The sequence below is a fragment of the Virgibacillus sp. FSP13 genome (assembly GCF_054048505.1).
The window spans coordinates 1-57,671 of sequence record NZ_JBSVKG010000009.1; the positions used below are offsets into that span (position 1 = coordinate 1).

57 protein-coding genes (1 of these 57 running past the window's edge) are annotated in these 57,671 nt (G+C 37.2%); 47 read left to right on the plus strand and 10 right to left on the minus strand.

The features are described 5' to 3' along the window. Window positions 1-105 precede the first annotated feature (105 nt). On the minus strand, window positions 106-708 hold the full coding sequence (rpsD, locus tag ACW2QC_RS09725) for a 30S ribosomal protein S4 (RefSeq protein WP_457543774.1): 603 nt from the start codon (window positions 706-708) through the stop codon (window positions 106-108). A 344-nt stretch (window positions 709-1,052) separates the two neighbouring features. Between rpsD and ACW2QC_RS09730 the strand changes: the two genes are divergently transcribed. Beyond that, window positions 1,053-2,924: a sensor domain-containing diguanylate cyclase gene (locus ACW2QC_RS09730; protein ID WP_457543775.1), complete on the plus strand. Its 1,872-nt coding sequence runs from the start codon at window positions 1,053-1,055 to the stop codon at window positions 2,922-2,924. A gap of 72 nt (window positions 2,925-2,996) precedes the next feature. Here ACW2QC_RS09730 and ACW2QC_RS09735 read toward each other — a convergent pair whose 3' ends face one another. Beyond that, window positions 2,997-3,479, minus strand: a complete 483-nt coding sequence (locus tag ACW2QC_RS09735; protein ID WP_457543776.1) for a GAF domain-containing protein — start codon at window positions 3,477-3,479, stop codon at window positions 2,997-2,999. Window positions 3,480-3,587: 108 nt separating this feature from the next. On the opposite strand from ACW2QC_RS09735, the gene refZ reads away from it, so the two are divergent. The 5 genes from refZ (at window position 3,588) to ACW2QC_RS09760 (ending at window position 8,908) form a co-directional block, all read left to right on the plus strand. Beyond that, window positions 3,588-4,199, plus strand: coding sequence for a forespore capture DNA-binding protein RefZ (refZ, locus tag ACW2QC_RS09740; RefSeq protein ID WP_457543777.1), 612 nt, complete (start codon window positions 3,588-3,590; stop codon window positions 4,197-4,199). Between the two features lie 243 nt (window positions 4,200-4,442). Then, the gene (gene ezrA / locus ACW2QC_RS09745; RefSeq protein WP_457543778.1) at window positions 4,443-6,140 is read left to right on the plus strand and encodes a septation ring formation regulator EzrA; all 1,698 of its coding nucleotides are present in this window, start codon (window positions 4,443-4,445) and stop codon (window positions 6,138-6,140) included. A 123-nt stretch (window positions 6,141-6,263) separates the two neighbouring features. Then, complete coding sequence (locus ACW2QC_RS09750; protein ID WP_457543779.1) at window positions 6,264-7,403, plus strand: cysteine desulfurase family protein; 1,140 nt, start codon at window positions 6,264-6,266, stop codon at window positions 7,401-7,403. Window positions 7,404-7,409: 6 nt separating this feature from the next. Next, the gene (thiI, locus tag ACW2QC_RS09755) at window positions 7,410-8,612 is read left to right on the plus strand and encodes a tRNA uracil 4-sulfurtransferase ThiI (RefSeq protein WP_457543780.1); all 1,203 of its coding nucleotides are present in this window, start codon (window positions 7,410-7,412) and stop codon (window positions 8,610-8,612) included. Between the two features lie 95 nt (window positions 8,613-8,707). Beyond that, entirely contained in the window at window positions 8,708-8,908 is a 201-nt protein-coding gene (locus ACW2QC_RS09760; RefSeq protein WP_106496893.1) for an alpha/beta-type small acid-soluble spore protein, read from the plus strand. A 77-nt stretch (window positions 8,909-8,985) separates the two neighbouring features. Here ACW2QC_RS09760 and ACW2QC_RS09765 read toward each other — a convergent pair whose 3' ends face one another. After that, window positions 8,986-9,786 (minus strand): NAD kinase, encoded by an 801-nt coding sequence (locus ACW2QC_RS09765; protein ID WP_457543781.1) that lies wholly within the window; start codon window positions 9,784-9,786, stop codon window positions 8,986-8,988. A gap of 490 nt (window positions 9,787-10,276) precedes the next feature. Between ACW2QC_RS09765 and ACW2QC_RS09770 the strand changes: the two genes are divergently transcribed. From ACW2QC_RS09770 to ACW2QC_RS09795, 6 genes are all read left to right on the plus strand, one after another. After that, entirely contained in the window at window positions 10,277-10,876 is a 600-nt protein-coding gene (locus tag ACW2QC_RS09770) for a DUF2953 domain-containing protein (protein ID WP_457543782.1), read from the plus strand. A 13-nt stretch (window positions 10,877-10,889) separates the two neighbouring features. Then, the gene (gene ytfJ / locus ACW2QC_RS09775) at window positions 10,890-11,363 is read left to right on the plus strand and encodes a GerW family sporulation protein (RefSeq protein WP_457543783.1); all 474 of its coding nucleotides are present in this window, start codon (window positions 10,890-10,892) and stop codon (window positions 11,361-11,363) included. A gap of 152 nt (window positions 11,364-11,515) precedes the next feature. Then, window positions 11,516-12,016, plus strand: a complete 501-nt coding sequence (gene tpx, locus ACW2QC_RS09780; protein WP_457543784.1) for a thiol peroxidase — start codon at window positions 11,516-11,518, stop codon at window positions 12,014-12,016. A 151-nt stretch (window positions 12,017-12,167) separates the two neighbouring features. Beyond that, complete coding sequence (locus ACW2QC_RS09785; RefSeq protein WP_457543785.1) at window positions 12,168-13,151, plus strand: class I SAM-dependent methyltransferase; 984 nt, start codon at window positions 12,168-12,170, stop codon at window positions 13,149-13,151. Between the two features lie 14 nt (window positions 13,152-13,165). Continuing rightward, entirely contained in the window at window positions 13,166-14,350 is a 1,185-nt protein-coding gene (locus tag ACW2QC_RS09790) for an acetate kinase (protein WP_457543786.1), read from the plus strand. Window positions 14,351-14,449: 99 nt separating this feature from the next. Further along, window positions 14,450-14,959 (plus strand): MogA/MoaB family molybdenum cofactor biosynthesis protein, encoded by a 510-nt coding sequence (locus tag ACW2QC_RS09795; RefSeq protein WP_457543787.1) that lies wholly within the window; start codon window positions 14,450-14,452, stop codon window positions 14,957-14,959. A gap of 37 nt (window positions 14,960-14,996) precedes the next feature. On the opposite strand, the gene ACW2QC_RS09800 is transcribed toward ACW2QC_RS09795, so the two are convergent. Then, the gene (locus ACW2QC_RS09800; RefSeq protein ID WP_457543788.1) at window positions 14,997-15,431 is read right to left on the minus strand and encodes a universal stress protein; all 435 of its coding nucleotides are present in this window, start codon (window positions 15,429-15,431) and stop codon (window positions 14,997-14,999) included. A gap of 129 nt (window positions 15,432-15,560) precedes the next feature. Between ACW2QC_RS09800 and ACW2QC_RS09805 the strand changes: the two genes are divergently transcribed. The 3 genes from ACW2QC_RS09805 to ald all read left to right on the plus strand — a co-directional run bounded on the left by ACW2QC_RS09805 (window position 15,561) and on the right by ald (window position 17,881). After that, entirely contained in the window at window positions 15,561-15,713 is a 153-nt protein-coding gene (locus tag ACW2QC_RS09805; RefSeq protein WP_457543789.1) for a hypothetical protein, read from the plus strand. 169 nt (window positions 15,714-15,882) lie between these two features. Next, window positions 15,883-16,641: an SDR family oxidoreductase gene (locus ACW2QC_RS09810; RefSeq protein WP_457543790.1), complete on the plus strand. Its 759-nt coding sequence runs from the start codon at window positions 15,883-15,885 to the stop codon at window positions 16,639-16,641. 121 nt (window positions 16,642-16,762) lie between these two features. Further along, window positions 16,763-17,881, plus strand: a complete 1,119-nt coding sequence (gene ald, locus ACW2QC_RS09815) for an alanine dehydrogenase (protein ID WP_457543791.1) — start codon at window positions 16,763-16,765, stop codon at window positions 17,879-17,881. Between the two features lie 51 nt (window positions 17,882-17,932). On the opposite strand, the gene ACW2QC_RS09820 is transcribed toward ald, so the two are convergent. Continuing rightward, complete coding sequence (locus ACW2QC_RS09820) at window positions 17,933-19,030, minus strand: M24 family metallopeptidase (RefSeq protein ID WP_457543792.1); 1,098 nt, start codon at window positions 19,028-19,030, stop codon at window positions 17,933-17,935. A gap of 161 nt (window positions 19,031-19,191) precedes the next feature. On the opposite strand from ACW2QC_RS09820, the gene ACW2QC_RS09825 reads away from it, so the two are divergent. The 9 genes from ACW2QC_RS09825 (at window position 19,192) to ACW2QC_RS09865 (ending at window position 27,113) form a co-directional block, all read left to right on the plus strand. Then, on the plus strand, window positions 19,192-19,701 hold the full coding sequence (locus ACW2QC_RS09825) for a DUF4178 domain-containing protein (RefSeq protein ID WP_457543793.1): 510 nt from the start codon (window positions 19,192-19,194) through the stop codon (window positions 19,699-19,701). Window positions 19,702-19,716: 15 nt separating this feature from the next. Then, window positions 19,717-20,388 (plus strand): PspA/IM30 family protein, encoded by a 672-nt coding sequence (locus ACW2QC_RS09830; RefSeq protein WP_457543794.1) that lies wholly within the window; start codon window positions 19,717-19,719, stop codon window positions 20,386-20,388. 118 nt (window positions 20,389-20,506) lie between these two features. Continuing rightward, window positions 20,507-21,172, plus strand: coding sequence for a DUF4247 domain-containing protein (locus ACW2QC_RS09835; RefSeq protein WP_457543795.1), 666 nt, complete (start codon window positions 20,507-20,509; stop codon window positions 21,170-21,172). A gap of 15 nt (window positions 21,173-21,187) precedes the next feature. Beyond that, complete coding sequence (locus ACW2QC_RS09840) at window positions 21,188-21,583, plus strand: DUF350 domain-containing protein (protein ID WP_457543796.1); 396 nt, start codon at window positions 21,188-21,190, stop codon at window positions 21,581-21,583. Between the two features lie 87 nt (window positions 21,584-21,670). Next, window positions 21,671-23,221 carry a polyamine aminopropyltransferase gene (locus ACW2QC_RS09845; RefSeq protein WP_457543797.1) on the plus strand — a complete coding sequence of 517 codons (1,551 nt, stop codon included), beginning with the start codon at window positions 21,671-21,673 and terminating at the stop codon, window positions 23,219-23,221. Window positions 23,222-23,294: 73 nt separating this feature from the next. Next, window positions 23,295-23,975 carry a metal-dependent hydrolase gene (locus ACW2QC_RS09850; RefSeq protein ID WP_457543798.1) on the plus strand — a complete coding sequence of 227 codons (681 nt, stop codon included), beginning with the start codon at window positions 23,295-23,297 and terminating at the stop codon, window positions 23,973-23,975. A gap of 664 nt (window positions 23,976-24,639) precedes the next feature. Further along, window positions 24,640-25,392 (plus strand): prepilin peptidase, encoded by a 753-nt coding sequence (locus tag ACW2QC_RS09855; RefSeq protein WP_457543799.1) that lies wholly within the window; start codon window positions 24,640-24,642, stop codon window positions 25,390-25,392. Between the two features lie 112 nt (window positions 25,393-25,504). Further along, window positions 25,505-25,735: a hypothetical protein gene (locus tag ACW2QC_RS09860; RefSeq protein WP_457543800.1), complete on the plus strand. Its 231-nt coding sequence runs from the start codon at window positions 25,505-25,507 to the stop codon at window positions 25,733-25,735. A gap of 70 nt (window positions 25,736-25,805) precedes the next feature. Beyond that, window positions 25,806-27,113 (plus strand): DRTGG domain-containing protein, encoded by a 1,308-nt coding sequence (locus ACW2QC_RS09865; RefSeq protein WP_457543801.1) that lies wholly within the window; start codon window positions 25,806-25,808, stop codon window positions 27,111-27,113. 76 nt (window positions 27,114-27,189) lie between these two features. On the opposite strand, the gene ACW2QC_RS09870 is transcribed toward ACW2QC_RS09865, so the two are convergent. Next, complete coding sequence (locus tag ACW2QC_RS09870; RefSeq protein WP_457543802.1) at window positions 27,190-27,489, minus strand: YtpI family protein; 300 nt, start codon at window positions 27,487-27,489, stop codon at window positions 27,190-27,192. Window positions 27,490-27,710: 221 nt separating this feature from the next. Here ACW2QC_RS09870 and ACW2QC_RS09875 point away from each other — a divergent pair, with 221 nt between their 5' ends. Then, window positions 27,711-28,655, plus strand: coding sequence for a DHH family phosphoesterase (locus ACW2QC_RS09875; protein ID WP_457543803.1), 945 nt, complete (start codon window positions 27,711-27,713; stop codon window positions 28,653-28,655). Window positions 28,656-28,756: 101 nt separating this feature from the next. On the opposite strand, the gene ACW2QC_RS09880 is transcribed toward ACW2QC_RS09875, so the two are convergent. The 3 genes from ACW2QC_RS09880 to ACW2QC_RS09890 all read right to left on the minus strand — a co-directional run bounded on the left by ACW2QC_RS09880 (window position 28,757) and on the right by ACW2QC_RS09890 (window position 29,977). Continuing rightward, window positions 28,757-28,954, minus strand: a complete 198-nt coding sequence (locus ACW2QC_RS09880; RefSeq protein WP_457543804.1) for a hypothetical protein — start codon at window positions 28,952-28,954, stop codon at window positions 28,757-28,759. Between the two features lie 181 nt (window positions 28,955-29,135). Then, window positions 29,136-29,645, minus strand: coding sequence for a sporulation membrane protein YtrI (ytrI, locus tag ACW2QC_RS09885; protein WP_457543805.1), 510 nt, complete (start codon window positions 29,643-29,645; stop codon window positions 29,136-29,138). Beyond that, window positions 29,645-29,977 carry a YtrH family sporulation protein gene (locus ACW2QC_RS09890; RefSeq protein WP_457543806.1) on the minus strand — a complete coding sequence of 111 codons (333 nt, stop codon included), beginning with the start codon at window positions 29,975-29,977 and terminating at the stop codon, window positions 29,645-29,647. The genes ytrI and ACW2QC_RS09890 overlap by 1 nt, the downstream gene beginning before the upstream one ends. A gap of 137 nt (window positions 29,978-30,114) precedes the next feature. Between ACW2QC_RS09890 and dnaE the strand changes: the two genes are divergently transcribed. From dnaE to ACW2QC_RS09930, 8 genes are all read left to right on the plus strand, one after another. Further along, the gene (dnaE, locus tag ACW2QC_RS09895; RefSeq protein WP_457543807.1) at window positions 30,115-33,474 is read left to right on the plus strand and encodes a DNA polymerase III subunit alpha; all 3,360 of its coding nucleotides are present in this window, start codon (window positions 30,115-30,117) and stop codon (window positions 33,472-33,474) included. A gap of 152 nt (window positions 33,475-33,626) precedes the next feature. After that, window positions 33,627-34,832 carry an NAD(P)-dependent malic enzyme gene (locus ACW2QC_RS09900; RefSeq protein ID WP_457543912.1) on the plus strand — a complete coding sequence of 402 codons (1,206 nt, stop codon included), beginning with the start codon at window positions 33,627-33,629 and terminating at the stop codon, window positions 34,830-34,832. Between the two features lie 33 nt (window positions 34,833-34,865). Further along, complete coding sequence (locus ACW2QC_RS09905) at window positions 34,866-35,486, plus strand: FadR/GntR family transcriptional regulator (RefSeq protein ID WP_457543913.1); 621 nt, start codon at window positions 34,866-34,868, stop codon at window positions 35,484-35,486. Window positions 35,487-35,634: 148 nt separating this feature from the next. Further along, on the plus strand, window positions 35,635-36,495 hold the full coding sequence (accD, locus tag ACW2QC_RS09910; protein WP_457543808.1) for an acetyl-CoA carboxylase, carboxyltransferase subunit beta: 861 nt from the start codon (window positions 35,635-35,637) through the stop codon (window positions 36,493-36,495). Beyond that, on the plus strand, window positions 36,492-37,451 hold the full coding sequence (gene accA, locus ACW2QC_RS09915; RefSeq protein ID WP_457543809.1) for an acetyl-CoA carboxylase carboxyl transferase subunit alpha: 960 nt from the start codon (window positions 36,492-36,494) through the stop codon (window positions 37,449-37,451). The genes accD and accA overlap by 4 nt, the downstream gene beginning before the upstream one ends. Before the next feature lie 502 nt (window positions 37,452-37,953). Further along, window positions 37,954-38,913, plus strand: a complete 960-nt coding sequence (gene pfkA / locus ACW2QC_RS09920; protein ID WP_457543810.1) for a 6-phosphofructokinase — start codon at window positions 37,954-37,956, stop codon at window positions 38,911-38,913. A gap of 31 nt (window positions 38,914-38,944) precedes the next feature. Further along, window positions 38,945-40,705: a pyruvate kinase gene (pyk, locus tag ACW2QC_RS09925; RefSeq protein WP_457543811.1), complete on the plus strand. Its 1,761-nt coding sequence runs from the start codon at window positions 38,945-38,947 to the stop codon at window positions 40,703-40,705. Window positions 40,706-41,401: 696 nt separating this feature from the next. Then, window positions 41,402-41,791 carry an FxsA family protein gene (locus ACW2QC_RS09930; RefSeq protein WP_457543812.1) on the plus strand — a complete coding sequence of 130 codons (390 nt, stop codon included), beginning with the start codon at window positions 41,402-41,404 and terminating at the stop codon, window positions 41,789-41,791. Here the strand turns inward: ACW2QC_RS09930 and ytvI are convergent, their stop codons facing one another. Further along, window positions 41,792-42,898, minus strand: coding sequence for a sporulation integral membrane protein YtvI (gene ytvI, locus ACW2QC_RS09935; protein ID WP_457543813.1), 1,107 nt, complete (start codon window positions 42,896-42,898; stop codon window positions 41,792-41,794). A 339-nt stretch (window positions 42,899-43,237) separates the two neighbouring features. On the opposite strand from ytvI, the gene citZ reads away from it, so the two are divergent. The 14 genes from citZ to ACW2QC_RS10005 form a co-directional block, all read left to right on the plus strand. After that, window positions 43,238-44,356, plus strand: coding sequence for a citrate synthase (gene citZ, locus ACW2QC_RS09940; RefSeq protein ID WP_457543814.1), 1,119 nt, complete (start codon window positions 43,238-43,240; stop codon window positions 44,354-44,356). Window positions 44,357-44,747: 391 nt separating this feature from the next. Further along, window positions 44,748-46,019, plus strand: coding sequence for an NADP-dependent isocitrate dehydrogenase (icd, locus tag ACW2QC_RS09945; protein ID WP_457543815.1), 1,272 nt, complete (start codon window positions 44,748-44,750; stop codon window positions 46,017-46,019). Window positions 46,020-46,037: 18 nt separating this feature from the next. Further along, window positions 46,038-46,976, plus strand: coding sequence for a malate dehydrogenase (mdh, locus tag ACW2QC_RS09950; RefSeq protein ID WP_457543816.1), 939 nt, complete (start codon window positions 46,038-46,040; stop codon window positions 46,974-46,976). A 169-nt stretch (window positions 46,977-47,145) separates the two neighbouring features. Next, on the plus strand, window positions 47,146-47,838 hold the full coding sequence (locus ACW2QC_RS09955) for a response regulator transcription factor (protein WP_457543817.1): 693 nt from the start codon (window positions 47,146-47,148) through the stop codon (window positions 47,836-47,838). 1 nt (window position 47,839) lies between these two features. Then, window positions 47,840-49,207: a two-component system histidine kinase PnpS gene (gene pnpS, locus ACW2QC_RS09960; RefSeq protein WP_457543818.1), complete on the plus strand. Its 1,368-nt coding sequence runs from the start codon at window positions 47,840-47,842 to the stop codon at window positions 49,205-49,207. Between the two features lie 117 nt (window positions 49,208-49,324). After that, the gene (locus tag ACW2QC_RS09965; protein ID WP_457543819.1) at window positions 49,325-49,450 is read left to right on the plus strand and encodes a hypothetical protein; all 126 of its coding nucleotides are present in this window, start codon (window positions 49,325-49,327) and stop codon (window positions 49,448-49,450) included. A 39-nt stretch (window positions 49,451-49,489) separates the two neighbouring features. After that, complete coding sequence (gene polA, locus ACW2QC_RS09970; protein ID WP_457543820.1) at window positions 49,490-52,129, plus strand: DNA polymerase I; 2,640 nt, start codon at window positions 49,490-49,492, stop codon at window positions 52,127-52,129. A gap of 17 nt (window positions 52,130-52,146) precedes the next feature. After that, window positions 52,147-52,971 (plus strand): DNA-formamidopyrimidine glycosylase, encoded by an 825-nt coding sequence (gene mutM, locus ACW2QC_RS09975; protein ID WP_457543821.1) that lies wholly within the window; start codon window positions 52,147-52,149, stop codon window positions 52,969-52,971. Window positions 52,972-52,985: 14 nt separating this feature from the next. Continuing rightward, on the plus strand, window positions 52,986-53,585 hold the full coding sequence (coaE, locus tag ACW2QC_RS09980; protein ID WP_457543822.1) for a dephospho-CoA kinase: 600 nt from the start codon (window positions 52,986-52,988) through the stop codon (window positions 53,583-53,585). 141 nt (window positions 53,586-53,726) lie between these two features. Then, window positions 53,727-54,758: a glyceraldehyde-3-phosphate dehydrogenase gene (locus tag ACW2QC_RS09985; protein WP_457543823.1), complete on the plus strand. Its 1,032-nt coding sequence runs from the start codon at window positions 53,727-53,729 to the stop codon at window positions 54,756-54,758. 542 nt (window positions 54,759-55,300) lie between these two features. After that, the gene (gene speD / locus ACW2QC_RS09990; RefSeq protein ID WP_457543824.1) at window positions 55,301-55,678 is read left to right on the plus strand and encodes an adenosylmethionine decarboxylase; all 378 of its coding nucleotides are present in this window, start codon (window positions 55,301-55,303) and stop codon (window positions 55,676-55,678) included. A gap of 153 nt (window positions 55,679-55,831) precedes the next feature. Beyond that, window positions 55,832-56,215, plus strand: coding sequence for a cytosolic protein (locus ACW2QC_RS09995; protein WP_457543825.1), 384 nt, complete (start codon window positions 55,832-55,834; stop codon window positions 56,213-56,215). A gap of 38 nt (window positions 56,216-56,253) precedes the next feature. After that, window positions 56,254-56,712 carry a transcriptional regulator NrdR gene (nrdR, locus tag ACW2QC_RS10000; RefSeq protein ID WP_457543826.1) on the plus strand — a complete coding sequence of 153 codons (459 nt, stop codon included), beginning with the start codon at window positions 56,254-56,256 and terminating at the stop codon, window positions 56,710-56,712. Between the two features lie 35 nt (window positions 56,713-56,747). Beyond that, window positions 56,748-57,671: the 5' portion of a replication initiation and membrane attachment family protein gene (locus ACW2QC_RS10005; RefSeq protein WP_457543827.1), read on the plus strand. The gene runs 441 nt beyond the window's last position; only the first 924 of its 1,365 coding nucleotides appear in the window; the start codon lies at window positions 56,748-56,750; its stop codon lies off the right edge, out of view.

The following is a 57,671-nucleotide window of genomic DNA, read 5'->3' on the forward strand; positions in this document are numbered from 1 at the left end:
TTCGCATTTTATATCTTTTGTGTCAAAAACCACCATCTATTAGAAAACAGCCTAATACAAAAAGCCTCTAGAAAGATTTCTAGAGACTTTTTGTTGGTATTTAGCTTAACGTGAATAGAATTCGACGATAAGTGCTTCGTTAATTTCAGCTGGAAGTTCAGAACGCTCTGGATAACGAGTGTAAGTACCTTCTAACTTATCTGCATCAAATGAAACATATTCAGGTACAAAATTGTTTACTTCAATTGCTTCTTTAACAATGTCAAGGTTACGAGAACGTTCACGTAAACCAATAACTTGACCTGGTTTTAAGCGGTATGAAGGGATATCCACACGTTTACCATCAACAGTCACATGACCATGGTTTACCAACTGGCGTGCTTGTCTGCGTGTACGAGCAAGACCAAGACGATAAACAAGGTTGTCTAAACGTGATTCAAGTAAAATCATGAAGTTTTCACCATGAATACCTTTCATTTTACCAGCTTCATTAAATGTATTCTTGTATTGACGTTCATTCAAGCCATACATGAAGCGAAGTTTTTGCTTTTCTTGCTGTTGCAAGCCATATTCAGAAATTTTCTTGCGTTGGTTTGGGCCATGTTGCCCGGGAGCGTAAGGACGTTTATCTAATTCCTTACCAGTTCCAGTTAATGAAATGCCAAGACGACGGGATTTTTTCCATACGGATCCAGTATATCGTGCCATAAGACATTTCCTCCTTTATATTTTATTTGCATAAAAATAAAAACCGTGTTCCAGTCGCTTGTTCATTTTGTTTTCATGTACCATCGCTCCAGCAGCAGAGAGTTACACGATACACCTCATAAAAATAATGAAGAGGAACAAAATGATTCCAAACGCAGTCCACCTAGGCCGCTTTTATTTTACACAACGATTAGTATATAAGTTTTAACAATGAAAGTCAATGATTTCATCGTAAACTATAAAATTTGAATAAATAAAGATTATTATATGGGAAAAAGTATCTAGATTCGATATAATAAAAATAAAATGGAACGTTTTAAATTATCCTTATGATAGGTGATAATATGATAACAAATGATAGGCAACAAGAAAAGTTACGTGGTATATTTTACGAACTCATTTTAAGTAGTCCGAATTATTCCTATGATAATCTACTTTCCATACTTACGTTGAAGTTGCAGGAACTATTTTGTTTTTCACATGTCGCAATCTATGCTTACAATAGTTGGAACAATTCGTATGAGTTAACGGATGGACACACAGAGGGGATGTTCAAGCCACGTCTTTTTAATAGTGAATTTAAGACACATGACCATTCCATTATTCAGGTGAACGGGAAGCAAGTACTTCAGGATACATCGGATTTATCAGATTCATTCGTCATTCCATTAGCACCAAAGAATGAATCCACTAGTTTTATATTTGTATCCATCCCGAGACACGGAGAATTAGTCTCAATTAAATCACTCAACTCTTTGAAAAAACAACTCGAACAATTTCTTCGCGTTATTCATTACCATAATAGGAATGAAGAAAACAATAAAAAGGATAAATTTCTGTTTGATTTAACATCGCGTTTTTATGCTTTAACAAATAAACAAGATATCTTGACAGAAATTACGAATGCAATAAACAAACTTTATCCAGACTTTACCTTTTACTTGCTGCTCTCACAGGACTATGATGTGGAAGGTTCCTTACCGATTAGAACTATCGAATACAGTGACGATGCCACGAAACGTGTTAGTACACAAGCGTTTATGACTGGAGAAGTACAATTGGAAGATCGAATGCATACGAAAAATACGTGCCTATATGCCCCGTTGAAAGGGAATCAGGGTGTTTATGGTGTGTTGCAAATTATCACCCCACAAATCGTCAATTTTCCAGAAGAGGAAATTACGTTTATTATCCAATTTGCTAGCGTTGCAGGGAAGGCAATTGAGAATGTTACGCTGTATTTGCATTCCAAACACTTGGTTGCTGATTTGAAAATGATTAATGATGTGACACATAAATTAAATTCCAATTTGAAGCGTTCCGAGATTACTGCAATTGTGAAACAGAAAATTGTAGATGTATGCAGCGCAACACAAGTGGGTTTTGCCTATTATCAAGAAGAAAAGGGAAATAGCTTTGATATGTTATCCGGTAGTACAGACTTTTTTTATTCAAAAGAAGGCTTCGATATTACAGAACACATACTTGATAATATGAAGTCGAATAAAGAGCCCATTTTTAGTGGTGATTATACAAATGTGATACAAGAACTCCCATATCGTTCTGTAATGGCGATTCCTATGCTCCATTCTGGCATGATACATGGTGTGATTATCATTATGCACGAAAAAGGCTATTTTTTCTCATTTGATAGTTTTAAATTAATGCAATCACTGATTCAGCATTCTACTTTAGCGTTGGCAAATTCAATTTTGAAAGATAAGCTAGAGAGTGCAGTGATTACCGATTATCTCACAAAACTTTATTCTAGGAACTATTTGGATGAAAAGATTCAGGAACACATAACAACAGGTGAAAAAGGTGCGTTAATTTTATTTGATATTGATGATTTTAAAAAGGTTAATGACAGGTATGGGCATTATATAGGGGATGAAGTGATTAAACAAGTTGCCAAAATTATTAAAATGCATTTGGGAAAAAATGATATCCCTGCCCGTTGGGGTGGAGAAGAGCTGGCGATTTATTTACCGAACGCAAGCATTGATGACGGTGTTAAAATGGCTAGTCAAATTAGAAAACAGGCGGAACACGATACGGACCCGATGATTACGTTATCTTGTGGTGTATCAACGTGGTCTGATAAAATAAATGATTCTGTTCAAGCTGTCTTTATCCAGGCTGATAAGGCTTTATACGAAGCGAAAAACACTGGGAAAAATTGTGTTGTAAATGGGAACGTGTTGACAAAGGATTAGAAGACACGAAATGTTGCGTCTTAACAAGGAACGCAACATTTCGTGTTTAGGAATATAAAATTTTTAAAAGAATTAACTTAAAAAGTCTTCTACAATTCGAGCGTATTTCTCAATGTAAAATTCGTCTGTTTCATCGAAGCGATTTGTACTTGGACTGTCAATATCAAGGACGCCATATATTTCATCATTTACAACTAATGGTATAACAATTTCGGATCTGCTTGCACTATCACAAGCAATATGTCCAGAAAACTGATTGACGTCGGCTACTCGTTGTGTTTTTCGTTCGCTTACTGCAGTTCCGCAAACCCCTTTACCATACGGAATCCGGATACATGCAGGTAGGCCTTGAAATGGTCCGAGAACTAATTCGTTTTCTCTCCAGATGTAAAATCCGACCCAATTGACATCTTCCAAGAATTGATTTAATAGTGCAGATGCGTTAGACAGGATGGCAATGGAATCTGTTTCGCCATCTGACAATGCTTTTAATTGTTTTAAAACCAACTCGTAATCATCCGCTTTGTTTCCTGAATAACTTTTTACATGAAACATTACACATTTTCCCCTTTCAGTAGATGAATTTCGACAACTGTATGCAGTTAATGTCGAGAAGAACTTGCAGGATATTTGCTCACTTTGTCGTAAATATGAAGTAAGGAGATGAAAATAGTGAAAAATAATCCCTCAAAACAAAAAGTAATCGACGCAGCATCCGCGCTATTTTACCAAAAAGGGTTTGACGGTACATCAGTGCGCGACATAGCTGATAAAGCTTGTGTTAACGTTTCATTGATCAGCTATTATTTTAAAAGTAAGCAAGGCCTTTTAGAACACGGTGTAACACAATATTATGAAACCTACCTTAAAACGGTTGAAGAAACATTGCAACTATCTGAGACAGATTCAAAGCTTGAAAGATTAAAAAAGTTAGTGGAGACAATTATACAATATAGACAAAATAATCACCAATTTTCTAGCTTTATTTTACGTGAGCTCTCCCTTGATTCTGTTTTTGTCCGGGAAATGGCAGTTACATACATAGCAAAAGAAAATTATTATTTAAGCAATGCTTTTTTCTCGATATTGGAAAAACAGCAAACGCAACATATCGATCGAGAATTTTTATTTATGCAATTAAAAGGAATGTTAATAACACCATATGTTTTGCAAAATGAGTGGAAAAATCAAGTGATCGGTGAGCAGTCGCATCATATGTTTGTGAAGAAATATGTAAGCACCATACATAAATGGCTAGATTTTATTGTTTCATAGGGGGGGGAATGAGAGAAATTGGCTTGTATGTTAAAAGCCATTCTCTTTTTTTCAAAATCACATAAAAAATTTGTCATATCGTTAATTTATTTGAATTTTTTTAGCCAAAATTGTTGTATACATGGTATCATAAATATAATAATGATAGAGTCGACATTTTTAAAATAGATACCTGTTTTTAAAAATAGAGTCTAAGGGGAATTAATCCTCTTATACAGGAAGGAATAGATTAGGAGGCTTTTTATGGCATATATCATTGGAACTATACTAGTTATAATCGCATTAATTATTGTTGGCCTTATTTTACGAAAACGGGTATATGATGTTGTTGATCGGCAAGAAAGCTGGAAAATGGATATTATGAACCGGAATATTGCTTCCGAACTGCAACGGATTAAAAATCTAAATTTATCAGGCGAAACACAAGTTAAGTTTGAAACCTGGAAGGAACGCTGGGAGTACATTATAACCCGCGAATTGCCAGACATTGAAGAGTACTTATTAGATGCAGAAGAGGCTGCAGACAGATACCGTTTCTCAACAGCAAAAAAAATCTTACGTAAGGCTGAACAAACATTACAATCGATCGAAAGTGATATTGAAAACATATTACAGGAATTAGATCAATTGCTTGAGTCAGAAGAAACAAGTCGATTAGAAATAGAGCAAATTCAACCGGAAATGAAGGAACTGAAAAAGAAGGTGTCCCAGCACCGGTATCAATATGGCAAGGCAGATGTTCATTTTGATAACGCAATTGATAGACTGGAAGAGCGATTGAAACAATACCATGAATTCACTCAATCAGGTGATTATCATGAAGCACAACAACTTGTTGACGAATTAAAAATGGAGTTTGCGACAATTCAGCAGCAAATTAATGATTTTCCTACTATCTATAAGTCATGTAAACACGACTTACCGGGACAACTAGATGAGTTACTCACAGGAATTAAAGGTATGAAAGATGATGGATATCGTGTCGAACATCTTGGTTTTGAAAAAGAAATACATAACTACCAACGACGCTTGTCAGATTGTGTTACTTCTTTAGATAAAGGTGATTTAGAAGATGCCAGACAAATTATTCCTGAACTGGAAGAAAGAATAAAAGAAATGTATGTGTTGCTTGAAAAAGAGGCCATTGCCAAAAACTATATTGAAACACAAATTCCGAGTTACCGTCATTTATTGGATGAGTTAAGTACATCTTTTCACGAGACAAAAATAGAAGTTGAGGAATTAAAACAAGCCTATTATTTTGAAGATGGGGATATGGAAAAATACCTAACATTAGACAAAGCGATTTCCCAACTGAGAAAACAACTTGATGAATTATCAACCGAGATCGAGAATGATGACACATCTCATATGGAATTGCGTGAAATGGTTGAGGCAGGTTTTCAACAAATAGAGTCATTACAAGCGGAACATGAAGCATTCAAAAAACGTATTCGTGCCTTGCGAAAAGATGAATTGGAAGCGAAAGAGAAGTTATCAGAAATAAAAAATCAGCTTAATGACACATTGCGAAAATTGAATAAGAGCAATATCCCAGGTGTACCAACGTTTATTTGGAATTTGTCTGAAACGGCAAACGAAAAAAATGCCCAAGTTTTGAAGACATTAGAAAAGAAACCATTGGATATTACCGAAGTGCAACATGCATTAACACAAGCAGAGAAGGCAATTGATACAGTCGTTGAACAAACAGATATGATGCTTGACCAGGCCTATTTAACGGAGCAAGTGATTCAATATGCCAACCGGTATCGTAGTCAATACCCTCTTTTGGCAGCTAAGTTAGCTGAATCTGAACGTTTATTTCGATCATATGAATATGAATTATCACTTGAACAGGCAGCTAAAGCGCTAGAAGAAATTGAGCCAGGTGCATTAAAACGAATTGAAGCAATCCAGGAAGAAGAGGTATTGAATTAATATATAATGAGAAAATGATTTACTTTCAGGCTGTCTTATGGAGTGGGATTGACATATCCTTTCCTTGAGTCAGCCTTGCTTATTGATCAAGTTTTAGCATACAAAAAGTTAGGAGTCAAACGAATGATTTATTTAGATAATAGTGCTACAACGAAACCACATCCAGAAGTACTAAAGAGTTTTCAGCAAGTATCTGAAACCTATTTTGCTAATCCCTCCTCCATCCATCAGTTTGGTGGTGAAGCTGAAAAACTGTTATTGACAGCAAAAGACCAGGTAGCACAAATATTGCAGGTAGAACCGAATGAGGTTATATTTACTTCTGGTGGCACGGAAGGCAATAATACTGCAATTAAAGGAATTGCCTTGCAGCATCAAGCTCGTGGTAAACATATTATTACAACAACCATTGAACATCCATCCGTTATTGAAGCATGCCAAGCTTTAGAAACGTTAGGTTTTGAGGTGACCTATTTACCTGTTAACCAAAATGGTGTAGTATCAGTTAAGGATTTAATCCATGCTATTCGTGATGATACAATTCTGATTAGTGTTATGCATGTAAATAATGAACTTGGATCTGTTCAGCCAATTGAGGAAATTGGCCTAATTGCTAAAGAACATCCCAAACTGTTCTTTCATGTCGATAATGTACAAGGTTTGGGTAAACTGCCATTGGATTTATCTGATAGTGGGATTGATTTATGTACAATGTCAGGACATAAGATCCATGGTTTAAAGGGAACAGGAATACTATATGTAAATAAACGGACTAAACTTTTTTCTTTGCTTCATGGTGGTAATCAAGAACAAGGTATTCGGTCTGGAACGGAAAATTTAGCTGGCGCCGTCGCGATGGCAAAAGCATTACGATTAATTACAGATAGGCAGAAAAACGATGGGGCTGCAATGTTGGAATTGAGCAACTATCTTTGTAATGAATTAGTTAGCATGGACGGTGTCGAAGTAAATACACCAAAAGATGCAGCACCACATATTATCAATTTTTCTGTTCCTGGAGTAAAACCTGAGGTCGTGATTCATATGTTGGGTGAACAGCATATTTATATTTCAACCAAATCTGCATGTTCATCAAAACAAACAGATGAAAGTAAAATTTTAGCTGCTTGTGGGTTTAATCAAGCAAGAACCATCTCAGCCCTAAGAGTAAGTCTATCTTATGATTCAACAGAAGAAGAAATAAATATATTTTTAAATGCGTTAAAACAAGCAATTCGTCAATTTAAAGAAGTTATGGAGTAGATACGAATGGAATTTGATCATATATTAATACGATACGGTGAAATGGCTTTAAAAGGAAAAAACAGGAAAAAATTCATCGTTCAGTTACAAAACAATGTAAGGCGAAAATTAAAAGAATTTCCGAATGTAACGGTTAAACGTACACAGGGAAGAATGTTTGTCCTCTTGAATGGTGAAGCACCGGAACCTGTTATGGCAAAATGTCAAGAAGTATTTGGGATTCAAAGTCTCAGCCTAGCAGTTAAAGTGAAAAATGATGAGCAAGCGATAAAGGATGCAGCATTATACGCACTTAAGGACAACGAAACTGTTCGTACATTTAAGGTATCTGTTAAGCGAATCGATAAAGATTTCCCAATTCGGTCTCAAGAGATGAATCAAGTAATCGGCGGATATCTGTTAAGCAATACTTCAGGATATAAAGTGGATGTACACCATCCAGATTTGGAAATTAAAATAGAAATTCGTACAGAAGCGACTTATATAACCTCCAGTAAAGTTCCTGGTTTGGGTGGGCTGCCTGTGGGAACTTCGGGAAAAACGTTACTTATGCTTTCTGGTGGAATTGATAGTCCTGTAGCCGGATTTTTAGCAATGAAACGTGGTGTGGAAATCGAAGCAATTCATTTTCATTCTCCACCTTTTACGAGCGAGCGTGCGAAACAAAAAGTTCTGGACCTAGCAACAAGCTTAACTGAATATGGAAATACTGTGAAGATGCATATTGTACCGTTTACGAAATTGCAGCAGACAGTATTTCGCGAAATGCCTGATGGATATGCAATGACAATTATGCGTCGGATGATGTTTCGAATTAGTGAGATGGTTTGTAATCAGGAAAGCATCTTATCGATTACGACCGGTGAGAGCCTGGGACAGGTTGCTAGCCAAACGATGGAGAGTATGAACACGATCAATGAGGTAACAACGATTCCGATCATTAGACCATTAGTTGCTATGGACAAAAACGATATTATTAAGATATCCCGTAACATTAACACGTATGATATTTCCATCAGGCCATACGAAGATTGCTGCACGATTTTTGTACCGAAATCGCCAAAGACAAGACCAAGACGAGAAAAAGTGAATTACTTTGAAAATCAAATGGATTTCACGGATTTACTGGAAGAAGCCGTCGAAGGAATTGAAGTTGTAAAGTTAACAAACAACCGTGACACTGTACAAAAATTTGCGGATTTATTGTAAAAACGTTGTGTAACTTACAAGAACTACCAATAGAAAAAGTGTATGTTTACCCTCCACGTTACACACTATAAGAGTACCAAGGAGGTGATGAACACATGGCTTCAAACAATAATTCAAACCAATTAGTTGTACCAGGAGTACAGCAAGCATTGGATCAAATGAAGTTTGAAATTGCTCAAGAGTTTGGCGTTTCACTTGGTGCAGATACTACTTCACGCGCAAACGGTTCAGTTGGTGGAGAGATTACGAAACGACTAGTTACAATGGCTGAACAACAATTCGGTGGGTATCAGTAATAACAACAAAATTAAAATTTAATGGCTGAAGGGCTGCCTTACATAGGCAGCCCTTCAATTGTTGTGAATAAAAAACTTTATAAAAAGGTTCTCTTTACACGATCCCAGTATGAATTATTTTTAAGTTTGACTGTTTTAATCACTTTTTCACTGAGTGCCGCGTTAATAGTTTTAATATTCTTGATTGGAAATGCTTCATTATCCAAACCAATGATAGGATGGTCATTTCCATCTTGAATAATTTCCAATGTTAATTTTCGATTTTGATGCAATACAAACGAGGAACCAAGTGTACGAAATCGGTTGTTGTTAAGTGACGCAAGCTCGGAAACTTGAAAGCAAGGGATTTTTGGATCGATAACAGCCCCGTTTGTTGATTTGTTATAGCCTGTACTTCCGGTAGGGGTTGCTACAATTAGTCCATCACCGCGGAATGTCTCGAAATACTGATCATCAATTAATACATCCATTGCAATTGTTTTTATTATCGTTGATCGAATACTAACCTCGTTCAAGCAGTAAGACAACGTTTCATTATTAACCATAACATTGATAACAGGGAACTTGCGAACTTCCATTTCCTCATTTTCCATGGAGTATAACATTTCGTCAAAGGTATCCATATTAAAATCGCAATATAAACCAGTTTCGTCTGAACGTGTTATTCCTGAATATAAGCAATCCTGACGAAATCCTGTTTTTCGAACTGCCTGCAAAAAAGCACCATCACCACCGACACTTATAATAATACTAGCATCATCTGGGTGATCAACAATTGAAAAGCCATTCTTTTTTGCTAAAGCAAATAAAGGTTCAAGCTCCTTCTCTAGTTCGTTTTCTTGTTTGTAATAAAAATAAATATTTTTACGGTTTGGCATAGTCAACGCCGCCTCCATTATAAAATAATCTTTTTTTAAGTTTATCATTTTTTCTATTTAGTTGCGATTTTTGGTTAAAAATAGCATATATGTAACAGAATAGAAAGGTATTGTTTTACTTTTTTACATATTAGGGAATTCTTTTAAAGTGCGAGTTCAAGAAGGAGGATAAAAAGGACCGCGTCGACTAAAACCGCTGGCGTCCTGCAGCAATGCCGACACTAGCACGTCCTGTGCGTCGAAAGTTCAAGGCGGCGTAGCTTTGAGTACCGGAACGGGCTTCTATAGGATATGGTGACTTCTGCGTTGCCCACAGGACGTGGCGGTTTTAGCAGAAGTTCCTTAGCCCGTGAGGAACGGTGAGTCTTGCCAACGAAGAAATTCGATGTGTCATTTTTACCGGACTTTTTGAACAACCTTTTAAAGTGACGTATAATCAGCATTCGTTAAATTAGTGCGAATGTAGGGTTCTTGTATGGAGTTGATAGTCTTGATTTGGATCATCATTTCTTTATTTATTATCATTTGTATTGTACTCATCCTGTCAAAAATATACATAATAGTTTCACTTGAATATCTTGAGGATAAACAAATACTTCATGCCTATATAAAACTGTACGGAATTCGAATCTTTAAAAGAAGGATTGATCTGTCCAAGTTGGATACATCGAATTCGTGGGAGAATACATTTAAAGATAAAAATTTTAAAGAAAGCCTCGAATATATTTATCATGTTACCGAAAACTTTTTTGAAATGGTAAATGATATCGCGATGGCGACTCGGATATTTTTAAATCGTTTATCTGTACATAAGTTAGAATGGTATACCAATTTTGGTACTGGAGAGGCAAGCGGAACAGGATTGGCAGCTGGTGGTATATGGACAGTAAAGGGATATATGATTGGTTTACTGGACAATTTAAGTCAACTTAAATGTACCCCGGATTTGCAAGTTACTCCCTATTTTCAAGGTAAATTTATTTATTCAAAATTTGATTGTATGGTATCGATTAGAATAGGACAAGCTATACACGCACTTATTAAAGTGATACGGAAATCATCGTTTCGAAAAAAAGAAGCATTGATTTAAAGGAGGATCCAAAATGAGTGAACATCCAATACAAGGATTAATGACGACGGCAATGGAAAATTTAAAAGATATGATTGAAGTAAACACCATTATTGGTGATCCAGTAGAGTCACCAGATGGAAGTGTGATTATTCCGGTTTCAAAAGTTGGTTTTGGCTTTGCAGCTGGAGGAAGTGATTTTAGTGGAAAAAAGAAAGGCTCTGACCAAGGTGGCGGTGAGCAAAAAGGGATGCCATTTGGTGGGGGGAGTGGTGGAGGTGTATCCATTACTCCGGTTGCATTTTTAATTGTAAGTGCCAAAGGAATTAAAATGGTCCACCTTGATGGAAATACCCATTTGGTTGAAAAAATGTTGGATTTTGCTCCCCAAGTAGTGGAGAAAATACAGCAAATGTTAAAGGAATCTGGCCAATCAAAGAAACCAAAAAAGCAACATAAAGAAAAAGAAGACGAAGATAAAGAGCAACAATCAATTTACGATATATAAAACGGAACTACATTTAAAATTTGACGATGGTTTTAGTGAATAAGTGACTGTTCACAAAACTGTTACAACTTTTAGGGGCATGATAATGGACACTTGCTGACAAATTATTCATAATAAGAGTGAGGAAAAAGAAAATAGGAGGAATGATTCGTATGGCAAATGTTACATTCAATCAAGATCCTGTCACACTTCTTGGCACTGAAGTTAAAGTAGGGGACAGTGCACCAAACTTTACCGTATTATCAAATGAACTTAATGAAGTCTCATTGGATAATTACCAAGGAAAAGTGAAATTAATTGCAGCTGTACCTTCTGTAGATACTGGTGTTTGCGCAGAAGAAACAAGGCGTTTTAATGAAGAGGCTGAGAAGATTCCTGGAGTTCAGGTGTTAACCATAAGTATGGATTTACCATTTGCACAAACACGCTGGTGTGCGGCAAACGGCATCAAAAATCTTGATACGTTGTCAGACCATCGTGATGCTGATTTTGGTGAAAAGTACGGTGTTTTAATTAAAGAATTACGACTGCTTGCCCGAGCTGTTTTTGTGATTGATTCAAACGATAAGATTACATATGTTGAATATGTAGACGAAGTAACGAATCATCCGGATTATCAAAAGGCACTTGAAGCAGCTAAAAGCGCAAAATAGTCAAGTTAAAGTCTCTCTTGCTTTTAATAGTAAGGAGGCTTTTTGTTTATTTCCACTAAAATTTTGCTCCATTACTAGGTTCATTAATTTGTACATACGTACCCATCTTTTGTTACAATGATAAAGCTTAGATGGAACGGAGGATGGACAGATGGAAAAAACAAATGTAGAAAAACTTTTCGACTGGATCGATCAGACGTCATTAATGATCCAACAAAATAAAAATGAACCATACTTAGATAGTTTAGCAACCACATTGGAGTGTCTTTTTAACCAGAATGTTACCGATGATGTGGATGATATAGTAGCACAAAAAATCCAGCATGCATTAAAGAATTTGCCGTTTCATTCCTTTGAGACAGAAGAAATTCATAAGGCAATCCAACTAGCAATTTTAAAAGGGATGAAAGATTCGACTCAGCAGCAACATCTGATGACACCTGAAGCAGTAGCATTATTAATCGGATACCTTGCTGAAAAAGTAACGAAGGGGTACGAAAAACTTCGGGTATTTGATCCAGCTTGCGGTACAGGAAGTTTACTGACAACTATCGTAAAACAACTAAAGCAACCAACAGAAGCATTTGGCAGTGAAGTGGATCCAACGCTAATCAAGCTTTCTTTATTAAATGCTAATTTACAAAAAACAAATATTGAATTTTTTCATCAGGATAGCTTAGGTCCGTTTTTGTTAGATCCGGTTGACCTAGTTGTCGCTGATTTACCTGTTGGATATTATCCAGATGACATACGTGCAAATGATTATGAATTAAAAGCGGATGAAGGACATTCTTATGCGCATCATTTATTTATTGAACAAAGTATGAATTATACAAATGATGGTGGATATTTAATTTTTGTCATTCCAGATTTTCTATTCAATAGTGATCAAGCGGATAAACTTCATGCTTATTTACAAAAAAATGCTCATATTATCGGGGTTTTACGTCTACCAGAAAGTGCGTTTAAATCAGAGAAAAGCGCAAAAAATATCTTAGTGTTACAGAAAAAGGGCAACCAAACAAGTTCACCGAAGCAACCATTGCTTGTGCAGCTACCATCATTGAAAAATGCGAAGGCAATGAATGATATTTTAGATCAGATGAACAGTTGGTTTGCAAATTATTTAGGGTGAAAGGTTGAACCATTATGCAAAATATTTTAGCTATAAATGCAGGGAGTTCCTCATTGAAATATCAATTGATTCAAATGCCTGATGAGAAGGTATTAGCAAAAGGCGTATTTGAACGAATTGGGCTAGAGGGTCCTATTTTTACTATAGTGATCAACGGAGAAAAAGAAAGTCTACAAGTAGATATACCTAGTCATGAAGCAGCTGTCAAATGGTTGTTAGAACGCTTAAAAACTTCAGGAGTTATTCAATCATTGGATGAAATTAGTGCCATTGGTCATCGTGTTGTCCATGGTGGGGAACGTTTTACCGATTCTGTGAAATTAACAGATGAGGTTGTTCATGAAATTGAAGAAGTATCAGAATTGGCTCCACTCCATAACCCAGCAAACTTAACAGGTATCCAAGCATTCCAAGAAGTTTTGCCAAACGTTCCAATGGTTGCTGTTTTTGATACAGCATTTCACCAAACCATGCCGGAAAAATCGTATTTATATAGTCTTCCGTATGAATATTATGAAAAATATGGTATACGAAAATATGGTTTTCATGGTACATCACATAAATACGTAACACAACGGGCTGCGGAAATGTTGGAAATCCCACTTGAACAACTACGCTTGATTTCTTGTCACCTAGGAAATGGTGCAAGTATCTCAGCTGTTGAACACGGAAAATCAATTGATACTTCAATGGGTTTTACACCGCTTGCAGGAGTGACAATGGGAACGCGATCCGGTAATATTGATCCAGCTTTAATTCCGTATATCATGGAGAAAACAGGGCAATCTGCAGATGATGTTATTCATGTATTAAATAAGCAGAGTGGTATGCTAGGATTATCTGGGTTTTCTAGTGATCTTCGGGATATTGAGGAACAAGCAGACGTTAATGATCGCGCGGAACTAGCCTTAGAAGTTTTTGCAGCCCGTATTCACAAATATTTAGGATCCTATGCAGCCAGAATGTCAGGAGTAGATGCGATTATTTTTACTGCGGGTGTCGGGGAAAATAGTGCAACAATCCGGGAAAAAGTATTAACAGGATTAGAATTTATGGGTGTGTACTGGGACCCATCCTTAAATAATGTTCACGGTAAGGAAATGTTTATTAACTATCCACATTCCCCTGTAAAGGTAATGGTAATTCCGACAAATGAAGAAGTGATGATTGCTCGTGATACAGTACGTCTAACATCATAATTGAGGCTGTTAGCGGTTGTAGTACACGAAATCCCTGAATAGTGAAGTGTATTGAACTGCGGTTCTGAGCTTTAACTAGGAGAGGAGCTAAGTGAGTTTATGGTACATCATGTCACACATCGTTCTGTAAATTGTATGGTGATCACAATTAGTGATACAAGAACAAAGGATATGGATAAAAGTGGTAAGTTAATGATGGAATTTCTTGAGCAAGCGGGACATCATATTGTGTTATCAGAAATCGTTCCAGATGAAAGCGTAGCAATTCAAGAAATGATTAAATTTGGTATAGGGAATCCAGCTGTTGATGTAATTTTAACAAATGGTGGTACAGGGATTTCTTTTCGTGATGTTACAATTGAAACAGTTAAAAGCATGCTTGATAAGGAAATGACTGGCTTTGGCGAAATTTTCCGGATGCTTAGTTATCAGGAGGATATTGGATCAGCAGCAATTCTTTCCCGTGCCATTGCTGGAGTAATTAGTCATACTGCGATATTTGCAACGCCAGGTTCATCTGGTGCCGTTAAACTAGCCATGGAAAAATTAATTATTCCTGAACTATCGCATGTTGTTCAGGAGATTAAAAAAGATTTAGATCAGCATTAAAAACGCCTCCTTCAGAAAAAAGAAGGCGTTTTTAATGTCACCTGACAACTAATACGTCACAATTGGCATAACGAGTTATACTTTCGGATACACTACCAATTAAAAACCGCTCAACAGCATTCATCCCGGTCGCACCACAAATAATCAAATCAGCTTGAAAGCTATTTGCCACATCCTTAGCAATCTTAACCTTTGGAGAACCATATTCAACACAACGGATAATATCATCTATGCCTGATGAAGTTGCTTTTTCCATATATCCATCCAATAATTCCTCCGCATAATTTTCGGAGCGTTCTGCTAAGGTACGATCGTATGCCTCAGCAGTTGCAAATGTCCTGGAGTCAACAATATGGGTGAGAATCAGCCTTGCTTTATTTCGTTTTACAATATCCAATGATTTGTCAAACGCAGCATCTGATGCGTTTGATCCATCGACGGCAACGATAATATTTTTGTATTCGAAGTCCATTTAGCATCTCCCCTTTTTATATGTTTACCCTTTGTTACTACACCGTAATCCTACTTGCTAAAACTGGAAAGAAAAACTACTTTTTTGTTAAAGATTTGTGTACATACTAAGTATTACGGAGGTGATAACTTGTCGAAGAAAAACTTCCCTTTTGAAGATAAAAAAGGCGTTGAATCGGTGAAAAACCAGTTAATAGAAAGTTATCAAAGTGGTGTTATTGAAGATAAAGAAAATTTATCTAATAACAGAAGTATTCACACATTTAATAATCAAAAAAGATAATGGCCCACCAAATCCATCCCGGTATCCCGGGGTGGATTTATATTTTAAGTAATGAAAATAGGCATTTCCGCTTTTCTTTTGTTTCCTTCTTTAATCTAGTATATTATGGTATAATTCCATTCATGATAAGTGGTTCACTTCCTTAGACTTATTGTAGAGGAGGAACAAAATGGGACATGCATTAATAACGGCAGGAACATCTGGATTAGGAAGGATGGTTATCGAGGCTTTTTTGCGGGCTGGACATAATGTAACAACAACGTATCGAAGCAATTATGACAAAGCCATTGAGGTAAAGAATGAACTGGCTGCCTATCGTGATTCGTTAACGATTGTTCAAGCTGATGTAACGAATAAGCGTGACATTGAAAATTTAATAAATGAAGCAGTGAAAAATTATGGTGGGATCGATTATTTGATTAATAATGCGGGGCCGTTTATATTTGAACGAAAAAAATTACTCGATTATACGGAAGATGAATGGCATGATATGATTGGTGGAAACTTGGATGCAGTATTTTATTTATTAAAATTGACGATTCCGTTTATGCGCGAGCAACATTTCGGACGTATTATTAATTATGGATTCCAAGGTGCAAATAGTGCTTCCGGTTGGCTATACCGTTCTGCATTTGCCGCAGCTAAAAGTGGCTTGGTTTCGTTAACAAAGACAATCGCCTTTGAAGAAGCGGAGTACCAAATCACGTCAAATATGGTATGCCCTGGTAATATTGTAGGGGAAATGAAAGAGTCACGTATTGAACAGAGCCGGAAACAACACGATGATTCAACACCAATAGGCAGACCAGGAACAGGAGAAGATATTGCACGGACTATTCTATTTTTATGTGACAAGGATTCCGATATGATTACCGGTTCTATTTTTGAAATAACTGGTGGACTCGACGTGATTAATCGTTATCGTTAATGGAGTAACTTTTGATGCATTTTCCAAAAAACTTTGTTACAATGAAAGTGCTTTCAAGGCAGTAGTGAAGTTCTCGAAAAATTTGGGAAAGAAAATAGGAAAACCAGGGGAGGTAGTTGAAATGAAAATAGGGGTACCAAAAGAAATAAAAAATAACGAAAACAGGGTTGCAATGACCCCTGCTGGAGTTTTATCACTAAAAAACGCAGGTCATGATGTATACGTGGAATCTGGTGCAGGATTAGGATCAAGTTTTACGGATGATCAATATAAAGATGTTGGTGCGGTTATCACACCGACTGCAAAGGAAGCCTGGTCACAAGAAATGGTTATGAAAGTGAAAGAACCATTACCAGAGGAATATGATTATTTTTATGAAGGCCTTATCTTATTTACATATTTACATTTAGCAAATGAACCAGAGCTAACAAAAGCAATGATTGATAAAAAAGTAGTTGGGATCGCTTATGAAACCGTACAACTGGTAGACCGATCATTACCGTTATTAACGCCAATGAGTGAAGTAGCAGGTAGAATGTCAGCTCAAATTGGTGCTCAATTTCTAGAAAAATCCAAAGGTGGTAAAGGAATTCTGCTTGCGGGTATTCCTGGTGTAAAACGTGGAAAAGTTACCGTTATTGGCGGTGGTGTTGTTGGGACAAATGCAGCAAAAATAGCTGTTGGTCTAGGTGCTGATGTGACGATTATTGATTTAAGCCCACAACGTTTAAGGGAGCTTGATGATTTATTCGGATCATCTGTTAATACAGTGATGTCAAACCCAATGAATATTAGTGAAGCAGTTGCGGAATCTGATCTTGTCATTGGTGCGGTATTAATTCCTGGAGCTAAGGCGCCAAAATTAGTGAAAGAAGAAATGGTACAGTCAATGCGTGACGGCTCTGTAATTGTTGACGTTGCGATTGATCAAGGTGGAATAGTTGAAACAAGCGACCATGTCACAACCCATGATGATCCAACGTATACGAAGCATGGTGTTCTTCACTATGCAGTAGCTAATATGCCTGGTGCGGTTCCACGTACATCGACAATCGGGTTAACAAATGTTACCGTTCCATATGCATTGCAATTGGCAAACAAAGGTTATAAGCAAGCATGCATAGATAATCAAGCATTACGGAAGGGAATTAACACACTAGATGGTTATGTAACGTATCAAGCTGTAGCAGAATCGCATGGATTGCATTATGATACAACAGAATCATTATTGGAAAAATAGGTGTTGTAATAAGAAATGAGGCTAACCCTAAATCGGGAAAGCCTCATTTTCTTACTCAATGATTTGCAATTCTTTTGGTGATTTGGTTAGCTGTTCTGGACCTTTTGCTGTCATATAAATCATATCTTCAATACGAACACCGCCAGTATTTGGAACATAAATCCCTGGTTCGATTGTATAGCACATGCCTTCTTTTAAGGTTAATTCATTATTGCTATGCATGGAAGGATATTCATGCGTTTCGATTCCTAATCCATGCCCAATCCGATGAGTAAAATATTTCCCGTAACCTGCCTGTTCGATGTGATCCCGTGCAGCTAAATCAATTTTTCCTACGGCAGTACCTAATTGTGATGCTTTAATTGCCTTTTGTTCCGCTGCTAATACAGTGTTGTATATGGTCCGTTGCTCATCTGTAATAGATTTATAAGCAACCGTTCTTGTGGTATCGGAACAATACCCCTCAAAAATAACGCCAAGGTCAAACAATACAAGGTCACCTTTTTCAATCTTTTTCATGCCTGGCGTTCCATGTGGGGAAGCGGTTTGAGTCCCAGAAAGGGCCATTGTTGAAAATGACATGCCTTGAATTCCTTGCTTCTTTAATTCGTATTCGATTGTTGCGATTACTTCTAGTTCACTAACGCCCTCTTGTATTGCCTTTATCCCTGTTTCAACTCCAAAGTCTGCTAATTGTGCTGCTTGTTTCAATAATGTATATTCTTTCTTGCTTTTGATCACGCGTAAATTTGCCAGTATCTCTTGGACGTTAACAATCGATGCTTGCGGTAAGATTTGTTTGATTTCATTAAAGCGTTCTAGTGTGATTTGATCATATTCAATTCCGATTGATTGAGGCAAGCTATCTGTTTTTTTCAAAAATGCCTGAAATAATTGCCACGGATTTTCATTGTCATTATAACCAAGGATTTCGAATTCCCAACCTGCTCTTTTCGCATCTTCTTCCTCCATTGCTGGCACGATTAACAATGGATCATGAAAGCGGCTTAAATAAATAGCAATTACTCTTTCATGCGGATCTGTATAATAGTTGCTCAAATAGTAAAAATTAGCTGTTGACGTTACAAACATACTATCCAAATTATTTTTTTTCATTTCTGCAAAAAGTGTTTCGATACGATTTGTCATTGAACTCACCTCATATGTAGAATATCTCCAGTATAACAAAGATTAATTTCTTTTCATAAAGGAATGATGCTACAATAAAATTGAAAAAAAGTGAAACCTAAATTTAATTAGGTCGTATTACATAGAGAATAATATATTTTTAAGAGACAAGAGGTGACTATGTGGGGCTGTTTGGTAATTTATTTTCAAAAAAACAAACGAAACCTACACCAAAAGAACGAACAGTATTGTCCATCCAGATTGGTGATATCGTAACATATGATCTAAAAGATTATGAGGTTGTTGGTAAAATTACTTACCGTGATGGTGGTTACGAATGGTTTGGTTATCAATTACTCGAAGGGCATGATACAATTTGGTTATCAGCCGAAATGGATGATGAATTAGAGGTAGGAATGTACAGAAAGATTCAGTTGCCTGTTTCAAAGCCATATCCCAAAGAATTGGTATATGAGAATAAACGGTATTATTTAGAGGAACGGGGAACTGCCAGAGTAGTTGGTGAGGGAAGAAGTGCAAATCTCCGTGGTACCGATACAGACTATGCCGATTACAGTGATGAGGAAGAAGAACATTTTTTAAGTGTAGAATCGTGGGGTACGGAAATTGAAGTAAGTTATGGCTATCCAATTGAATCATATGAATTAAAAATTTTAGCTGGATCAAAATAGAGGAGGAATATTTCAATGTTCAAATTTTTTAAGCGAGTGACAACGGTGGTAAGTTCGGAACTTAATTCTTTGCTTGATAAGGCAGAAGACCCGGTGAAAATGTTAGATCAATTCATGCGGGATATGGCAGAAGATATTCGTGAAGTAGAATCTTCTGTTGCCAAACAAGTTGCTAATGAAAAAATGTTAAAGCGTAAGGCTGACGATGCTCAGGCAATGGTCGACAAGCGACAAAAACAGGCAGAGCAAGCAATTGAATCAGGTAACGAAGACTTAGCTCGTCGTGCATTACAGGATAAAAATGATCATGAAAGTCAAGCCCAAATGTTAAAAGAATCTTGGGAACGTGCAAAAAATGATGCTGATGTATCACGAGACAAATTAGATGAAATGAAAAAAGAATACCAGGAAATGAAATTGAAAAAGGATTCATTAAAGGCACGTGCAGAATCAGCTAAGACACGTACGAAAATGAACAGAACGATGTCATCTATTGGTGGTGACGAATCAAGACAGGGATTTGAACGTATGGAAGAAAAAGTAATGCAATATGAAGCAGAAGCAGAAACAAGTGAGGACTTATCAAAATCAAGTCGTACATTAGACGATGAATTTGAAGAGTTAGAAAAAAATAATGTTGATGATGAGTTAGCTGCACTTAAGAAGAAAATGGGTAAAGAAGAATAAGGTTGTTCAAAAAGATAAGGTGATGAATCTCTTTGGACATACACGAATAGAATGAAACAAGGGACAGAACCTTTGTCAAAAGGCTGTCCCTCATTCTTGAATAGAAAGGGGGATCTGTTTGTTAAGAAAATGGAGTGTATTCATAGGTTTATTATTCATAATTGTAATAGCTGCCTCTTGTTCGTCCCCTTACCAGCAATTCTCAGATAGAGGCATGTCAGATGAAGTATCGATAACAGCAGATGATATTCCAGAAGAGCCGGATAAGCAAGAACTTATAGATAAAATTGAAGGGAATACAAGCAATCAAATTGATGACATTATTGAAGCCAACTTTCCTTTAATGGATGTTGTATCAGGTGAAGGTAATCAACAAGCTGAAGTTTTTGCAACCAATCGATTTGAACTGGATGAATTGGGAACCGTACTTACTACTGCCATGGAGCCGGATAAGATAAGTGAAGTAAAAGATAATCAGCAGATATTCATTTATCCAAATCATTTTGTTACTTTAAAGGAAAGTGAAGATGATCGTGATGTGCTCTTAATTGAAGTTGCAGCAGATGAATTCGTACGCAGAAATTATTCACCTAGTTTTTTAGGTACATATTTTACATTTAGGCTTTTGGATGGCATGTTTGGTAACAATTGGAGTAGCAGAAGGGCACAAACGTGTCAATCAGGAGGTTGTTATGGAGGGTATACTGGAAAAGAATACCACCCAGATGGACAGCGCCGTGGAAGAACGTCATTCAGAGGTGGCGGGCCAGGAGCAGGAAAATAAAAGGAGTGTGAGAGAATGGGACCGTTTGTAGCAACATTTGTTTATTTTGTACTATCAATTGTGATTGTAATGATAGGTTTAGCTATATTTGAATTTATGACAAGAAAATATAAAGATATGGATGAAGTTCTAAAAGGTAACCATGCAGTCGCATTATCAATCGCCGGAAAAATAATCGGTATCTGTATCATTTTAGCATTCGCGATTTACCATAGCACCGTAATTTATGAAACCCTTATATGGGGAGCATATGGTGTTCTATTACAAATGATTGCTTATTTAGTATATGACCTGTTCACAAGGAAATTTTCAGTGGAGGAACAATTGCTTAAAAATAATATTGCTGTGGGGATAATCTCTATGAGTGTTTCGGTTGGACTTGGTTTTGTAATTGGAGCATCCATTACATAAAGAAAAAGAAAAAGAGATAGCAGAACTAGAAGCGGTCAGCCATATGTGCTTGACCGCATCGTTATTTATGGGTATGGAGTGGGATAGATGGACGAGCAAGCGATCAGGAAAAGTAAGTTTATTTACTGGGCATCAGGAATTGTATCGATTTGTGGTATTATTTTTGAAGTGTTATTTGGAGCATTAGGATCGTACATATTGGGTGACGGGGTAAAACAATACACACTGACTATTTCCTTGTTTTTAACTGGTATGGGTATTGGGGCAAGCCTCAGTGAACGTGTGATGAAAAATTTAATACTCGCATTTGTTTGGATTGAGTTCGGTGTGGCCATCATTGGCGGCTTTTCCAGTTTCACGATGTTCGGAATTACCGCATTTGCTCCAGGTGGAACGGATGCTTTTTATTTATATTTGATTACGCTCCTCGTTGGTGCTTTAACGGGGGTTGAATTGCCGATCCTTATTCGGAAAGCAAATGAAATAGGCGTGACACTAAATAAAAGCACTGCACGTGTTTTATTCTCTGACTATGCTGGTGGACTTGTTGGTGGAATATTATTTGCGTTCTTTTTACGACCGCAAATGGGTATGGTCAAGTCAGCGTTCTTTGTTGGTTGCATAAACCTTATTGTAGCTATGATTGTTTTGTGGTTGTTTCGCAAAGAGATACGGTCCTTTTTCGTACATGCTGTTATTGGACTGTGTATCGGAGTTTTATTAGTTGTAGGCTTATTCTTTGGAGAAGAAATGGCCTTCACGTTTGAACAAAAATTGTATAAGGACCCAATTGTTCATATGGAAGAAAGTCAGTACCAAAAAATCATTTTAACCAAAGACCAAGAAGATACAAGATTGTATTTGGATGGGTCGTTGCAATTTAGCTCAACTGATGAATACAGGTATCATGAAGTACTCATTCATCCAACAATGAGTGCTGCTACATCACATGATCATATTTTGATTCTGGGTGGTGGTGATGGCATCGCTGCTAAAGAGATTTTAAAATATGATGATGTGGGGGACATAACACTTGTTGATCTTGACCCGGCTGTTATTGAGTTAGCGAATACAAATCGCCAGCTGCTTGAGCTTAATGAGGGTTCGCTGAAGAATGAGAGGCTTAACGTTTTTAATCAAGACGCTTACCAATTTTTGGAGGATAGCAATGAATGGTATGATGTCATCATTGTTGACCTTCCCGACCCCAATAATGAGAGTTTAAACAAGCTTTATACCAAGGAATTTTATTCACTTGTGCGTAATCATTTATCACCAGAAGGCGCAGCGATGATTCAATCAACGAGCCCTGTTTTTGCTAGAGAAGTATATTGGACGATTTCAAAGACGGTGGAGTCAACAGGATTACAGGTGAATAATCTTCATGTCGACGTTCCAAGCTTTGGAAATTGGGGGTTTGTAATGGCAAGCAGAAAGGAAATTAATTTGGATACAATTGATATAACTGTTCCGACAAGATTTTTAACAGCAGATATGTTGTCTAATTTAACTGAATTTGGTAAGGATGAAGATAGTGAAATTAAAACTGCGGATGGCGAAACGGTCAACCTACAACCAAACACACTCATCGATCCAAACTTGATTCAACTATATGAAAAAGCATGGAAAAACTACTAAACGGGTAAAGGAAATAAGAAAGTTTTATCGAATGTAGTAATGTAGGAGATTTTTAGGAAAGGGAGCGATTTTAATGAACGTATCATTTCATGGACAGTCAGTCGTAAAAGTGGAGACAAATAATCATACGATTTTATTTGATCCATTTATTTCGGGAAATGAGAAATGTGATTTGAATGCTGACACTGTCAAAGCAGATGTTATTTTGCTTACACATGGACACAATGATCATGTCGGGGATACCGTTGAAATAGCCAAACGTAATGACGCATTAGTGGTTGCACCAAATGAACTGGCGAATTACTTAGGCGGAAAAGGGTTAAACACACATCCGATGCATATTGGTGGTGCACATGAATTCGATTTTGGTAAGGTGAAGTTTACGCAAGCATTTCACGGATCTTCTTATACGGAGGAAGATGGAACTATTATATATACTGGCATGCCTGCTGGAATATTGTTAACCGTTGAAGGGAAAACAATTTATCATGTCGGAGATACTGGGCTGTTTAGTGATTTAAAATTAATCGGTGACATGAATGATATTGATGTGGCATTCGTACCAATCGGTGATAATTTTACAATGGGACCAGAAGATGCTCTCATTGCCGCAGACTGGATTCAAGCTGACACGGTTGTACCAATACATTATAATACGTTCCCGGTGATTGAGCAGGATCCAGATGATTTTGCTAAAAAAGTTAAGACCGGGAAGGGAAAAGCATTAAAAATTGGAGAAACGATGGAATTATAAGAAAAACGTGAGCTGAGTTAGCTCACGTTTTTTTAGCTTTTATCACATGTAATAATATATCTGTAGTCATTTTTGTTTTTTCCTGGGGGTTTAGGTTCGAAAAGCGGTTGAGCGGCAGCAGTGTTTATCCCAATGTTTTCATTTTTTGAAAATATTCAATAGAATGGTATAGATTTCTGTATAGTTATCGATTATAATGCAATTAGGACAAAAGCGGCTGATAGACTAATTTTATTTTGGGTACTTGGGTGTTTTATCAGGGATGAGTAGTCCAACAGACTGATTAAGTTCTCATAACTTTTTTATTAATATAGGTGGGAGTCCACTTCCTTAGAATTCTAATGTCAACATCAAAGTTTTTCGTGACATTACAATCATAAACATCATTTTCCTCGCTAGAAATGTCCAGGACTTTCTTTAAATAATAACTTTTACCTGCGATACTGACATCTCTACAGTAAGTATCACAATTTCTATAATAATCTCCAATAACCACCAGTACGTAAATCCTTACTTCCGGTTTAACATTTTCTTTATTCGTGCAAACACCTGATATAAAAAGATGATTAACCAAAAAATAAATAATAAAGGTAACTTCGCCTTGTATTGACATTACAGAGCGTTTTTATTCACCTATAATTAATTATTGCAAGGAGAACTGTGAATGGACACTTCGCTAATTTTTTTATTCTTCTTACTGGGCTTAATCTTCGGTTCATTTTTTAACGTTGTCGGTCTACGCTTACCCACGAAACAACCTTTTGCAAATGATCGCTCAATCTGTCCACAATGCAAACAAACGCTTTCCTGGTATGAGCTTATCCCTGTATTATCATTTCTGCTTCAGCGAGGGAAATGTCGGCATTGCCAAGCAAAAATATCCCCGATGTATCCCATAATCGAGATAGCAACTGGATTTCTGTTTGCATGTAGTTATGTTTTAATTGGTTTGCATCTGGAATTAATCATGGCGTTATTATTGATGTCGATGTTGATCATTATTTTAGTAGCTGATATAACATACATGCTGATCCCGGATAAACTGTTATTGTTCTTTTTGCCACTTTTTATCGTGATGCGATACGTCAAACCACTTGAGCCGTGGTGGTCGGCAATTGTTGGGGCTTTGATTGGTTTAGCTGTTATTGCGATTGTAATCCTTATTAGCCGTGGTGGTATGGGGGCAGGGGATATGAAGTTGTTTGGGGTTCTAGGAATTGTTTTGGGAATGCAAAAGGTGTTACTAGCGTTCTTCTTCGCTTGTGTGTTTGGTGCGCTTATCGGAATGTTGCTGCTCCTGTTTAAGGTGATTGAACGCAAACAGCCTATTCCATTTGGGCCATACATAGTTGTGGCGACAATTGTAACCTATTTTTTCGGTGATTCTCTATTAAATTGGTATTTTAATTTTTTATAAGCAGGTGACAACATGGGTTTGATGAATACTATATGGAAAAATAGACGGTTATCCCTGTAACAACACGCATGAAATAATTTCACCGATCATAAATTAAATTATGGAGGTGCTAATGATGCGTCATTATGCTATTTTACGTTTGCTATTAGCGTGTTTCTTTCTCTATTTTGCTTGGCCGCTCATCCCACAAGCGACCACACAATTAGAGGGTATTTTTTGGGGGGCTTGGCTTATTCTGTTTCTGCTTGTAGTTGGCGCAAATCTTTCCACACTATTACGTATGACCAATCCGCCAGTTATGGAACAGGAACGTGAAAGAATTAGACAAACCCATAATCATTGAGGTTACACCGAATCAACTGTATAATAAAGTTAATTATAAAGACTAGTACAGTTGAAAGCGGTGAGCAAAGATGGCAACAAAGCACGAACAGATATTACAACATATTTTATCACTAGGTATCGGGAATAAGATTTCGGTACGGCAGATTGCGAAGGATTTAAATGTAAGTGAAGGTACAGCTTACCGCGCCATTAAAGAAGCCGAGAATCAAGGGTTGGTCAGTACGATCGAACGTGTTGGCACTATTAGAATCGAGCGTAAGAAAAAGGAAAATTTTGAACGATTAACATTTGCCGAAGTTATTAATATTGTGGATGGACAAGTCTTAGGTGGCCGCGGAGGATTACACAAGACCTTAAATAAATTTGTGATTGGTGCGATGCAACTTGATGCAATGATGCGTTATACAGAAGCAAATTCTCTTTTAATTGTTGGAAATCGGGTTAAAGCACATGAATTAGCTTTAAATGAAGGTGCATCCGTATTAATTACAGGCGGATTTGATACAGCTGATCATATTAAGCGCTTGGCAGATGAAAAGCAAATTCCGATTATGTCGACAAGTTATGATACGTTTACAGTTGCCGCAATGATTAACAGGGCCATATATGACCAACTGATTAAAAAGGAAATTATTTTTGTTGATGATATTTCAACACCGTATGATGAGGCATTCTATCTGAATGTAAAAGATCCACTTGAAAAATGGTATGAACTGAATGAGAAATCCACTCATACAAGATTTCCGGTAGTTGACGAGAAAAAACGTGTAGTCGGAATGGTAACGTCAAGAGATATCATAGGTAAGGACCAGAAAATGGCATTGGAAAAAGTGATGACGAAGAATCCTTTCGTCGTTCAAGCTAAAACGTCATTAGCTTATGTAGCGCATATGATGGTCTGGGAAGGGATTGAAGTAGTTCCTATTATTGACCAAGCGTATAAATTACAAGGACTTGTTTCCCGTCAGGATGTTTTGAAAGCACTACAACAAATTCAACGCCAGCCACAAGTGGGGGAAACAATTGATGACATTGTTTCGTCAAATATCTATGCACTTGAAGAAGATCAGACTGTTTTCCAAACGGAAGTAACACCACAGATGACGAATCAGCTGGGAACCTTATCAAATGGAGTATTTACTTCACTGGTGACAGAAGCAAGTAGCCGTTTGCTCCTGCAGGCGAAAAAAGGTGACCTCGTTGTGGAAAATATCACGGTATACTTTATTAAACCAGTCCAAATTGATAGTAAATTAATCATTAAACCGAGACTATTAGATATCGGAAGAATTTATGCTAAAATCGATGTTGAAGTCTTTCAGGAACGGAAATTAGTTGGAAAAGGGTTGTTAATGGCGCAATTAATTGATCGATAAAAACGCAGATGTTCTTAGTGTGTCGGAGATGGATAAGTCAAAATAAATGAAAAGCTGACTATCCTAAGGTAGTCAGCTATTTCTCTGCTGGATTTAAACGTCTCCACTCTTTTCGGTAGTGTTTTGTTTCCTTTAAGCCCAGGTTAAACTGCATACCGCCAAGAATCACAAAGACAATACCAATAAACAGTGCTAGTTTTGTTTGATAATATAAATATTGGTTAATGCCAAAAAATAGCACAAAAACACCAAGACAAAGCCGGGATTTAGCGTTAAAATAGCTTTGTGTTAATTTGTCTTTGCTTCTCAATATAGATACTTTATAGTAAATATATAGAACAAGTGCTAGAACAATTATAATCGGGAATATTACCATAAACACTCTCTCCTGTAACAGATTTCACATAAAATTGCGTGTTCAAAAAGTTGCCAAATTAGAAAGCAAGAAGGTCTAGGCAGCGTAGCTTTGAGTTCACCGTTTATTATTTGGTGACTTTTTGAACAACCTCTAAAAATAATATGAACCACTACCTATTGTAGCTTGTTTTAACCAATTAAGCCAGAAGAAACCACTATTAGATAGTTAGGAGAAATAAGATGAACTTCGATAAAATTATCCAAGCAATTCATGAATTTGATACAATTATTATCCATCGTCATGTTCGTCCGGATCCGGATGCATATGGTTCACAGGTGGGTTTAAGCGAACTAATTAAACAGACGTTTCCAATGAAAAAAGTGTATGTGGTTGGTGATGAGGACCCATCCTTATATTTTTTAGCACGAATGGATGCGATTGGAGACAGTGTTTACAATGGAGCCCTCGTGATTGTATGTGATACGGCAAATGCAGCCCGTATCGATGATGATCGTTATGACAAGGGAGATATGCTGATTAAAATTGATCACCACCCTAATGTTGATATGTATGGTGACATGATGTGGGTGGATACAGAAGCAAGTTCAACGAGTGAAATAATTTATGATTTATATTTAGAAGCAAAGGAAAAAGGTTTTCACATGAATGACGAGGCGGCAAGGCTTATTTATGGCGGGATCGTTGGAGACACAGGCAGATTTTTATTTCCTAGCACAACGAAAAAAACCTTTCAATATGCTGCGGAGCTTGTGACATATAATTTTGATCGTACTAGTCTATACGATGGTATCTATCGTATTAACGATAATATCGCCAGGTTAAGGGGCTATATTTTACAAAACTTTACCCTTACTGAATCAGGGATGAGTACAATTAAACTAACAAAAGATCTATTGAATAAATATGAAGTTGAACCGATAGAGACAGGGCAATTAGTTGGGGTGTTAGGTGATGTTGATGGAATTAAAGCATGGGTTATTTTTATTGAAGAGGAAGATCAAATTCGCGTCCGCCTTCGCTCAAAAGGACCTGTAATTAACACAATCGCTGCAAAATACGATGGTGGCGGACATCCAATGGCGGCAGGAGCATCCGTATCGACCTGGGAAGAAACAGAGCAAGTTGTACATGACCTTGATGCGGTATGTAGATCATATGAGTAGTGTAAGTAAGTAGTTAAAGAAATTTGTAGCAATTTTAATCTAAAAATTGCGGAAGTGCTGACTAACAAGATAGATCAGCACTTTTAATCTTCTTATTCCTTTTAACTGCTGATTTGTTCGTGGAGGGGGATGAACCAGCATCCGGTATTTGTTTGATCACAATGAACGTGTAAACCGAGTTTTGTAATATCACGTTTTATCAACCGAATAAGCTCATTTGACTCGGCATATGCTGTTCTCCCGGCTTTTAATTGATTGATTTTTTCATCTTTAATTTGTCCTTGAGGCATGATTAACATACAAATTGCTCCTTTCCAGAATAGTTAATGTATAAGCCTTAACAAACCTAAATTGTCATCACCTATAAATGAGGGATAAAAATAGTGTATGAAAGTTATGAACAAAATGATCTTGTATAAATTAAGTTTACCGAAAATAATTAAATCTTACTACGTGTTTTTAGAAAATTTCATAAAATGTTCATGTTTGACTAGAAATTTTGCCCTCTACCTCGATTTTAATCGTTTGTGCAAAAGCCAGTTTTGTGACTTTAAAAAGGTACGTAAAATCGTCTATGGCAAATTCTTTATTCTCAATAGTAGCGGTTAAAAGTTCATCGCTTTCCGCAATAATACTGACATCTTGGCCAATTATATCCTCGATTTCTTCCTTGATCATTTCTTCTAATTGGTGGGTTACCAATCGATCCAAATCAAGTTCTTTTGGATTTGTAACGGTTACTTCAATGGAATCTACCGTCAATTTTTCTTTTGACTTTTCGTTTAAGTCTTCTTTATCTTTCTTCAATGCTTCATTATAATTTTTTAATTCGGTTACTTCCGATTGTAGATCGAGGTTTTTTTCAAGCAGCCGTTCATACATAGAATTGTACATATATGCAAAAATACAATAAGCAACAACCGCCCCTATCATCGTACCAACGAAAAAACGCTGCCAGCTTGCTTTTTTATGGTATGGTGGGATATGCATTAGGTAACATCCTCCTGTATAAACCAACCAATTAGGATAATTGCTGTTTTTACGCCACCCATTGCCGATAAAATTAATAATATTTGCTTGAAAACATCGATGGGTTGTCCATCCAAGAGTCCTTTTTCGAAATTAGCAATTGCATCAAATGTCCCTCCAATTGCTGCAACGATAGCCCAGATACGTAAACCTTTCGCGATTCTACTCATAGCTGGTAACGGTGCATCACCTGTTGCAAATGAACCAATGCTTCCAATAATTGATCCACCAATAATGACACCAAAGGCAATAAAAAAACAATGTATGAATGATGCAACAAATCGTTCTTCCATCCTAACGCTCTCCCCTTAGGCATACTCTCTTCATTGTATGCGAAATGAGAATAAGATATGTTTCTAGTATGATAGTTCGTACATGCATCCCATTCTTATGTTAGCTATAATAAGAGGTAGAAAAGGCGGGATATTATATGTCATCATTTACCCATTTGCAAGTGAGAAGTGGATACAGCTTAATGAATAGTACCATAACCATTGACAAATTAGTGAAAAAAGCTAAAGACTTGGGTTTTCAAGCACTTGCTTTGACGGATGAGCAAGTTTTGTACGGGGCTATCTCATTTTACCAAGCATGCAAGGAACAGGGAATAAAACCGATTATCGGTATGATTGTAAATGTGAAAACCGCAGACGAGGAAAAAGACACTTGTATCCTATTGGCAAAAAATAACCAAGGATATCAGAAGCTTGTAACATTATCCACTTATCTTCAAACGAATCACTATGATGCCATTGAGAAAGAAAACTTAGTTAACTTTACAACAGGAGTTATCGGTATTTTACCAACATCACAAAATTCGATATCGTCAACATTACAACAGGAAACACTGGAAAAAACGAAAGAATACATCGACACATGGAGAGCTTCCTTTGACAGTGATAATTTTTACTTGGGTGTTGAGGATCATGGACTAGCAAGTGAAAGAGCGGAATCCACTTCACTTAAGAATCTTCATGCTGCCTATCAGATTCCCGTTGTAGCCATTAACGATGTTCGGTATCTAAATGAAACCGATGATATTGCTTATGACTGCTTACAATCGATGAAGAATGGCAAAGAATGGCCGTTAAAGATGACCAATCCGGCTATGAAGCAGCATCATTTACGATCACAATCAGAAATGACGGCATTGTTTCAAGCGTGGCCGGAAGTAATACATATGACAGAACAAATTAGTGAAAAATGTACGGTAACATTTGATTTAGGAGCGCGTATGCTTCCTTCATTTCCGGTTCCTGAACAGTTAGAAGCCCATACCTATTTAGCAAGGATATGTTGGGATAAGGTGAAACAGAGATATGATACGGTGACTCGGGAAATTTATGACCGTTTGCAATATGAACTGACTGTTATAAAATCCATGCAATTTAGCGATTATTTTCTTATTGTTTGGGATTTCGTTGCTTATGCAAAAGCGAATAATATTATGGTTGGACCTGGTCGGGGATCTGCAGCGGGTTCGCTCGTTGCCTATGTTTTAGGAATAACGGATGTGGATCCAATTAAATATAATTTATTATTTGAGCGATTCCTGAACCCAGAACGAATTACAATGCCGGATATTGACATTGATTTCTCCGATCATCGACGGGATGAGGTAATTGAATATGTACGAAATAAATATGGGACGGATCATGTAGCGCAAATTATTACGTTCGGCACATTTGCAGCCCGTTCAGTAGTAAGGGAATTGATTAAAACGATTGGAATCGATAAACAGGATGCACAATTCGTTTTACGGGAAATTCCTGTGCAGGCACATAAAACACTCGTAGACTATGTACGTGAATCAGAAGACTTAAAGCAATATATTAAGCAATCGGAGAAATTAAAGGCTTTATTTAAGATAGCAAGTATATTAGAAGGTCTGCCACGGCATATTTCCACGCATGCAGCTGGTGTCGTAATTAGTGAAAAACCGCTTGAAGAACATGTGCCTTTAACAGTTGGTGCGAATGATATCCATTTAACACAGTTTTCAATGAATCATTTGGAAGCAATTGGTTTATTAAAAATGGACTTTTTGGGGTTACGTAACTTGACCCTGTTGGAGCGGATAGTTCAAACCATTTATTATACAACAAAGGAAGTAATTGATTTAAATCAGCTCCCGGAAAATGATGTAAAGACTTTTTCTCTATTACAAAAAGGAAAGACAAATGGGATATTTCAATTAGAATCACAAGGCATGAAACAGGTTCTGACAAGATTAAGACCAACTGCATTCGAGGACATTGTTGCCGTTAATGCACTGTATCGTCCAGGTCCAATGGAATATATTTCAACTTATATTGCCCGTAAGCATAAACAGGAGAAAATTATTTATCCGCATCCAGATTTAGCATCGATATTGGAAAAAACATATGGCGTTCTAGTTTACCAAGAACAAATTATGCAAATCGCGCATAAAATTGCTGGATTTTCATTGGGAGAAGCTGATATTTTACGACGCGCTGTCAGTAAAAAGCAGCAGGGAGTAATGGATGAACAGAAGGAAACATTTATTAAGGGGTGTTTGGCAAATGGTTATAATCAGACGGTAGCCGAAGAAATTTTTGCATGGATTGTCAAATTCTCCAATTATGGATTTAACCGGAGTCATGCCGTTGCCTATAGTATGATAACGTACCAGCTGGCATATTTAAAAGCACATTATCCAGCTAGTTTTTTTACACAAATCTTGAATGCCGTAGTTAATCAGCAGGAAAAAGTACACACTTATATGAAGGAAGCTAAAGCGGTTGATTTATCTGTATTACCGCCGTCGATTAACAAAAGCTTTGGGATGTTTTCTGTTGATGGTAATAACATTCGTATGGGGCTATTATCGATAAAAGGTATCGGAAATCAGGTTGTTAATGAAATAGTTCATGTTCGAAAACAAGGACCATTTAAAAATCTATTCGACTTTTGTATGCGTGTTTCTTTATGTATTGTAAACCGTCAAGTATTGGAAGTGTTGATTCTATCAGGAGCCTTTGATGAGACATACACGAACAGAGCAAGCATGCTGGCATCAATCGACCAAGCGATGGAGCAAGGTGATCTGTTTCGAGAGTTTAATGATCAAGCATCATTATTCCAAGATAAGCTCGAGCTTGAAGCAACTTATATTGAAATGGAAGACCTTGATATAATGGAAAAATTAGCGAATGAAAAAGAATTATTAGGTGTTTATGTTTCCAGTCATCCCTTAGCAACCTATCGCAAAGCACTTGATTATTACGGTTACGTTCCAATGAGTAGGGCACAACAGTTGGTTGGTAAGCGAAATATCAAGAGTGCTGTCATTGTCCAATCTAGTAAGACAATCCGTACAAAACGTGGCGATCCGATGGCATTTTTAACAATTAGTGATGAAACAGGAGATATGGAAGCAGTAGTATTCCCGGATGTCTATCGATCAATCAGAGTGTTGCTTGAGCAGGAAAAACTGATTTTTATAAAAGGAAAAATAGATTCAAGAAATAATCGAACCCAATGGATTGTTCAGGAAGCATACCCATTTGAACAAGTGAAAATAACTGGAGAACAGCATGAACGACTATTCATTAAACTCAGTGAACAAAATAGTGAAGAAGCATTACGAAATGTAAAAGAAACTGCTAATTTATTTCCAGGAAGTACGCCGATAATTATTTATACACTGGAAACGAAAAAAACATATCAATTAGCAAGTATGTATGACATTAATCCGGTGAATGAATGTATTTATAAACTACGAACCTATTTTGGCCAAGAAAATGTAGCGCTGGAGAAACAAAAATAAGTTGTTCGTCCATATACAATACTTTACACAGCTATGGCATCTGTTATAATTAAGTAATCAAGTGGTCAGACCAATTTGTAAATTCTTTCACAATATTTAATGCTTAAAGGAGTGGATAATCTGTGGCAAATTTAAGAGAAGAAGCACTACATATGCATAAAAAGAATAAAGGTAAATTATCTACAGAATCCAAGGTTTCGGTACGTAATGCCAGAGATTTAAGTCTTGCGTATTCACCATGGGTTGCAGAACCTTGTAAAGAAATTCATGATCGTAAAGAATCGGTTTATGATTATACAATGAAAGGTAATATGGTTGCAGTTGTTAGTGATGGATCTGCTGTTTTAGGTCTAGGTAATATCGGCCCAGAAGCAGCTTTACCTGTTATGGAAGGGAAAGCGGTACTATTTAAAACCTTTGCCGGTGTTGATTCTTTTCCAATCTGTTTAGATAGTCATGATATTGATAAAATTGTCCAAACAGTAAAATTAATGGAGCCCACATTTGGTGGTGTCAACTTAGAAGATATTGCGGCTCCAAATTGTTTTATTATTGAAGAGAAATTAAAAAAAGAAACGAACATACCAATTTTTCATGATGATCAGCATGGAACTGCGATTGTAACAGTCGCTGGGCTAATAAACGCATTAAAACTAGTTGGCAAATCATTTTCCGATATTAGAGTTGTTGCGAATGGAGCTGGTGCTGCAGGTATTGCAATTATTAAGCTGTTATATAACTTTGGCGTTCGTGAAATGATCATGTGTGACTCAAAAGGTGCTATTTTTGAAGGAAGGTCATATGGTATGAATGACGTTAAAGATCGCATTGCTAAAATGACAAATAAAGAAAAAAAAGAAGGAAATTTAGAAGAGGTTCTAGAGGGAGCCGATGTATTTATTGGTGTTTCGGTTGGTGGTTTATTGTCTAAAGATATGGTTGCCAAAATGAATGATGATCCAATTATTTTTGCAATGGCAAATCCTGATCCGGAAATAATGCCAGAGGATGCAAAAGAAGCTGGTGCAAAAGTAATCGGTACGGGTAGATCTGATTTTCCGAATCAAGTTAATAATGTATTGGCTTTTCCTGGGATTTTTCGTGGTGCACTTGATGTACGAGCAACACGAATTAACGAAAAAATGAAAGTAGCTGCAGCAGAAGCAATTGCATCACTTATTACAGAGGAAGAACTAAACGAAGATTATGTTATTCCTGCCCCATTTGATTCTCGGGTAGCACCATTAGTTGCATCAAGTGTCGCAAAAGCTGCAATGGAATCTGGTGTAGCGAGAATTCAGGTTGAACCAGAAGATGTCGCCGAAAAAACGAGACAATTAACGGGAATTGACGATTGATTGAGGTTAAAGGAGTGAAATAGGCTTGTGCCAATGTCACCAAAGCAAAAAGTGTACCAAGGTGTATTGCAAGAGATTCGCAAGTTTATAGATATTAATGATTTGGAGCCTGGTGATAAGCTTCCGTCCGAACGTGAACTCGCTGAAACGTTACAAGCAGGCAGATCGTCTGTTAGAGAGGCACTAAGGGCTATGGAATTATTAGGTTTAATTGAAACTAGACATGGTGAAGGCACCTATTTAAGCACTTATCGCCCTTACCAAACAGTAGAGCTTTTATCATCTTTTATATTAAGGGAAAATAAAACAAAAGCGGATTTGATGCTAGCCAAAAAAGTCATTGAAAAAGAAGCGGCCAAACTTGCATATGAACGTGTAACATCAGCAGATATAAATGAGTTAAGAAAAATAGTACACGATTCCAGTATGGATGCTAACACACAACATTTTACGTTTTTTACGTATTTGTTTGACAGAGTCGAAAATCTTTTGCTAGCCAAAATTTGGTACTTAATGGAGGAATTTTCGTATACGATTGGAAAGCGTCATTATGAAAAAATGTTTTATATTGAGCTTATCCAAGCTTATGAAGAGCAGCAATACGGGTCAATCGAAGTTTTGTTTCAACCGCTATCCAATTCCAATGAACAGTAACATTTTATTGCTAACTCGACGATTTTTGACAGTCTTTTTATTTCTGAAACGTTATAGTGAGTGTAGTACTGTTGCAAACTGAAGGTATTCTTTAAGCTTCAGTGTTAAGACTGAGGGATTTTGGTCTTGTGAAAAAGGAGGAATAACCTTGCTTAAAGATTTTTTTGGCAAGAAAAAGAAATACGCATCCATTCCAAGTGAACAAGGGAAGTTGGACGTTCCAGAGGGATTAATGAAAAAATGTGATGGATGTCATAAAATTTATTATCGTAAAGAAATGAGAAAAAATAATTACGTTTGTCCAAATTGTGGGTATCATCATCCATTAAATGCATGGGAACGAATTGGTAGTTTATTTGATGAAGAAACATTTCAAGAATGGGACGAGCAGCTTGTTTCCAGCAATCCATTGGGTTTTCCAGGATATGAAGACAAACTGGAGAAGGACCGTGTTAAAACAGGATTAAATGAAGGTGTTGTAACAGGCGAGGGTATGATCGAAGGCCAAAGAACAGCTTTTAGTGTGATGGACTCGAGCTTTAGAATGGGCAGTATGGGCTCAGTAATGGGGGAAAAGATTGCCCGGGCCATTGAAAATGCGAAAAATAGTGGATTACCATTTGTTATTTTCACTGCTTCTGGTGGTGCTAGAATGCAAGAGGGTGCATTAAGCCTTATGCAAATGGCCAAAACTTCTGTTGCGATCGAACGGTTTAGTAATGCGGGCGGTTTAATGATTTCCGTGATGACCCATCCAACAACTGGCGGTGTATCAGCAAGCTTTGCTTCACTAGGCGATTATAATTTTGCTGAGCCAGGCGCTTTGATTGGATTTGCTGGTAGACGTATCATTGAACAAACTATCCGTGAGAAATTACCGAATGATTTCCAAACTGCTGAATTCTTGTTCAAACATGGACAACTAGACCAGGTTGTTCATCGAAATGATCTCAAGCAAATGTTATCAACAATCTTGGCAATGCATCAGAAAGGTGGGGAGCACGCGTGAAACAAGTGTTGGAGTTTGAAAAACCGGTCGTAAACTTGAAGGAAAAAATAGCAGAATTGAAAAACTTCACGAAAGATAGTGAAATAGATTTATCGGAAGAAATCAGTACTTTAGAGAAACGACTAGAAACGTTGGAAAACGACATATATTCGAATTTAAAACCATGGGATCGTGTTCAAATGGCTCGACACCAAGAGCGCCCCACGTCTCTAGACTATATTGATAAATTGTTTACAAACTTCATTGAATTTCACGGTGATCGTTTGTATGGTGACGATGAGGCGATCGTAGCTGGAATTGCCTACTATGGGGAGAAACCAGTTACAGTAATTGGTCATCAACGGGGGAAAGATACAAAAGAAAACATTCGCAGAAATTTTGGAATGCCTCACCCAGAGGGGTATCGTAAGGCTCTACGTCACATGAAACAGGCTGAAAAGTTTAATCGACCTATCATCTCTTTTATTGATACAAAGGGTGCCTATCCAGGAAAAGCCGCTGAAGAACGAGGGCAAAGTGAGGCAATTGCTAGAAATTTAATGGAAATGGCAGGATTGACTGTACCTATTATCTGTATTGTTATAGGTGAAGGTGGAAGTGGAGGTGCCTTGGGTTTAGGTGTTGGAGATCAGATACATATGTTGGAAAACTCCACTTATTCTGTTATTTCTCCTGAAGGTGCAGCAGCATTATTGTGGAAGGACTCAAATCTTGCACAAAAGGCTGCAGAAACAATGAAAATTACATCGTATAATTTGAAGGAGCTAGGTGTTGTGGATAATATTATCCCAGAACCCAAAGGCGGTGCCCATCGAGATGTGGAACAACAAGCACAAAATATTGATCAGGTTCTTAAAACATCATTGGCGACTTTAAGTGCTTTATCAACTGATGAATTACTAGAAAAAAGATGGGAAAAATATAAGCAAATTGGTGATTATAAAGAGACAGAATAGGAAGTTATGGTCTTCCAAGATAAGTATGAGATTGACACTTGTCAATCTCATACTTGTTTCTGTTATAACAGAGGTTGTTCAAAAAGTCACCAAATAATAGCGGCGAATCTCTTCGCTGGCTTTCAAGGAACTTCTGCTTAAACCGCCCACGTCAATAGTCAACGCTGAAGTCAGCATGTCCTGTGCAAGCCCACCTCCTCATGTACCTTTTATATACTATACACTCCTGTGCGTCAAAGCTTCGCAGCCTCGACCTTGACGCGCAGGACAAGGAAGGCTACGACAGCGATACATCGCACGAAGAAAAAGTGTATTTCTTTTTCGAGGACGTGCTAATGTCGACGTTGGCTATTGACGTGATGTTCTTAGTCGACTTTGCTTTTAATTTGGCAACTTTTTGAACACGCACTAACAGTGAAAAATAATTGATTTCTACGTGTGTTACGATTATCTTTATATAGTAAGAAGCTAGTGATTATATTGTACGTCTTGAGGTGAGAGAATGAAGAAGATTGGTGTTTTAACAAGTGGTGGTGACGCACCAGGTATGAATGCTGCAATTCGTGCAGTCGTCAGAAAGGCAATCTACCACGGTGTTGATGTTTACGGAATTAAAAACGGTTATCAAGGTTTGATTGATGGACATATAGAAAAAATGGAAATAGGTTCGGTTGGCGATATTATTCAGCGAGGTGGAACTATTTTACGTTCAGCTAGATGTGAGGAATTTAAAACTGATGAAGGGCAAGAAAAAGGCATCGTTCAATTAAAAAAACATGGAATTGATGGATTGATCGTTATTGGAGGAGATGGCAGTTTTCATGGTGCTCAAAAGTTAACAGAAAAAGGTTACCCATGCATTGGTATACCCGGTACAATTGATAACGATATTTCTGGTACGGACTTTACTATTGGTTTTGACACGGCCTTGAATACCGTTATTGAAGCAATCGATAAAATAAGGGATACCGCAACATCACATGAACGCACATATGTTATCGAGGTAATGGGAAGAGATGCTGGAGATCTTGCATTATGGGCAGGATTAGCTGATGGAGCGGAAAGTATCCTAATACCAGAAAAATCAGATGAGTTTCAAGAGGTTATTGATCGGCTCAAGCGTGGTCATGAACGTGGAAAAAAACATAGCATTATCGTATTAGCAGAAGGAGTTGGCAGTGGATTTTCCTATGGGGAACGAATCCAGGAAGCGACTAACCTTGAAACAAGGGTAACCGTTCTAGGCCATATTCAACGTGGTGGGTCACCAACTGCATCTGATCGTGTGCTAGCAAGTCGTCTAGGAGCGCAAGCGGTCGATATGTTATTAGCTGGAAAGGCTGGTCGAATGGTCGGAATAGAGAATAATCAACTTGTCGATCACGATATTCAGGAAGTATTGTCAAGTGCGCATCGTATTAATGTTGATATGTATCAATTATCAAAGGAATTGTCGATTTAATTTTTAACGAATGAATAATGGAGGAAGTAAAATGAGAAAAACAAAAATCGTATGTACGATTGGACCTGCATCAGAATCAGTAGAAACACTGGAGAAATTGATCGAATCGGGAATGAATGTTGCACGGTTAAATTTTTCCCATGGCGATTTTGCCGAACATGGAAATCGGATTAAAAACATTAGACAAGCTGCGGAAAATAAAGGACAAACTGTTGCAATCCTTTTAGATACTAAGGGTCCAGAAATTAGAACGGGGAATTTCGTAAACGGTGAAGCCGAAATAATCCAAGGAAATAGTGTGTATGTTTCAATGGAGGAAGTTGAAGGTACTGCTGATCGTTTTTCAATTACGTATCCAGGTTTAATTAATGATGTCCATGAGGGGTCAAAGATTCTGTTGGATGATGGATTAATTGAATTAGAAGTGATGGAAATCGATACGACCAAAAGTGAACTAAAAACTAGAGCACTGAATTCTGGAACAATAAAAAATAAAAAAGGTGTCAATGTGCCTAATGTTCAGGTGAAATTACCTGGAATTACAGAAAAGGATGCAAAAGATATTGAATTTGGTATCCAGGAAGGTATCGATTTCATTGCGGCTTCATTTGTTCGCAGGCCTTCTGATGTATTTGAAATAAAAGAATTACTCGAGAAACACGATGCAACACACATTCAAATTATCCCTAAAATTGAGAACCAAGAAGGCGTTGATAATATAGATGATATCTTGGAAGTTAGTGATGGGATCATGGTAGCCCGTGGTGATTTAGGTGTTGAAATTCCTGCTGAAGATGTACCACTCGTACAAAAGGAATTGATTTATAAATGTAACAATGCTGGTAAAGTCGTGATCACGGCGACACAAATGCTCGATTCGATGCAGCGTAATCCACGTCCTACACGTGCCGAGGCATCAGATGTTGCGAATGCTATTTTTGATGGAACAGATGCGATTATGCTATCTGGAGAAACGGCAGCAGGACAATATCCAGTAGAGTCTGTAGCAACCATGAACAATATCGCCCGAAAGGCTGAAACGGCATTAGATCATAAGATGATTTTAGCCAATCGATCTAAATCAGTTGATATGACGATAACCGATGCGATTAGTCAATCGGTAACACATACGGCAATGAACTTATCGGTTAGTGCAATCATTACACCTACAGAAAGTGGTCATACAGCACGGATGATCTCTAAATATCGACCAAAAGCACCAATTGTTGCGGTCACATTTTCCGAGCACATTAACAGGCAGTTAGCATTAGTTTGGGGTGTGCATGCTATTATGGGTGGTAAGGCAAACTCCACTGACGAAATGCTTGATGTTGCAATTGACCGTGGGTTACAAACGAAATTATTAGAACGTGGTAGCAGGGTGATTATTACGGCAGGTGTACCTGTAGGCGAATCTGGTACAACAAACTTAATGAAAATCCATGTAATTGGGGATGTAGCTGCTAAGGGACAAGGGATTGGTCGAAGAAGCGCATATGGAAAAGTCTCTGTGGCAAAAAATGCAAATGAAGCTTTAGCGAACGTTGATGAAGGAGATATTATTGTCACATATGGAACGGATCGCGATATGATGCCAGCGATAGAGAAAGCTGGTGGGATCATAACACAAGAAGGTGGATTAACTTCACATGCTGCAGTGGTCGGATTAAGCCTTGGCATTCCAGTAATTGTTGGCGTGGAAAATGTCTTTGATTTACTAAAAAATGGAGAAGATATTACAATGGACGCTGCAAAAGGTGACATTTATAAAGGACATGCGAGCGTATTATAAACGAAGATCTTTTCCGTTATAGTATGGAGTATAATAAAAAAATGAAGGGAATTTTCCCTTCATTTTTTTCACTAGAGAATATAGTAGTTATCAACTTATAGGTTTAGCAGCCAACTTTTTTAAGGCTTTTTTCGTAACGTTTGTTGCCTATTAATTTCGTAGTTGATATAAAAAGCGAAGTAACAGCAACGTGATTTCCGCTGCGGGCAGTCGCTTTCCGCGGGCACGGCTTCAGCCTCCTCGGAAGAAAACCACTTCCTTGAAAAAGGAAAACCCTTTTTCTGCGTGCGATGTAACGCTGCCGAAGCTTTCCTTGTCCTGCGGGGTCTTCAGACACGTGCTGTTCCCGCAGGAGTCGACTGCCCTCCGCTCCAATCACCTATCTTATTCGTATTTATATTCCATTACTAATAGATAGATGGTAGTCGAAAAGATAAAACAGTGGAGGAAATACACGTAGACTCCAGCGGGAGGAAAGGCCTAGGTGAGACCCCTTAGTGCTCAGCTCGAGGAGGCTCAGCAGCCGCCCGCGGAAAGCGTAGTGTATTTCCGGAGCGGGTAAACGCACCAACCATCATTTCGAGTTATGTCGCATTTTTTATCTAATGTGTAACAAACAACAAATGTTTTCGATGGGGCGAGTAATCGTAGTCCCATCTGTTAGAAAACAACTCTAAAAATGAAAGGATGAGCAACATGCGCTGGTTATTACTTGCCTTATTAATTATCCCTGCACTCGAAATTGGTGTGTTCGTTTGGGCAGGTGGCATTATTGGGCCATGGTGGGTCGTCTTTCTAATCCTTTTAACAGGTGTTGTTGGCGTGACTATCGCTAAACAACAAGGAACAGAGACATGGATGCGTGCTAGACAGCTAATGAGCCAAGGGCATGCTCCAACAGCGGAAATTATCGACGGCATATGTATTTTTGTTGGTGCTGTGTTTTTATTTTCACCTGGATTTTTAACAGATACAATCGGCTTTCTGCTTGTATTGCCTTGGACAAGAATCCCTTTCAGAAGTTGGTTGCAACGGTTCATAAAGAACAAAATGAGCAAAGGAACGATTATTTATCGCAAATGGTAATTAACCCTTGATAAAATACCATAATTGACTAAAAACACCGGATTGATAGAGCACATTTAACAAAACTAATAATATTGGCGCAAGTAATAATCCGAAGAATCCCCATATTTGCATGCCAAGGAAAACGGCAATAAGTACGGAGAGTGGGTTAACCCCAAGGGATGTAGATAATAATTTAGGCTCCAGAATTTGGCGCCCAACAATAATAACCATGTAAAGAATTGATATGCTAATGGTCATCGGGTAGTTCGAAACAAGAAATAGATAGACAATCCATGGAATAAAAATGATCCCGGTTCCAATGTATGGGAACAGATCAACTACAGCAGTAATTAAAGCAATCGTTAGTGCATGGTCCACATCCATTATTCGTAAACCGATAAAAATAATAAGTGCTGTTAAACTTATGAGTATTATTTGTGCTTTAGCGAAGCCAAATAATGCTCTTTTTAATTGTTTCCAAATGTGGATGATCGAATCTTTTGCTGAAGCAGGAATAATATTCGTGAATGTTCTTTGCATTGATGACCAGTCTTTTGTCAGAAAAAACGTAGCCAAGATAATAAATGTTAACACAACGAAAGAATTGGGTATAACACTTAGAGCAGATGGGATTTTTAACAAAATATTGTTTAAAAAAACGGTACCGGATGTGGCGATTTTATTGGCGATTTGTTCCAGATTCAGCTGAATGGTCTCCTGCTGGGATGGATCTAATGTATGGAAAAACGAAATGACTTTATGATAAACCGGTAATATTTTTGTTTCCATAAATTGTTCCCCGTAATGAACTAAACTCTTGAAGTGGGTCGGGATAACTTCTGCTAAATAAGTTGTTCCTTGGATAAATTCAGTGATTAATAAAACAATACAACCAAGAGCAAAAGCAAATACGGATATGATAATGGTTACTACAGCCAGTGTCCGGGGGAATCTTAATTTCTTTTCCAGAAATGTAACCCCAGGGTTAATCATAAATGAGAAAAGAATAGCAATGAAAATTGGATAAAGATACACAAAGGTGTATTTTAGAAAGAAAATGATAGATAAGATAATTGCTACGATGAACAGGAATCTTAAAAGCTGAAAACTGAGTTGCTTGTACATTTTTTCACCTCGCTACAACACGTTAAATTCGATTAAAACCTTGTACTACTTACTTATGAAATAACACCAGGAATTAGACGTAAGAAAGAGTTATGCGTCATGAATCTTACCAAGAGTTGTGAAAAAATGGATATTTACCCGGTATTTAGTTAAGAAGTGAACGTTTCGTGAAAAATATTGCTGAATTTAATCGCTTTCGATTCACATTGGTTTCAGATTACTTTATAATTGTTCATGGGGATGACAATGTTGTATTTTTATAAGGAATGTTGTAAAACATATTTTATAACGATTTGTCATAAGCGAATGAGCAAATTATAGAAAAGGAGAGGGTTTGTTATGACAACAACTAAAGGTCTTGAAGGGGTTGTAGCAACTCAATCGTCAATTAGTTCTATCATCGATGATCAACTTACATATGTTGGTTATAGAATTGATGATCTGGCAGAAAACTCCAGTTTTGAAGAAGTGATTTATTTATTATGGAATTTAAAACTGCCGACTAAAACGGAATTGGATGCATTTAAAGCAGATCTTGCCGAAAAAATGGAGCTTCCAGAAGCAGTTATTGAACATTTACGTTCTTATGATCTCTCTACCGTTCATCCCATGGCAGCATTAAGAACAGCTGTGTCCATTTTAGGATTGTACGATGAAGAAGCAGATGTAATGGAAGAAGCTGCAAACAAACGAAAAGCAGTTCGTCTGCAAGCAAAAATGGCTACAATTGTTGCAGCTTTTGCACGTATTCGTCAAGGAAAAGATCCAGTAAAACCGAAAAAAGAATTAGGTTATGCTGCTAATTTCCTTTATATGTTGAATGGTGAAGAAGCAAAAGATATTGAAGTAGAGGCAGTGAATAAAGCACTTGTGCTACATGCCGATCATGAATTAAATGCATCAACATTTACTGCACGTGTCTGTGTTGCAACATTATCAGATGTTTATTCTGGTGTTACTGCAGCAATCGGAGCACTAAAAGGCCCACTGCATGGTGGAGCCAATGAACGTGTAATGAAAATGTTAACGGAAATTGGCGAAGAAGAAAATGCAATTCCGTATATTAAAGAGAAAATTGCTAATAAGGAAAAAATCATGGGCATGGGTCACCGTGTATACCGCAATGGCGATCCGCGTGCGAAACATTTGAAGAAAATGTCAGAGGAATTAACAAAGATTACTGGTCAGCCAAAATGGTATAACATGTCGGTTAAAATTGAAGAATACATCAAAGAAAATAAAGGTCTTCCAGCAAATGTAGACTTTTATTCAGCATCTGTTTATCATAGTTTAGGAATTGATCACGATCTATTCACACCAATTTTCGCAACAAGCCGTGTTTCTGGCTGGTTAGCACATATCTTGGAACAGTATGCAAATAACCGTTTAATACGTCCACGTGCTGAATACGTTGGACCAAAGACACAAGACTATGTAGCAATTGAAAATCGTAAATAACATTTTGGGAGGTCGTTCAAAAAGTCATCAAATAATAAGCGGCGAATCTCTTCGTTGGCTTGCTTTTCCCGACTCGACCTTTGACGCACAGGACAAGGCTACGACAGCGATACATCATACATCGCACGAAGAAAAAGTGTATTTCTTTTTCGAGGGCGTGCTAATGTCGATGGTGGCTATTGACGTGACGTTCTTAGTCGACCTTACTTCTAATTTGGCAGCTTTTTGAACACGCACTTTTAACTGAATAAAGGCATTTTAAACAACTAAGGTCTATTTAAGTATTTTTTAATAACAAGCATAATGTAGCCGGTGTGTTACCGGTTATTATCACGTATTAACGAAATATGATAGAATATAATTGTACAAGAAGAACTAGGAGGTATAATTTATGTCACAGGGAGAAAAAATCACAGTTGAGAATGGAAAAATGAATGTTCCAGATCGTCCGATTATTCCATTTATTGAAGGAGACGGAATTGGTCCAGATATTTGGGCTGCTGCACGCAAAGTTATCGAAGCTGCAGTTGAAAAAGCATACAATGGTACGAAATCAATCGAATGGACAGAAGTATATGCAGGTCAAAAGGCATTCGATAAAACAGGTGAATGGCTACCAAATGAAACACTAAAAACAATTGATGAGTATAAAATTGCAATTAAGGGACCACTTACAACACCAATTGGCGGTGGAATTCGTTCTTTAAACGTTGCATTGCGTCAAGAATTGGATTTATTTACATGCCTTCGTCCAGTACGCTATTTCGATGGTGTCCCATCACCGGTTAAACGTCCAGAAGATGTGGATATGGTTATTTTCCGTGAAAACACGGAGGACATCTATGCTGGTATTGAATGGCAAAAAGGCACCCCTGAAGTAAAAAAAGTAATTGATTTCCTTAAAAATGAAATGGATGTACATAATATCCGCTTCCCAGAAACTTCCGGTATTGGTGTTAAGCCTGTGTCTGAAGAAGGTACAAAACGTCTAGTGCGCGCTAGTATTCAGTATGCACTTAACGAAGGCCGTAAAAGTGTTACACTTGTTCATAAGGGCAATATCATGAAATTTACAGAAGGTGCTTTCAAGGCTTGGGGCTATGAAGTTGCTGAACAGGAATTTAGTGACAAAGTATTCACATGGGCAGAGTATGACCGCATTGTTGAAAAAGAAGGTAAGGATGCAGCTAATAAAGCACAAGATGCGGCTGTCGCTGCTGGTAAAATAATTGTTAAAGATGCAATTGCTGATATTTTCTTACAACAAATTTTAACTCGTCCAAAAGAATTTGACGTTGTAGCAACAATGAACTTGAACGGTGATTACATTTCTGATGCATTAGCAGCACAAGTTGGTGGCATTGGAATTGCACCTGGAGCAAATATTAACTATGATACTGGCCATGCTATTTTTGAAGCTACACATGGTACAGCACCGAAATATGCAGGAATGGACAAAGTAAATCCATCATCTGTTATTCTATCTGCTGTGTTAATGCTAGAGCATTTAGATTGGAGAGAAGCAGCAGATTTAATCGCTAAAGCAATGGATAAAACAATTGCATCTAAAGTTGTTACGTATGACTTTGCCCGTCTAATGGATGGTGCAAAAGAAGTTAAATGCTCTGAATTTGGTAATGAACTGATTAAAAATATGGACTAATCAGGAGGGAGAAAAGCAATGGCTGTCAAACGTAATAAAATTTCCGTGATCGGCTCTGGCTTTACTGGTGCAACAACTGCATTAATGCTTGCACAAAAAGAACTTGGAGATGTTGTTCTTGTTGATATTCCAAATATGGAAGACCCAACAAAAGGAAAAGCACTCGATATGCTTGAAGCGGGCCCAGTACAAGGTTTTGATGCTAACATTACTGGTACATCCAACTATGAAGACACTAAAGACTCTGATTTAGTTATTATCACTGCTGGAATTGCACGTAAACCAGGGATGAGCCGTGATGATTTAGTAAGCACAAACGCAAAGATCATGAAATCTGTTGCAAAAGACATTGCTAAGTACTCACCAGATACATTAATTGTAGTATTATCTAACCCAGTCGATGCAATGACGTACACTGCATTTAAAGAATCCGGTTTCCCGAAAGAGCGAGTTATTGGACAATCAGGTGTGCTTGATACGGCGCGCTTCCGTTCATTTATCGCACAGGAATTGAACTTATCTGTCAAAGATATTTCTGGATTTGTTTTAGGTGGACATGGGGATAATATGGTACCATTAATTCGTTACTCTTATGCAGGCGGAATCCCATTAGAAAAGTTAATTTCGAAGGATCGTTTGGATGAAATTGTAGCACGTACACGTACAGGTGGCGGTGAAATCGTCGGTTTGTTAGGAAATGGTAGTGCATATTATGCTCCTGCCGCATCCTTAACAGTGATGGCTGAAGCAATTCTTAAAGACCAGCGCCGAGTGTTACCTGCTATTGCATACCTTGAAGGTGAATATGGCTACTCCGACATTTATCTAGGAGTACCATCTGTTCTTGGTGGTAAAGGTATTGAAGAAATTATTGAATTAGACTTAACAGAAGAAGAAAAAGCTGCATTGGATAAATCAGCTGAATCTGTAAAAAATGTACTTGAAATATTAGAATAAATTTTGTTCGAGGCTGTCTCCTACTTGGAGCAGCCTTTTTCTATGTGACATTTTTTATGGCTTATGACTTTGTAAATAATTCTTTACGATCTTAGCTATTCACATAATCATCACTTCCATGTAAGATAAACATATCACGAGTTGTTCATTAAAATGGGGGGGCAATGATATGAAGCAAACTATTCTAATTGTTGATGATGAAAAATCTATTGTTACGTTGTTGAAATTTAATATTGAACAGGCTGGATTTCAAACTGAAGTTGCCTTTGATGGGATAGCTGCTATCGAAAAAGTAAAACAGCAAGCCTTTGACCTAATTGTGCTTGATTTGATGCTTCCCAAAATGGATGGGATGGAGGTTTGTGAGTATTTAAGGCAAAATAAAATAGATACACCTATTTTAATGTTAACAGCCAAAGATGACGAGTCAGATAAAATAGCTGGCTTGGAGTTGGGTGCAGATGATTATTTAACAAAACCGTTTAGTCCGAAAGAAGTAATTGCCAGGATAAATGCAATACTTAGAAGGACAGGAATTGGGTCGGCCACCCATCATAGGTTTATCAGAATTGGGGACCTCACAATTTTTCCCGAGCGATATGAGGCAGAAATGCATGATCGTGTGTTAACTTTTACCCGTAAAGAATTTGAACTTTTGCATTATCTTTCCAATCACAAAGGACAAGTATTATCAAGGGATCAATTGTTAAGTGCTGTTTGGAATTACGACTATGCAGGAGATACACGAATTGTTGATGTACATGTCAGCCATTTGCGGGAAAAAATTGAACCAAACACCAAACGCCCAAGGTACCTGAAAACGGTTCGGGGACTTGGTTATAAAATGGAGGAGCCGATTTAACGTGCGTGCACTATTTAGTAAGCCACTACGTGTATATGTGATTGGTATTTTAATGCTTGTTATTGCCACCGGTGCAGTAATAAGTCAATTAACAAATGAATATATTATTTTATTTTCTGTTTTAGTGATTGAATATATTATCTTAGTCATTATATTATTACATGTTTTCGAAAAATATATGAAGCCAATAAAAAAAGCGACAAAAACGGTCAATGAACTTGTAAAAGGGAACTACCGTGCGCGTATTCATCATCCGGCGGTTGGCAGTGTTGGTGAGCTAAGCAGTAAAATAAATGTTTTAGCCCGAAACCTTAGTGAACTTTCTATTCAAGAAGAAATACAGGAGAAACAATTATTTACTGTTATTGATAACACACAAAGTGGTCTGGTTTTAATTGATGAAAAAGGCTATGTACATCTCGTGAATCGGAAATTTATATCAATGTTTGGCGGAACATCTAGTGATTACGTTGGTTATTTATATTATGATGTTTTAGAAAATGAAAAGATCCATCAGACTGTTCAAGAAACGTATCTATATGAAGAAACCGTCAAAGAATCATTTACGCAATTGAAGGGTCTAGACAAAAAGTATATTGAAATAGTTGGTGCACCTATCTTTAATGAAAAGAAGATGCTAAAAGGATCTGTACTAGTTTTTTATGATATTACTGAATTAAAAAAATTGGAGATCATGCGTAAAGATTTTGTAGCAAATGTCTCCCATGAACTGAAAACGCCGATTACCTCGATCAAGGGATTTGCTGAGACATTGTTGGATGGTGCGGCAAATGATGCTGAAACGCGTGAAAACTTTTTAGGTATTATCTTTGAGGAAAGCAAGCGGCTGCAAGTATTAATTGAGGATTTGTTAACACTATCAAGGTTGGAAAAAGATGAATTCCAGTTACATGTTACAGAGGTGAATATGGAAGAACTAGCTAACAAGATTCTTCCTATGATTAAACAACAAGCGGAAAGAAAACAAATCCAATTAACCGTCTCTCTTGCAAAAGGATTGACAATTATGGCTGATGAAGATCGTATCAAGCAAGTGCTTCTTAATCTTTTGGCTAATTCTATCAGCTATACATCAGAACATGGCAAGATATCTTTTTTGATAAGTGAAGGTGAAGAAGATATTCGCATTTCTGTTGCAGACACTGGTATAGGTATTCCGCAGGACGCGATACCACGAATATTTGAACGCTTTTACCGTGTTGACAAAGCTAGAAGCCGGAATACTGGGGGGACCGGGTTAGGACTAGCCATTGTGAAACACATTGTAGAAGTCCATAATGGTGACATCATAGCAACTAGTGAGCTAAATAAAGGTACAACTTTTGATATTTATATTCCAAAAAAATAATAACTTAAGGCTAACTTTATCATAGAAATAAAGTTAGCCTTTTTACATTAAAAAGCTTGGCGAAACTGGTATAATGAAATAAATAGTACATGTTACATGAGAGGAGTCACTCGGAACATGGAGATAAACGGAATCGGAATAATTATTATCATCATCATTGCATATTTACCGATTGTTTATAACTTACAAAAACGAATCCGTAAACTGGAGAATCAGGTAAATGAATTACAAAGACGCAGATAAAATTAGCAAATTATATAGCTGGACAGAGGAGGCAGTCGTGTGTCAAAAAAACTAGTACTAATCGATGGGAACAGTATTATTTACCGCGCTTTTTTTGCATTACCATTACTAAATAATGATAAAGGTGTTTATACGAACGCGGTTTATGGATTTACGACGATGTTATTAAAAATTTTAGAAGATGAGAAGCCAACACATATGCTTGTAGCGTTTGATGCTGGGAAAACGACATTTCGTCATCAAACATATAAGGAATATAAAGGCGGTAGACAGAAAACACCCCCGGAATTGTCGGAACAATTTCCGATCTTAAAAGAATTACTCGATGCATTCCATATTTCTCATTATGAACTTGACCAATATGAGGCAGATGATATTATCGGGACATTATCGAAGAAAGGCAACGAGGAAAATTGGGACGTCACGGTGATTTCGGGTGATAAAGATTTATTACAACTCGTTTCCGATAATGTAACCGTAAATTTAACGAAAAAAGGTATTAGTGATGTCGAATCCTATACACCAACATTTATGATGGGAAAAATGGAAGTGACACCAGATCAGATTATTGATCTAAAGGCATTAATGGGGGACAGTTCCGATAACATCCCAGGAGTGCCAGGTGTTGGGCAGAAAACAGCAACAAAGCTAGTGAAACAATATAAGACGTTAGAAGAAGTGTACAATCATATTGACGAGATTAGTGGTAAAAAATTAAAAGAGAATTTGACCAATCATCAAGAAGAAGCCTTCATGAGTAAGGAGCTTGTTACGATTAATCGTGATTCACCGATTGAGGTAACGGTGAATGACATTGTTTATGAGGGCTACGAACAGAACAAAGTCAGTGCTATGTTTAAGGATTTAGGATTTCAGTCTTTATTAAATAGACTGACAGGTGAAGCGGATGAAGAAACCGAACAAGCTATAGAATTGACTGCTATTAATTATACGATAGTTGATGAAGTAACACCTGATAGTTTTACAGGCGAAGAAGCGATCGTTGTGGAAATGCTTAGTGACAACTACCATCAGGCGCCAGTTGAAGGGATCGGAATCGTTAATGATAAGCAAGCATATTTTGTTCCAACAGAAGTTGCAGCACAATCAGAAGCATTTAAACAATGGGCAGAAGATCCAGCACAGAAAAAATATGTATTTGATGCAAAGAAAACATTAGTAGCGTTATTGAATCTTGATATACAAATAAAGGGTATTACATTTGATATGCTGCTTGCATCTTACTTATTAAACCCAGCGGAAAACCATCATGATATTCCAGCGATTGGACATCGAATGGGGAATCAATCGATTTTATTTGATGAAGAGGTATACGGGAAAGGTGCCAAACTAAAAGTACCTGAGCAAGAAAAGCTCGCAGACCATGTTGTTCGAAAAACTAACCTTTTATTTGCGATAAAAGAGGATATGGAAGAGCAGTTAAAGCATAATGAGCAATATGAATTGTTTAAGGAACTTGAAATGCCACTTGCTATCATCCTTGGAGAAATGGAGTATACTGGTGTTTTAGTAGATGTAAAACGTCTTGAAGATATGGGTGTTGAATTAAAACAACGATTACATGACATCGAAAACAAAGTGTATGAACTTGCAGGTGAAACATTTAATTTAAATTCACCTAAACAGCTCGGACCAATTCTATTTGAAAAGCTTGGACTGCCCGTAATTAAAAAGACGAAAACAGGCTACTCGACCGCTGCAGATGTATTAGAACAATTACGGGACGAGCATGAGATCATTCCTAAACTGTTGTTATATCGACAATTGGGTAAATTACAATCAACTTATGTGGAAGGACTATTGAAAGTTGTCGATAAGGATTCCCATAAAATTCATACACGATTTAATCAAGCTCTAACCCAAACAGGACGATTAAGTTCAATCGACCCTAATTTGCAAAACATCCCAATTCGTTTAGAGGAAGGAAGAAAAATTCGTCAAGCCTTTGTCCCTGTAAAAGAAGATTGGATCATGTTTGCTGCAGATTATTCGCAAATTGAGCTGCGTGTTTTAGCCCACATTGCGAAAGACGAGAAATTGATTGATGCGTTTCAACATAATACGGACATCCATACACAAACTGCGATGGAAGTGTTTCATGCTGGAAAAGACGAAATAACAGCAAATATGCGACGTCATGCGAAAGCCGTAAACTTTGGCATTGTATATGGTATTAGTGACTTCGGCCTTTCACAAAGCCTAGGAATAACTAGGAAAGAGGCTAAACAGTTTATTGAACGCTATTTGGACAGTTATCCAGGCGTTCGGAAATACATGGATGAAATTGTTCAGGATGCAAAACATAAAGGCTATGTGACAACGTTAATGAATCGCAGAAGGTATTTGCCCGATATTACAAGTCGGAACTTCAATAAACGAAGCTTTGCAGAACGAACGGCTATGAATACGCCGATTCAAGGAAGTGCAGCAGATATTATTAAAAAAGCTATGATAGACCTGCACGAAAGGTTAATTGATGAGAAGTTAACAGCAAGAATGCTGCTGCAAGTACATGATGAACTTATTCTTGAAGCACCTAAAGATGAAGTAGAAAAGCTAAAGAATATTGTACCAGCCGTCATGGAACATACCGTTGAACTTGATGTACCGCTGAAAGTAGAGTATGAATATGGAAAAAGCTGGTTTGATGCAAAATAGTAAGGGGAAAAGACGACATGCCAGAATTACCAGAGGTAGAAACAGTTAAAAATACATTAAAACGATTTGTAATGGGGAAAACAATTGAACATGTATCAGTCTTGTGGCCGAATATCGTGAAACAACCTGATGACGTAGAGCAATTTAAACTTATTTTACAGGGTCAGACGATTCACGATATAACTCGGAAGGGGAAGTTTTTATTATTCCAGTTGGATGATTATGTCCTTGTATCTCATCTGCGTATGGAAGGCAAATACAGTGTCCATCAAAAAACAGAACCTATAACAAAACATACACATGTCATCTTTAGTTTTTCAGATGATACAGAGCTGCGTTATAATGACGTTCGTAAATTTGGAACCATGCATGTTTTTCTGAAAGGGGAAGAGTTTGAACAGAAGCCACTTAATCAATTGGGACCAGATCCATTTGATGAGCGTTTCACATTTGACTATTTTTATAACAAATTAAAGAAAACGGATCGTGTTATTAAGTCTGTATTGTTGGACCAAGCAATCGTAGCAGGACTGGGAAATATCTACGTTGATGAAACACTTTTTAAAGCGGGGGTCCATCCGCTAAAAAAGGCGAGTAAATTAAGCAAAAAGGAAGTTTCAGCAATCCAAAAAGCATCGATTGCAACATTGAAAGAAGCAGTTGCTCAAGGTGGCACAACGATTCGATCTTATGTGAATGGACAAGGTGAAATGGGAATGTTTCAACAAGAATTATTTGTATATGGTCAGGAAAACCAAGCATGTAAGAAATGTGGTAAACCGATCGTAAAAATGAAAATCGGTGGCAGGGGAACACACCTTTGTGTGTCATGTCAAAAATAGGAGGGGATGATGAAATGGCGTTGATCATCGGTCTAACTGGTAGTATTGCAAGTGGAAAGAGTACTGTTTCCTTAATGTTTGATGACCATAATATTCCAGTAGTTGATGCAGATAAACTATCTCGAGAAGTTGTATATCCGGGGGAAAAGGCGTATGAGCAGATAGTCGAGACGTTTGGACGCGATGTGTTACGTGATGATAAAACAATTGATCGAGAGAAATTGGGTGCCATTATTTTCGCTGATGAAAGAAAACGTAACATGTTAAATAATATCGTCCATCCCGCAGTCCGAGAAAAGATGCTGCAGAGAAGAGACGGGTTTGTAGAAGCTGGTGCAACTTGTGTTGTTCTTGATATACCATTACTTTTTGAAAGTAAATTAACCCATTTCGTTGATAAAACATTAGTCGTATATGTTGATGAGCATGTTCAGTTGGAACGGTTAATGAATCGTAACCATTATTCTGAAGAAGAAGCAAGGCAACGAATTAAGACTCAAATCCCAGTGTCAAAAAAAGCTGCAATGGCTGATGCGGTGATCAATAACAATGGAACAAAATATCAGTCTTATGAACAATTAGAGAAATTATTAATGGAATGGAATGCGATATAACCAAGAGCCCGGGTCATGTTACCTGGGCTCTTTTAGTATTTCCTGAAAACAAATAAAATTCATCGGCACATTCTTCGTTAAATGTGTTATACTATTTATAACAATTGATAAAAAAGTATAACATATATAGGAGGACTATAAATGAATAAAACACGAATTGCTATTAATGGATTTGGTCGTATCGGGCGGATGGTTTTTCGTCAGGCGATTAAGGATAACCAATTAGATGTTGTTGCGATCAATGCAAATTATCCTCCAGAAACACTTGCTCATTTAATTAAGTATGACAGTGTTCACGGAATTTTTGACAGGGAAGTGAAAGCGCTTCATAATACGCTTGAAGTCGATGGAAAAGAAATATTACTTGTTAATTCTCGTGAACCAGAAAAACTTCCATGGAATGATTTTGCCATTGACATCGTAGTTGAAGCAACTGGTAAATTTAATTCCAAACAGGGCGCAGGACTGCATTTACAGGCAGGCGCTAAAAAGGTAGTTATCACTGCCCCTGGTAAACAGGTAGATAAAACGATCGTAATGGGTGTTAATCAAGACACCTATAACCCAGCGGAGGATCACATTATTTCCAATGCATCCTGCACAACAAATTGTCTCGCACCTGTTGTAAAAGTATTAGATGATAATTTTGGTATTAAGAATGGTTTAATGACGACGGTTCACGCGTTTACCAACGATCAAAAGAACATTGACAATCCACATAAGGATTTACGCAGGGCAAGAGGATGCACACAATCGATTATACCAACATCAACAGGGGCAGCGAAGGCTTTAGGTGAAGTATTACCACATTTAGATGGGAAATTACATGGAATGGCATTACGTGTGCCTACACCCGATGTTTCATTAGTCGATTTGGTTGTAGATGTAAAACGATCAGTAACAATTGAAGATGTGAATCATGTGTTTAAACAGGTAGCTGAAAATGAACTTAAAGGAATTATAAAATATAGCGAAGAACCACTTGTTTCAATTGATTACACAACAACAGATTATTCTGCGATTATTGATGGGCTAACTACAATGGTAATGGAAGATAATAAGGTAAAAGTATTAGCCTGGTATGACAACGAGTGGGGGTATTCACATCGGGTGATCGATTTAACAAAATTTGTTGGCAGCTGTTTGCAACAAGAACAGGTAAAAATCTCTTAATTATTTAGTGATTTAAGTGCAAAGGAAAATCAGTCAGAGCACTGATTTTCCTTTATTTGTGGTCACAGTCTCCATTGCAAAAACCTCTAAAAAAGTTTATACTTCATCATAAGCTTCTATGAAATTATGAAATGTTAAACATTTGCTTAAGGATTAGGACTTTTTTGGACTAGGCTGTTTTTTAAATGATTGTTTTTTTACACAATAGATAAAAAATGCGACGTAACTTTAGCGTGACTTTCACCCCTTCTATATAAGATGAGTGCTAATCCAGCGCTGCAGAAAAATACTCGCTTTCCATGGGGAACGCTTCAGCCTCCTCGGATGAAAACCACTTCCTGCGGGTTCAAGCACATAGGCTACATTTGAGTGCGAGAAAGCGTCACAAAAAAGAATTGTCGCTACGTCGCATTTTAGTTCAACTATGTAATTAAGAGGCAACAAACATTACGAAAAGAGCCTTGGACTATCTCCCCCCTGGCAGGATGTTTATAACATATAGGAGTTTTTTAACCATATATGTTTTAAGGGGGAAATAAATTATGGATACAATTGGTAGGCATGTAATTACTGAATTATGGGAATGCAATATCGATATTTTAAATGATATGGATCTTCTAGAACGAATTTTTGTTGATGCAGCATTAAAAGCAGGGGCAGAGGTTCGCGAAGTTGCTTTTCATAAATTTGCGCCTCATGGTGTGAGTGGGGTTGTAATTATCTCCGAGTCACACTTAACCATTCATAGTTTTCCAGAACATGGTTATGCTAGTATTGACGTATATACATGTGGTAACATGATTGACCCATATGTTGCAGTACGTCATATTGTGAAATTATTAGAAGCTGAGACATATGAAAAGGTAGAAATTTCACGTGGAATGAGTCCTGTTAAAATAAATCAATTTCAAACGTTATAATAGAGTTTTGTAAACTAGGGTTGATCACTTCACATGTGTGATCGACCCTATTTATGTTATAAGTTATATTAGTCGATTAATAAAAAACATGTTAAAATGAAATGAAATGCAATTGTTTTTTAAAGACGTACATGATCTTTTAAATGGGGTGTAATGATGTCATTCGGGCAAAAGTTAGCCAAATATTTTAACAATCATGCAGAAACAAGTGAAAATCATTGGGATTCATTATTACAAACCCATTATTATAAAACGACAAAAGATAAAGGGTTGGATATGGTTGAACAGTTTTTTATGCAATCTGATACTTTTAAAATTAACGCAATCTCGAAAGAACATGGAGAATTAAGTGTATCAGTGGTAAAAGGGAAAAAAGCGTTTATTGTTGTGACGATTATTATGGTTAGACCTTATCAGACTGCTATTGATTTCTCCGTTACAACAGAGTCTTTATTACCTTTTGATTTTGCGTACAGTTCGAGAATAATTCAACGATTATATAAAGAGTTTAATGAAATATTTCCATTAGTTGAATAGATTATGAGAAAAGGTCTATCGAAATGAGGTTGAACTAAATGCGGTGTTCAAATTGCCAAAATAAAAGTACCAAGGTTTTAGATTCACGACCAATTGAGGAAGGGCAATCTATTCGCAGGCGAAGAGAATGCGAACAATGTGGATTTCGTTTTACGACATTTGAACGAATCGAAGAAGTTCCATTAATTGTTGTGAAAAAGGATGGAGCAAGGCAAGAATTCAGTAGGGAAAAGCTAATTCGTGGATTAATCAAGGCTTGCGAAAAGCGACCGGTACCACTTGAGAGAATCGAAGGAATTGCCATTGATGTAGAAAGAGAATTGCGTCATTCGGGAGTTTCTGAAATTCTTAGCAATGATATTGGGGAAATGGTAATGGACCGGCTTTCAAAAGTTGACGAAGTAGCATATGTGCGCTTTGCTTCTGTCTATCGTCAATTCAAAGATATAAGTGTTTTCTTAGACGAACTAAAGGATTTAATCAAGACAGACAAATAGAAAACCGATTTGTCTGTTTATAGAGGTGAGAGGATTTGAGTTTTATTGGAAAGATTTTGCCTATTGAAGGGTATATTGTTTTGCAAAAAGGGAATTTGCCAGAGGGGTATGCAAAATCATTAACCCACTTATATCAACCTCTGATTGGGATAACTGCTGTAATGCTGTACCAGACACTTCTGCATGAAATAGAGTTGCAACAAGATCATGAACCACAAACCCATCATACATTAATGAATTATTTAGACTTACCGTTAGACGATATTTATCGTGCAAGACGAAAATTAGAAGGTATTGGCCTTTTGAAAACATATAAGCATCAGACAGACGAAAATGATTATTATACGTATGAACTTTTACAACCATTTTCACCAAGTGATTTTTTCAAAGATCCCATGCTTACTCAGCTATTGTATCATCACCTTGGAGAAGATAAGTATCATGTATTAAGAGGTCACTATTTCAACCAGCCGGCAATACAAAACGGCAAAAACATAACTGCTTCATTCAATGATGTCTTTCAAACATTTCAACCAAACCTTCAGCCTGTTGACCACATAAAGTCCGAAGCATCTTTTAATGAGGATGAAGTACAAATCGATTTTACTTGGATGAAGCAAATGCTCAAGCAGCGCATGATTCCAGAGAAATATATCTTAACGGCTGTCAACCGAAAATTGATATCACAAATGATGGTGCTGTATGATTTAGCAGAGCATGAAATAGAAAAAGCTGTAATGTGGGCATTAACAGATGAAAATCAGTTAGATGTTGACGAATTTAAGGGTGCATGTCACGATTTGTTTAAAACAAAACATAATCAAGCTACAGTAAAATTGACGGATAAATTAGATCAACCGACAGAAAATCGAGCAAAAAGTAAACCGGCTACAAAGGAAGAACAACTAGTTCATGAACTAGAGACAATGTCACCAAAGCAATTACTTGAGGATTTGTCG

Excerpts from the sequence above, each read along its gene's own strand:
- rpsD (WP_457543774.1), bottom strand. The coding sequence starts at position 708 with ATGGCACGATATACTGGATCCGTATGGAAAAAATCCCGTCGTCTTGGC.
- ACW2QC_RS09730 (WP_457543775.1), top strand. The coding sequence starts at position 1,053 with ATGATAACAAATGATAGGCAACAAGAAAAGTTACGTGGTATATTTTAC.
- ACW2QC_RS09735 (WP_457543776.1), bottom strand. The coding sequence starts at position 3,479 with ATGTTTCATGTAAAAAGTTATTCAGGAAACAAAGCGGATGATTACGAG.
- refZ (WP_457543777.1), top strand. The coding sequence starts at position 3,588 with ATGAAAATAGTGAAAAATAATCCCTCAAAACAAAAAGTAATCGACGCA.
- ezrA (WP_457543778.1), top strand. The coding sequence starts at position 4,443 with ATGGCATATATCATTGGAACTATACTAGTTATAATCGCATTAATTATT.
- ACW2QC_RS09750 (WP_457543779.1), top strand. The coding sequence starts at position 6,264 with ATGATTTATTTAGATAATAGTGCTACAACGAAACCACATCCAGAAGTA.
- thiI (WP_457543780.1), top strand. The coding sequence starts at position 7,410 with ATGGAATTTGATCATATATTAATACGATACGGTGAAATGGCTTTAAAA.
- ACW2QC_RS09760 (WP_106496893.1), top strand. The coding sequence starts at position 8,708 with ATGGCTTCAAACAATAATTCAAACCAATTAGTTGTACCAGGAGTACAG.
- ACW2QC_RS09765 (WP_457543781.1), bottom strand. The coding sequence starts at position 9,786 with ATGCCAAACCGTAAAAATATTTATTTTTATTACAAACAAGAAAACGAA.
- ytfJ (WP_457543783.1), top strand. The coding sequence starts at position 10,890 with ATGAGTGAACATCCAATACAAGGATTAATGACGACGGCAATGGAAAAT.
- tpx (WP_457543784.1), top strand. The coding sequence starts at position 11,516 with ATGGCAAATGTTACATTCAATCAAGATCCTGTCACACTTCTTGGCACT.
- ACW2QC_RS09785 (WP_457543785.1), top strand. The coding sequence starts at position 12,168 with ATGGAAAAAACAAATGTAGAAAAACTTTTCGACTGGATCGATCAGACG.
- ACW2QC_RS09790 (WP_457543786.1), top strand. The coding sequence starts at position 13,166 with ATGCAAAATATTTTAGCTATAAATGCAGGGAGTTCCTCATTGAAATAT.
- ACW2QC_RS09795 (WP_457543787.1), top strand. The coding sequence starts at position 14,450 with ATGGTACATCATGTCACACATCGTTCTGTAAATTGTATGGTGATCACA.
- ACW2QC_RS09800 (WP_457543788.1), bottom strand. The coding sequence starts at position 15,431 with ATGGACTTCGAATACAAAAATATTATCGTTGCCGTCGATGGATCAAAC.
- ACW2QC_RS09810 (WP_457543790.1), top strand. The coding sequence starts at position 15,883 with ATGGGACATGCATTAATAACGGCAGGAACATCTGGATTAGGAAGGATG.
- ald (WP_457543791.1), top strand. The coding sequence starts at position 16,763 with ATGAAAATAGGGGTACCAAAAGAAATAAAAAATAACGAAAACAGGGTT.
- ACW2QC_RS09820 (WP_457543792.1), bottom strand. The coding sequence starts at position 19,030 with ATGACAAATCGTATCGAAACACTTTTTGCAGAAATGAAAAAAAATAAT.
- ACW2QC_RS09830 (WP_457543794.1), top strand. The coding sequence starts at position 19,717 with ATGTTCAAATTTTTTAAGCGAGTGACAACGGTGGTAAGTTCGGAACTT.
- ACW2QC_RS09840 (WP_457543796.1), top strand. The coding sequence starts at position 21,188 with ATGGGACCGTTTGTAGCAACATTTGTTTATTTTGTACTATCAATTGTG.
- ACW2QC_RS09845 (WP_457543797.1), top strand. The coding sequence starts at position 21,671 with ATGGACGAGCAAGCGATCAGGAAAAGTAAGTTTATTTACTGGGCATCA.
- ACW2QC_RS09850 (WP_457543798.1), top strand. The coding sequence starts at position 23,295 with ATGAACGTATCATTTCATGGACAGTCAGTCGTAAAAGTGGAGACAAAT.
- ACW2QC_RS09855 (WP_457543799.1), top strand. The coding sequence starts at position 24,640 with ATGGACACTTCGCTAATTTTTTTATTCTTCTTACTGGGCTTAATCTTC.
- ACW2QC_RS09860 (WP_457543800.1), top strand. The coding sequence starts at position 25,505 with ATGATGCGTCATTATGCTATTTTACGTTTGCTATTAGCGTGTTTCTTT.
- ACW2QC_RS09865 (WP_457543801.1), top strand. The coding sequence starts at position 25,806 with ATGGCAACAAAGCACGAACAGATATTACAACATATTTTATCACTAGGT.
- ACW2QC_RS09870 (WP_457543802.1), bottom strand. The coding sequence starts at position 27,489 with ATGGTAATATTCCCGATTATAATTGTTCTAGCACTTGTTCTATATATT.
- ACW2QC_RS09875 (WP_457543803.1), top strand. The coding sequence starts at position 27,711 with ATGAACTTCGATAAAATTATCCAAGCAATTCATGAATTTGATACAATT.
- ACW2QC_RS09880 (WP_457543804.1), bottom strand. The coding sequence starts at position 28,954 with ATGTTAATCATGCCTCAAGGACAAATTAAAGATGAAAAAATCAATCAA.
- ytrI (WP_457543805.1), bottom strand. The coding sequence starts at position 29,645 with ATGCATATCCCACCATACCATAAAAAAGCAAGCTGGCAGCGTTTTTTC.
- ACW2QC_RS09890 (WP_457543806.1), bottom strand. The coding sequence starts at position 29,977 with ATGGAAGAACGATTTGTTGCATCATTCATACATTGTTTTTTTATTGCC.
- dnaE (WP_457543807.1), top strand. The coding sequence starts at position 30,115 with ATGTCATCATTTACCCATTTGCAAGTGAGAAGTGGATACAGCTTAATG.
- ACW2QC_RS09900 (WP_457543912.1), top strand. The coding sequence starts at position 33,627 with ATGCATAAAAAGAATAAAGGTAAATTATCTACAGAATCCAAGGTTTCG.
- ACW2QC_RS09905 (WP_457543913.1), top strand. The coding sequence starts at position 34,866 with ATGTCACCAAAGCAAAAAGTGTACCAAGGTGTATTGCAAGAGATTCGC.
- pfkA (WP_457543810.1), top strand. The coding sequence starts at position 37,954 with ATGAAGAAGATTGGTGTTTTAACAAGTGGTGGTGACGCACCAGGTATG.
- pyk (WP_457543811.1), top strand. The coding sequence starts at position 38,945 with ATGAGAAAAACAAAAATCGTATGTACGATTGGACCTGCATCAGAATCA.
- ACW2QC_RS09930 (WP_457543812.1), top strand. The coding sequence starts at position 41,402 with ATGCGCTGGTTATTACTTGCCTTATTAATTATCCCTGCACTCGAAATT.
- ytvI (WP_457543813.1), bottom strand. The coding sequence starts at position 42,898 with ATGTACAAGCAACTCAGTTTTCAGCTTTTAAGATTCCTGTTCATCGTA.
- citZ (WP_457543814.1), top strand. The coding sequence starts at position 43,238 with ATGACAACAACTAAAGGTCTTGAAGGGGTTGTAGCAACTCAATCGTCA.
- icd (WP_457543815.1), top strand. The coding sequence starts at position 44,748 with ATGTCACAGGGAGAAAAAATCACAGTTGAGAATGGAAAAATGAATGTT.
- mdh (WP_457543816.1), top strand. The coding sequence starts at position 46,038 with ATGGCTGTCAAACGTAATAAAATTTCCGTGATCGGCTCTGGCTTTACT.
- ACW2QC_RS09955 (WP_457543817.1), top strand. The coding sequence starts at position 47,146 with ATGAAGCAAACTATTCTAATTGTTGATGATGAAAAATCTATTGTTACG.
- ACW2QC_RS09965 (WP_457543819.1), top strand. The coding sequence starts at position 49,325 with ATGGAGATAAACGGAATCGGAATAATTATTATCATCATCATTGCATAT.
- mutM (WP_457543821.1), top strand. The coding sequence starts at position 52,147 with ATGCCAGAATTACCAGAGGTAGAAACAGTTAAAAATACATTAAAACGA.
- coaE (WP_457543822.1), top strand. The coding sequence starts at position 52,986 with ATGGCGTTGATCATCGGTCTAACTGGTAGTATTGCAAGTGGAAAGAGT.
- ACW2QC_RS09985 (WP_457543823.1), top strand. The coding sequence starts at position 53,727 with ATGAATAAAACACGAATTGCTATTAATGGATTTGGTCGTATCGGGCGG.
- speD (WP_457543824.1), top strand. The coding sequence starts at position 55,301 with ATGGATACAATTGGTAGGCATGTAATTACTGAATTATGGGAATGCAAT.
- ACW2QC_RS09995 (WP_457543825.1), top strand. The coding sequence starts at position 55,832 with ATGATGTCATTCGGGCAAAAGTTAGCCAAATATTTTAACAATCATGCA.
- nrdR (WP_457543826.1), top strand. The coding sequence starts at position 56,254 with ATGCGGTGTTCAAATTGCCAAAATAAAAGTACCAAGGTTTTAGATTCA.